We start from the raw sequence: 57,671 nt of genomic DNA on the forward strand, positions 1-57,671 counted from the left end.
ACAGGCTTGAGATAGCGTATATATTCATAAAGCTTAAGAGGTGAACCATCATGAGATTTAGATACAACATAAGGTAAAAGACCAACTTTGAATGTATTCATTATGTATGGTATTTCAGTAAAACTAAACTCACCCATTAACCTTACATTTTCAAAACTACTGAGCCTCTTCGAAATAGCAGCATCTAGAACTGAACCATATAAAACAACAGAATATTCACTTGGCAGTTTTTCTATAAAACCAACATCAAACTTATCTGTTATGAAGCCAATAAAACCAAAATCATACTTTTGTTCTGAGTTTTTAACTAATCGATTCCCATTACTTATCGCACTATCAACCTTCCCTCTATAAGAGCCATCAAAATCAAATAATTTATTAGATACGACTTTATAAGAAAAAGGTAATTTTATATTTGAATATAAATTAGCTAAGCAATCATTGCTTACAGCAGTAACAAAATCAGCATTCTTTAAAACAAATTGATACTTGATATCAACTAAAAACTTTTGTTCGACTGTAAACCTATTGTGCTTCATAAAGTTATCAATAAAATCATACCAGTAGATCCAACCCTCTAAAGACTTTTTATCAGGGCTACCGATGGGTAGAAAATCTAAAAAAACATTACAACAGTCGTCTTTATGCAAACACTTTAATTGAAGCCCTAAGAAATCTGGGTAAACCTTATGAAACCAACCTCTTCTCTTTAGTGGACCAACTAAATCATAAGATGTGTAGTCTACCGTCTTAATGTTACCATAGTTGACTTCTTTTTTAGGAAACTTTTTTAATAAAAATCTTTCATAAATTGAAACAGGTTTGTTTAAAACTGTAATTTCAATATCTTTAATATTTGACAATTCAAATAAAAACTGCAAGTCCCTAACTGCGGCTCCATAAACGTCATAGAAATAACTATCTCGATAAAGGGCCACTACAAGATTAATTTTCAAAGTTATTCCTCTTTATTTTTTCACTTTTGAACATTTTAAACCCAGAATAAATAGCACTATTAAACCAAGATAATCTTTTAAAATCAAAATTGAAAATAAATTGTAAAAAAAATATAGGATAGAACAAAATCATATTAACAATAAAAAATGTTGTCGAATTGCCATTTTGCAAGGAGAAAAAAATTTGATTCCTAACCGAATGATATAATTGCAACTTATTAGCTTTTAAATATCGATTTTGAAAAAAAGAATATATTCTTGATCTCTTTCCAACCAAATGAAAACTTCGTTCTAAGTCATGAATCAAAGAAACTTCGGTATACAATATCTTAAACTTTTTTTGCATTACTAACCTAAAAGTATAATCATAATCATCGGCATACAAGTAAAAAGACTCGTTTGGAAATAGATTACATTCTAGAGATGAGCGAGATAATAAAAGCCCTCCATAGGGAGCAGCTAACAAATCACCATCATAAGATAAATCTTCATAGGTACCAAGAAAAACACTTCTACCTAAGAAATTATTAATAGGCCCTAGTAATAAGCTTGGTTTAGATTCATAGTATGACTTGTATGGTAAAACTCTGTCTGGTCGGTGAAAATAATATAATACATTATCTGAATACGTTAAGCCCCTAGCCTTGTCAACAAAATCTGGCTCCAGTGCATTATCATCATCCAAAAAGCAAAACAAAATCTGAAGAATCATTATCTGCAATATATTTGATAAGACGTTTATATCCACCAGCGGAACCGAGATTAGAATCACTCTCTAATATTATTACTCTTTTCCCTTCACACCATTTATACAAAGAACTTAATACTTCAGCATCTAACCCATTAGCAAATATATATATTTTTTCAAAATCTTGAACTAAAACCTTTTCTAAGGCAACTAACAAATAAGACAACCTATTGCCATACGTTAAAAATGAAACTGAAAATGTTTTTTCTTTCAAGATAACACCTTTGAGTTTGAGGCTGAAGACTAAAACACGCTAACTTAAATACTTAAACTTAAAATTGTATTAGTAGAATATTTTTAAAATACCAAGAAAATTAAACCAATTGACATAGTTTTATTAACTTAAAACTTTGAGTTTTTTAAGATGACATAACAGCGATATCAATAAAAATGGTTATACCAAAAACAAAAAAGATTTAATTTGGATTGTCCATCCAAAACTTAAATCCATAGCCTACAATAAAAAAGACCATAAGCGTTTCATCTGCATAAACAGAAAAACACTCATATGAAAATGCCCTTAATTCAATAAATTTCTATCAGTCCACAGTTAAACGCATCGAATAACCAACACCTTTACAAAAAATATTGGGTATCATTAAGGACTAAATTCATTGCCGGATAAAATGGATACCATGCTGACAAAAAGCATCATCCGCAAGAAAAATATTCAGCACCATAATTGTTATCGATATATTAGTACAACACGTAATGGTCAATGATAGGGTTAACGTTATTTTCACAAATTAAAAAATTTTTGCTTCACAATGCAACACCCCAATTTACATTTGTACTATATTGTAGGACACAAAATTTAGAGAATCTAAATTAACACTATCGAAAATAGCTATAGTATTTCCAATGTTTGAATAAGTAAGAATTGCAACATATATTTCAAAAAACACCAGACTAGAACACTTGAAAAAATTCAAATGAATTATATGTTCTCGTTGTGTATGTAATCATAGTCATGATCAACACCAAAACATATAGCAAGCACTGAGTTCTAACAGTACTTTTAGTTTTTTCAGATAAGTACACTATTAATAAAATTTGAAAAGGATAAGCTAAGAACATAAATCTGTAAGCATACTCGCTGAAAGATACTGCAGCGTATAGCAATGACAAAAGTGTACTTATATAAAATAATCTAATAAAAACATTATCATCTTCAATATTTTGAATCGTTCTAGATAGATATAAAATAATTAAACTCAGTAAGGTTGATACAGCCATAAAGTAGAGTTTCACACTTTCATCCATCAATTGTTTATCAATAACCATATATCTAACAAACTTACTAAATACTGAATACCCCTTTGTATAACTGTCTAAAATAGCCAAGAATTGACTGACATCCATAACTCGCCAAAACAAAAAAAACAAAAAAACTAATAAATTTAATTTTACCAATAATTTATATTTTATTTTAAAACACGATATAAACTGTACAAAAAGTACGATAAGAATTGAATAATGAATAGAACAGGCTACAATCGCACTAATTCGGTTTAATATATTAAAACGTAACGAAAAAACTATACAAAAACATGCTATAGATAATGCTAGGCCACCTCGGATTCCATTTGTCAACATATCTAACCCTGGCACAAACGCAACATACATCATCAAAGGTAATATTGAATTACGACAACCAAGTAGCTTTATAGAAGCATACATTAAAACCAGCTGAATAGCTGTTATGATAAATATATATGCTTCATAACTATTAAATACAGTTGTGACCAAAGAAAAATAATAAAAACCAAACTCGAATTGCTGAAAAAAATCACTGGGCCTAATGAGCAGATTTTTATAAAATTCAATATATCCGTGTGTATCTACACCTGAAAATTCTCCTCTTAGACCGAGAATTAAAGAAATTAAGTATACAAAAATTAAGGATGACGCCGTAATCACACTTTTATTTTTATAGAAATAAAGTGATAAAATACAAAATAATATAACTACAGCAATCAATGACTAATGTCCTATTAATAATATTTTTTGATTAAACATATCTTGAATGATAATAATTGAACAGTCACCCAAAGTACTGTTTTATCTCCACTAAGCATTGTTTAACAGCAATCATACTTTGTTCTGTATGCTTCAAAACTCTATCAAGAACTAAGTGTCTGGTTTCACTTGCTTTAGACAATTCACTCTGCCCTAAACCATATGCAATCCCATATCTATCTTCTACATTAGGATACCATTGCTCTTTCGTGACACCTTCATCGGGAATAACGACAGATTCACAGCCACACAAAACAGCAAAAATAGAGTATGCGGTTAATGTATCATAAGAAATAAAACGCTTGACTGACTTCAACACCTTTGCTGTGTCTGCATGTGACATACCATCAATTAAAATCGAATCTTGTAGATCATGGACTAAAGGTTTACCCCGTCCTTTACGAATACAATAAGCAGTACCGGATCTTTGCTGAGCTACTCCTATCTGATTATAATGCTCAAGGGGGTAATGAATAACCTTTAGCTCTGCAGATGAGGTTGTCGAACCCTGTAGGTGAAAATCATAAATTGCGGAGTTGAACTTAAAGTAAAGCTCGCCCTGTCCATATAGTACATTACCACTATGAAAGCCAGGTTGATGCAACAACCAACGCACAACATTTCTAGCCCCTAGAGGGTTACCTAATACTACTTCAGGATAAATCACGACCCAATTATTACTATCAATGTCTTCTGGGATAGCCTCAATTATAGGTGTATTCAAACTATCGTTTATTTTGAATCCATGAAGTAAAATCTTAAGATAACTTTTTGCTGCACGATAAAAGCTTGAATAAATTTCATTTGAATTTATTAAATAGTTATCTCGATAAGGAAAAAGATATGCTACTTCGCCAATCTCATTTAATATATGACAAAGTTTATGAAGAACAACAACCCCCCCATTAATTTCATTATAAGATGGAGTCATAATTATATATTTATATTTCTTAGCATTCATGGTTAAACTTATTAATTAACTTTTTAACAAACTTAAAATAAATCAGTATATTACCGACAAGCGAGAAGCCAATCATTAGAGCAAGCGCTAATGCGTTATCGAATCTGATATCTGATTTGTATAAATGAGTCGATGACACAAATTTAAATGATAGGTAATTAACCAGTAGAAGTGGTAATAATAAATATACAAAAAAATGTTTCACCTGATAAAGATATTTTTTTATCAACCGAATCGAATAAATGGTAAAAAATAATGCATTTTGAAACAACCAAAAAGTTGCAGCACCATCTTCATGGAAAAAATAAGCCATTCCAGAAGAACAAGGTATCGCAATCGCACCAAACAGTACATAGCGCTGACTATAAGATTTTAATGTATTCTTTGAGTAACTGATAAGGAATGCGAAATTTGTTAATCCAGCAAAAAAATTACCTGCAGCCAACAATGCCAAATACTGATAGGACGACGTTGATGCTGCCAACTCGCCTGTCCACACATACAATAACTGTTTGCCAGCCAAACCAAACAGCATTGTGATTGATAAAAATACAGTTACATAGGAGTAAAAGGCTAGAGTTAACAGGCGAGCAAAATCTGATTTTGCATTTTTTTGAGCTAATTTGGTCAGCCTTGGCATCAAAAGTTGATTAAGAGGCACTCCAAGTGTCAGCATCGCACCTGAGGCTGTGACCGCCAATGTATAAATACCGAAATTGGATAAACTAATTGTCGAAGATAATGTCAGTTTATCAATTTGACTCAGAAGAACCCAAGTCAGTGATAAAAGCCATAATACGCCTGAAAACCGAACCAACTCCCGAAGTGATAATTCAAAATTCACCTTTGAGTTTGTTTCTTCAGAATGCATACTGACTTTGTTCAAATATCTCATTGAACAACCAAACAACATGACTAGCTCGGCTATCATGACACCAAGTTGAAATTCAAAATACAGGCTAACATTGTTTTCAACATAACTTAATAACATGACAGCGCCGGGATATCGTAACGTCGCTATAAGCAGGTTGATTGCGCTGATCGCTTTATGCTTCTCGAAGCCAATGATGACACTTCGTGCCACTAATCCGACATATTTAACACAGATTATCGCTATCATAAGCAATACACAGTAGTTAACAGTTGTTGCGGCTAAGCTAGAATCGAACCACCCAGTAAACAGCGCATTACGATACATCAGTACAGCAATTGCGATAATCAAAAAGCATATACAGGTCAATATCAGTTGCAAGTGTTTAAGATTTCGTCTGAATTGACTAAAACAGCTTTGATTTTGTGAACTGATGGCAGCCTGCCGTGACAAGCTACCACTTATGCCACCGTCGAGTATTTGTAATACGGTTTGAATAACTAAAAAGAATCCAATTAGTCCAAAACCATCAGCTCCCACCAAAGTTAATAAAACAGGTGTAAATAGTATAGTGATGACAACTGAATAGATTTGAACACCGTAAACGGAGAGCAGATTTTTAATCATTATAACTATTTTGCATCAAAAAAATTGATAATACTTTTGATGATATAGTCAGCCTCATCACTGGATAACCCATAAAATAGTGGCAATCGCATCAGTCGCTCACTTTCTTTGGTAGTGTGTACTTCTTCACCAGAAAATTCACCGTAGTTTAGACCAGCAAAAGATGAATGCAGAGGAATATAATGGAATACAGCCATAATCTTGTGTTCAGCAAGATAAGAAATCAGCGCCTGCCTTTCTTCAAGATCTTTAACCTTGATGTAGTACATATGGCCGTTATGATGACACCCTACAGGAATCTGAGGTAGCTCGATCATTCCTTTGGATGCAAGATCAGCTAATCCTTGGTTATATCTCTCCCACGTTGCCAATCGATCAGCTAGGATATTGTCGGCAAATTCTAATTGCCCCCAGAGATAAGCAGCCTGGATGTCGCATGGTAAATAACTGCTACCAAGATCTACCCAAGAGTATTTGTCTACCGCACCACGGAAAAACTTACTTCTATTAGTACCTTTCTCACGAATAATTTCAGCACGCTCAAGAAAATTATCGTCATTAATAATCAGTAGACCACCTTCACCACCGCTAGTGTAATTCTTGGTTTCATGAAAACTAAATGCAGCAAGATGGCCAAAAGTTCCGAGAGATTTTCCGTTAAAGCTCGACATCATGGCTTGCGCGGCATCTTCAATCACAAACAAGTTATGTCTATTAGCGATAGACATAATCTTATGCATATCACAACACATTCCTGCATAGTGAACTGGTACGATTGCTTTGGTTTTTGAAGTGATAGCCTTCTCAACCAAGTATTCATCCATATTCATAGTACCGGGAATAATATCGACAAAGATGATTTTGGCTCCCCGAAGAACAAATGCGTTAGCTGTACTCACAAAGGTAAAAGATGGCATTATTATCTCATCACCTGGTTGTACATCTATTAAAATAGCTGCCATTTCCAATGCTTGAGTACAGTTTGGAGTGAGTAACACTTTGGCACAATTCAATTTTTCTTCAAACCAGGTGTGACATTTTTTTGAATACAATCCATCACCAGAAATCTTTTGGCTAGACATTGCGTCAAGCACGTACTTTTCTTCGTTCTTAGTGTAAGGAGGTTTATTAAATGGAATCATTTGGGAAGTCTCAAAAATTGTTGCTCGAGCTCTAATAAGTTTTTCTTACGCTCTTTAACTCTTCTGGCGGGCGTACCAAGATATATTCCCCAAGGAGCTGTACTCTTGTTTACCAAAGTCATAGCGCCTACAGAACATCCTTCAGCCAATTCAACACCAGGCATAATTACGCTATTAGTACCTACGATGCAGTGCCTATGAATTGTTACGTTTGCGAAGATTTCATTCTTAAATTGTTTGGGTACTAATGAATTGACCATAGTAGCCCCAGAATAGTCATCTGACTGTGAAAACACCTTAACACCATATGCAAGAGTTGCAAAATCATGCAATGTTACCCCGGGTTCACCGCCAGCAATTAGGCACATAGGGGTAATATGAACATGTTTACCAATAGTGACATTCCCAGAGACAATACAAAAATCATCAATTCTTGAATTATCATCAAGTGAAATTTTTTCCGGATTATAAATACTCGCCAATTTACTTATTTTGACGTTTTTTCCTATATATTTAAAACCCAGTTCTAACAGCTCTTCTTCAGAGTAATAAGCCATAAGGATTCCGTCATATTAACTATTTTACTATACCTTGAAAATCGTAAATATATTTATCTTTAAAACGCTCAAATTCTTTGAGAAACTCATCATGCCCTACGGCTAAAAATCCAACGTCAAAGTCATTATCAATATGCTGTTTAATATCGATTCCATACTCGACTTTAACTTCTTCAAGCGACGCCCAAGGGTCGTAGATAGTGACTTTAAACCCTGAATTAACTAAAGCATTATACAGATCAAAAACTTTAGTATTTCTAATATCTGGACAGTTTGCTTTAAAAGTAAAACCAAATAACCCAACGCGACATTCTAAAGGATTTATCTTGCGTTTAATGAGGCTCATTAAAAAATCTTTGGCCAGATAGTCACTCATGCTATCGTTAATCTCACGCGCATGACGGATTAAATCTGGAATGTAACCTACCGATTGTGATTTATGCAATAGATAATATGGATCAACACCAATACAATGCCCACCAACCAAACCTGGAGTTAATTTCATAAAGTTCCATTTTGTACTAGCTGCCTCAATAACTTCACGCGTATTAATATTTAAGCGATTAAAAACTTGATGCAACTCATTGATTAAAGCAATATTAACGTCGCGCTGAGTATTTTCGATTACCTTAGACGCTTCGGCTACTCTAATGGAAGAAGCTTTATGTGTTCCAGCAGTAATAATAGACTTATATAAAGCATCTACGAAATCAGCCACCTCAGGTGTTGAACCACTAGTTACTTTTAGAATATTAGTTACGCGATGAATTTTATCACCAGGGTTAATTCTTTCTGGTGAATAGCCAGCAAAAAAATCTTTATTAAACTTTAAACCAGATACTTTTTCGACTACGGGAATACAATCCTCCTCTGTTGCACCTGGATAAACAGTAGATTCATAGATTACAACATCCCCAGCAGAAACAACCTTCCCCAATGACTCAGATGCTTTAATCAAAGGTGTTAAATCAGGCTTTTTATGTTGGTCTACCGGTGTAGGTACTGTCACAATGAATACATTGCACTCTCGGAGTACATCAATTGACGATGTGTAAACTAAATGCTTCGCTTCTGTTAATTCACTCTCAGAACATTCCAGCGTATTATCGATTCCCTTGCACAACTCATCAATACGTTCTTGGTTAATATCGAAACCAATTGTTTTACGTTGCTTACCAAACTCTACTGCTAGTGGCAAACCAACATAACCTAAGCCAATAATGCCTACTTTGGCATTTGCTAGATCAAACATCATCAGGAACTTCCTTTTTAAAAATAGAAATTTTTCACATTTTTATCTCAGACTTCCAAACCAAGCTGAGACACTTTTCATCCATTTTGAGACAGCAGTATCTTTGCCATCCCACGTTAAGCCTAGGTTTTAGTGTTTTTCTAAAAACTGTCCCAATAGGCAACGAAAAGCAAATTTAAAACCTAACACCCTCGTAAAAAATCTGTTGCTTTATCGCAAAATCCGCTTAGGGTTTGATAGCGGCCTTGCGCCACTATTAAGCGGATGATATTCACATCGATGTTTAAATAATCGTGTACCAAGCCATTACGCATCCCGATGATCTGCCGCCATTGGGCTAATTCATCTGCAGTGATAAATCCATGCTGATGCAATTGACTAAACGTCTGGTAAGCATCAGCAGCGGCATTAAGTTGGTATTTCTTTAAACAATGCTTAGCTAAACCGATGCATAGCTCGGTTAAAACTTGCAATAAACGTTCAATCGCCAAATAATCACGTCGACGTAGTTCACCTTGTGATAAATCGTGACGTAATTCATCAAGCTGTTGGCAATAATCTTGTTTATGTTTGGTTGCTTCAGTTAAGTACAACTGCAACCCCGCAGCTTGCTCATTATTCATTCTTTTGCCTCACGCTGCTGGTATTCAAATAAGCTATTGATACGCGATATTTCTTGCCACGCTCTAGCGCTACCATCGCTATAAATTAGCTGTCCAGTGTCGATAATTTGATACGCCAAATAGATTGGGGCTTGGTTAATATCTACCAAAGAGACTTGCTGCTCCGGCAACTGTAATTTGCCAGCCCAATCGAGCGCCAAACTATGTGGGCGCACATAACGTGCTAAGGCATCGAGCGAAAAATCATTAAACGCAATAGCTAAGTCATAATCGCTATCTTGCCTAGCTCGCCCTTGCGCTCGTGAACCATACAACCAAACAGCAGAAATGTCAGAATTTTGCTCGGCGAGTTGTTTAATGTAAGGCAGTAAATCGTTCGAAGCCATTATGAATTTATCTTATTGTTGATAGGGCTTAGAGCATGCGGTTATAGATTCTAGGTCCTAGAGCGAGCTTGCGAGCGTCCTAGCAGCGCTTTTTGCTGCCTCCTAGAGGCCGAAGGCCGTTCTAGATTCTAGTTTTGCTCTTTTCTCATAAAATGCCTTACCAGCACTAACATCACCCCCAACATACCGCCGAGCATGGTGCCTAAAACGCAAATTAATGCACGTTTGGGTTTGGCCTTTTCTTCAGGCGCTAATGCGGGATCGATAGTTTTAAATACGTATTCATCGCGAACTTCGGCAAACATGATGGTTTTTGCCTGCTCTTCAATCAATTTGTAAAGTACGGTTTTAATATCGGCGACATTGGTTAAGGCTATTTGTTGATTTAAAAACTCAGTACTGCGGTGTGCTTCAGCGACATCGCGATCTTTCATCACTTTATTAATATCTTGGATTAACCAAGTAGCCCATTGCTGGGCAACGGTTGGCGATAAATGATCTACTGAAATGGTCACCATGCCAGATTCTTTATCTTTATTTGCTACAAAAATCTTACTGAATTCTTTATAGGCCTCTTGCATTGACGGTTCAGGCTTAAATGGAGGTTCGACATCGCGCACCCAAGTATTGGTTTGCTCGTTATATAGCTCAGAGTCATAAATAATTTTATCCGTATCCCTATCCCATTTTTTTGCGGCCATTAAATCAGCAAGTATGTTGTGCTTTTGAATAAACTCACTGGTAAATTGGCGGGATTTTAATACTTCGATCGCAAGCTGGGTTTTATCAGTACCGCCTTTACCGCCGAGGTTAACCCCAGCAAGGCTGGCTAAACCACCAAACTGCGATGCCAAGGCACTTAAGCCACCACCCTGCTCCTCTGATGCTGGCGCCAACAAAGCTTCGGATTTATAGATATTGGGTAAATAAAGTGCTAAGCCAACAGAGGCAATCGCAAAAACAGCGGTTATGGCAATAATGAGCCATTTGCCTTGCCAGATGACGGCAAAAAGCTCACGAAGATCGATTTCGTCGTCTTGCACTTGAGGAAACCTGGCGTCGGATTGGTATGTATTTGGATTTTGAGTAATTTGTGTATTCATTGGTTCTTCAGATTCTAGATTCTAGTACGCTGCGCGGCGAGAGCGCTGCGCTTCTATAAAGGAAAAAAGCTTAAAGCAGAGCGGGCTGCGCCCTTATAGGAAGAGCAGAGCGTCGCTTCGCTACTTCTAGATTCTAAAGCCACGTAGTGGCGTTCTAGAGGCCGAAGGCCATTCTAGAGCAGTGCTCTTTGCTGCGTTCTTCTTAGCTTTTACTCTTACTTTGCTTTTGTTTGATAATTGCACCTAAGATTTTGGCTAATTCTTTTGCTTCTTGAACCATAAGCAACGTGGGTTCCTTTGCCAAATATCCAACTTCAATACCTATATAAAGTTGGGTGACTAGCTCTCCTAAAGAGCCTTTGGCATAGTACAAAAAGCGAATTTGATCTTTTAGTGTTTCACGCTCTTCACCCTCAGCAATATTTGAAGGGACAGATAATCCTGAACGGGTTATTTGATCTTTAAAACCCCAATTACTTACTGATTCTGTCACTTGATATATTTGACAAGATAATCTCGAAGCTCGTTTCCAAACATCCAGTTGTTCGAATCGCATGAGAGCTCCTTTCAGTCGCGAGAATCGAGGAAAAGCAGAGGGTCGCTACGCGACTTCTAGATTCAAGAGCCACGCAGTGGCGTTCTAGAGCGAAGCGTCCTAGAGGCCAAAGGCCGTCCTAGATTCTAGGGCCTATGGCCTGCGTTCTATCTCTTAAATCCCCGATATTGCGGCTACAGCCACAGCGGTGTTGTAGATAATGCCAGTCACTTGCGTCCATAGCGTGAGGTTATCTTTGTATTCAGTATCTAATGGCACGACGATTGTGTCGCCTGGCTCCATTGAGCTGCCACCAGTAAACCACATTGAAGATTCTGGCACTTGTACTGAACCATCCGCTTTTAGTATGTAAGTACGTGATTCATCAGCACGTTTACGCGGGCCACCAGATAAGGCCAAATACTGCTCATAGGTTAAACCCGGTTTAAAGCGATGAGTACTTGGGTGTTGTACTTGGCCCATAACTGATACGGTTTGATTAGTTGCCGGAATATAAAGAGCATCGGCGTCTTCTAACATCAAATTGGCACTTTCGATGCCTAATTCAATAGCATTAATATCAACCACTAAGCGGCCAACAGTTTTCACATTTTCCAACTGATTTAACATCATTTGTGCATCGTTATACCCCACCGTTGGAGTATCTTTAGTCAAGGCTTTTGCGGCTATCTCACGGCGCAATTCGTCAGCAAGTTTTGAAAGCTCTTGCTGTTCTTTTTGTTGAATAGATTTACGTAAAAAGACTGCACTGCGAGGTGCAGCATCATGCGTCATGCCACCGGCACGAGCCAACACCTGTTTTAAGGTTTCGCCGCGCTGGATACTGTAAGTACCTGGGAATTTAACTTCTCCCTTGATAGTCACCCAGCGAGTTTCTTGCCAGTCAGGCAACGTACGTACCGTTAAGATGTCACGGCTTTGCAATTTGATATTGGCAGCAGGATCATTTTGCATCACGCGATCTAAGCTCAACTGCACATGCTCAACTTTAACCCCATTTTGCTCAGACACTTGTTGGCGAGTCAATTCCGCAGATAAGGTGTATGCGCCTTCTTCTAGTCCACCAGCTGCAATGAGTAATTCTTTAACATCGGCATTAACCGTTATTGGATACTGCCCAGGGAAACGAACATTACCATTGATATTGACCAGTTTGGCTGCATCACCAAAACGGCTTTGCTCTTTTAGCTTTTTAATAATGGGTTTAAGCAACTCTTCACGATCGGCATAGTCAAATACAATCACGGAATCACGAGGCTTTAGCTTAGGATTGTAATGTGATTTTGGCTCACCAATGGCTCGACCTAGATTAATGCGCTCGACTTCAATATCACCCCGTTGGTTGATTTCTCGAACGAGTAAGCTGTAATCCAAGTCGGCGGAGATGGTTAAATCCCCCCAAATTGAAGGCAATAAGTCGGCAACGGTTAAGCCGTTAGTCCATTGATATTTACCAGGGCGAATTACCGCACCAGCAAGGGTGATAGCATTATCAATACGGCTTGAGGCTGAGCGTACATTGAGTAGATCGCCATTTTTAGCCAGCGTGCTTAGGCCAGAGTTTTCAGTTAAATCAACGGTAACAACAGTTTTTACCGCGTCACGACTATAGCGCTCAATAGTACTGGCTTTAGGATAAGCACCAGGATTTAAGCCACTGGCCATGTTAATCACATCTGCCATGGTCTCGTTATTTTTAAGCTCGTAAATCGCAGGGCGACGCACTTCACCAATCACGCTAACGTTACCGCCCGCTGATGGAATAAAAACCACATCGCCAGATTGCAAGCGCATATCACCCGAAGCATCGCCGCGGAGCAATAAATCATACAAGTCTAAACGGCCAATAGTTTTACCGGAGCGCTTTAGTTGAATATCACGCAAACTACCGATTTGGTTTACACCGCCGGAGATAAACAAGGCTTGAGTAATCGTTGATAGACTCGATACGGTGTAAGAACCTGGTTTGTATGCGTCACCTGCCACAAAAATTCGGATTGAACGCAATTCACCCATAGTGATATTGGACTCAATACCTATCATGCTTTGGCTGATTTTTTGTTGTAATAACTCACGTGTTTCAGCAAAGGTTAACCCGACCAGTGAAATTGGGCCCAGATTCGGGAATTGCACTGCACCATCGCGGCCAACAGTTAATGTAAACTGATTGTTTTCTTTGCCAAAAAGTTGCACGTTTAAGGTATCACCAGGACCCATCATATATTCGGCAGGCACTGGCACATCTGAAACGGGGGCAAAGGTACTAGGTGAGCCCGCAAAAAGATCATACCCGAAACGCTTGAGTTGATTTTCTTTTTTATCTTCAATTGCTTCAACTTTCGCTTCAGTTTTAGTTGCCTGATTAAGCTTATCGTCTTCAGATTGATCAACCACATTATTTGTTGCTGCACGTGGGGTAACCACAACAGGGTTTTCAATAACCGTCGAGGTCGCCGAGGCTCCCGTGATCATTGACGGATCGATACCGTACTGGCGAGCTAAACGTTCTTGCTCTGACTTAGGTAATTGCTTGAATTGTTCAATCATCTGCGGAGAGGGCGTAACGGCTTGCGCCTGAGTGCCCATCAATATCGTGGCACTTAAACCCACTATGATGAATTTTTTGATTTGTTGTAACACCAGATATCTCCGATTGGGTTAAAGATGGAAAACAATGATACAGCAGAGCGTCGCTACGCTCCTTCTAGATTCTAGATTCTAGGGCCTAGGTCCTAGAGCAGCGCTCTTTGCTGCGTCCTATCAGTTGCGAAGCAACGTCCTTCTTTTCTTTCAGACACGCTACCGCCCATAGATTGCGGCCTCTATATTGCCCTTCGCGCTGCGAATATTCTAATTTTTCAAAAGGTTAAAGATTTTAGGATGACGAGATTTTACCTACCATCAATCTAAAGTCATTAAAGTCTAAAGCCATTAAAGTTTACGATTAACACATCAAGTACTCTATGTGATTCAATAAACCAAAGGCCAATACTTAGCGAAAATCTAAAACCTCATACTGCTACAACATAAAAACCAAGTAAAACTTTAGTTGTACAAACAGGTTTTGGCGACTTAAATGAGTCGCAAATTGTACTGCTAAACCACTACATTGCTTGTTTAATAAACGGGCACATAAATTGTTTTTGGTTACTTATTGTGCAAAACCTGTTTTGATAAACAATGTAAAAACAAATAAATCATGTAAAACACTGAAATAAAATAAATTTTTTATTCCGGCTTAATATTGCTTAAAATCAAAAAACTCAATCTATAGCAAATGTCCTACACGTCTCTAAGCAAAGATCCTACTTAGCAAAGTGAACTCATTAACAAATCACACTCGTTCAACTGAGTGTTCTGGTACAGATAAGGTGTTGATCTGCCCCATAATATTAAATAAAACATGGCAACGTTTGTTTGGGCATTTTTCTTGAAAAATACCTTCTAAATCAACAAATGGACCGTCTTTAAAGCGGATTTTTTCCCCTGTTTTTAGTTCAAATTCGCTGTCTAAAACAGATTGGGAAGGCGTTAATTCTTTCATGCGAATAGCGTGAATGACTCGGTCATCAATGGGTGTCATTCTTTCCTGACAATTGACAATACGACTCACACCGCGAGTAGAGTGGACCTGCTTAACGCTAGTTTGGCTTGGGTCAAAATTGATAAACAAATAATTTGGAAATAAAGGCACACGACAGATCCGCTTCTGACCGCGTTGAGATTTTTCTTCAGAGACCATTGGTAAATATGTCTCTAAATTTTGAAGAGCTAAATTTTGTTGTGCCCTCGCTTCACTACGAGGTTTACAGTACAAAAGGTACCATGCCTTCATCGATTAATCTCACTACCCTATGTTAAGTGACGTCCATTCACGGGTCGCAATCATAACAAAGTTGTCAAGACGGATGGAAGCAGTTTTTTGCCTTAAAACCCTTGCTGTTCGGTATCTAAACAAAGTACCGATATATTAGGAAAATCAACATAAATCAATATTTGGCGGCGAGTTGCAGATAATCTCACCAGTTAGCAAGTCAAAATTGACTTTAGTGACTTTTAAAGGGTATATAAGGTGGGAATTTTAGCGAAAATATCCTAATTAGCGCTTAAAATATTACTTTTATTATAAGAACGTAACAATAACTCATACTTAAATCTCAGCAATTCAACAATTTACTCATGCTTTTAAGCTAGAGCTAAATATCGAATTGACTCAAGATAAATGAGAAGAGCAACAATCATTTTTCTGTGGTGACATCATCCTGTTTCAGGGGCGCCACAGGCAATCACGAGCTTAAGGTGGAAACTTCATGAGCGTAGCAAAACCACAAGGGACAATGCTTGGCCATCCCAAAGGTCTGTTCCTACTGTTTACAACAGAACTCTGGGAACGTTTTAGTTATTATGCAATGCGTGCCATTTTGGTACTGTACTTAGTTGATAAAGTGCAAAGCGAAGGTGGACACGGTTTAGGTTGGAGCCAAGCCGATGCCATTTCGTTATATGGCACCTTCACTGGCCTTGTTTATTTGACCCCACTTCTAGGTGGTTGGTTAGCCGATACCTTTCTAGGCCAACGCCGTGCCATTATGATTGGCGGTACTTTAATGGCGGCTGGTCAATTTATTTTAGGTACGCCCCATGCGTGGGTACCTGGGATGGAAACCGAAGTATTCTACGTCGGCTTAGGCACGTTAATCTTAGGTAACGGCCTGTTTAAACCGAATATTTCTACTATGGTGGGCGACCTGTACGAAGAAGGTGACCACCGCCGCGACGGGGCTTTCACCATTTTCTACATGGGGATCAACGTTGGTGCTTTCCTCTCTGGTATTATCGTAGGTTCTGTGGTTGCCGCTTATGATGGCAATTTCCAAGCCGGCTTTATCTGTGCCGGTATTGGTATGATCCTGTCATTGATCATCCAACTTGTGTTTGCGCAAAAGTTACTCGGTGATATAGGTAGAACTCCCGCAGCTAAGCTTGAAAAGCAAAAAGCGGCAGAAAAAGGTGAAGTTCGTAAAGAGCCACTCACTAAAGTTGAACGTGACCGCATTAAAGTCATCATGGTAATGGGCCTATTTACCATCATTTTCTGGGCTGGCTTTGAGCAAGCTGGCGGCCTGATGAACCTGTTCACTAACGACTTTACCGACCGTATGATCGGCACTTGGGAAGTTCCAACCACTTGGTTCCAATCATTAAACGCGATGTTTATCGTGATTTTTGCCCCTGTTGTAGCCTCAATTTGGGTACGTTTAGGTAAGAATGAACCTAATTCGCCTGTTAAGTTTGCTTTAGGCTTAGTGCTGTTAGCCGTTGGCTTCTTATTTATGATCGGTGCCGTTGTCGAAATGGGCGGTGACGCTACAGCTAAATCAAGCATGTGGTGGTTGGTTGGCGCTTATTTCTTCCATACCATGGGTGAACTTTGCTTGTCGCCTATTGGTTTATCTATGGTCACTAAGTTAGCTCCACTACGCATCGCTTCGTTAATGATGGGTTCTTGGTTCCTCTTTGTGGCTGCAGCTAACAAAATTGGTGGTGTGGTGGGTTCCTTTATTGGCCATGGCGGCGAAAAAGAAGAACAACTTGCCAATGCAATGGCTATTTTCTCGGGTATTGCAATTACCGCAGCACTTTCTGGTGTGATCTTATACTTTATGGCTGACAAATTAGTCGATTGGATGCACGGTGCGGAAAGCAAGCATCACAATGAAGCCGAAGCATTAGAAGATGAAATTGCGGTAACCGCTGAACACGAAGCCATTAAAAGATAACGCAGCTAGAAGCTAGGACGCAGCCAAATGCGCTGCTCTAGGTGACTTAGCTGCGAGAAAAAGCAGATCGGGCTTCGTCCTGATAGGACGCTTCTACCCATCCTGAATAATTCTATATTCGATAAAAACGCTGCAGAAATGCAGCGTTTTTTATTGCTTTGCTCCCAAAACACGTTGAGTTTAGAGATGGGATGTTTCGCACACAGACAAATTAGAATATGGGTTCTAGGTGCTAAGTGCTAAGTTCTAGGTGCTAAGTTCTAAGTTCTAGGCTCTAGGTGCTAGAGTCTAGCTTCTCGAGCCACGCAGTGGCGTTCTAGCAGCGCTTTTGGCTGCCTCCTAGCACCTTATCTTCTTATAAACTTAATTGAATAAAACCACCCGCAGGCAAGTTTGAATTGTAGACTAATCCTTTAAATTGATTATCTAATAACTGCTGCTTATGTTCAGGCTCATTGGTTGCGATACAAAGTTGCTCCTGCGGCAGAATCGTTCGAAACTGAACACTCGGTTTACCCCAATCTAATACCCCTAGAGGTAAACTTTCTGAAATAGCCAATGGACTTAAGCCTTTGTCATTACGTAAATAGCACCTCAGTCCCTTGCCTGCTAGGGCAATGGCGGCACGATAACGAGTTAGTTCGATTGCGACATAAACAATATCTACTGTGATATCCAAACCGGACTTTACCAAACGCTCATTCAAGTAGCTCAGCATATTGAACGGCTCGATAATGGTTTTACTCTGACCACTTCGATAACTTTTCAGCTTTTGGTTGACAAAACTGCGTAGCAAAACACAAGCAAACGCCGCGCGATTGTCTTCGGGATAGAGGTGGGCCATATACATAATCAAATGATCACTGCCCACCATTGTTGAGTCAATAAAGTAGCTACTGATATCACTGCTTTTAAATAAGCTGTAATCAACTTTAGCGGCGGGATAACTGATATTTGAAGCAGGGAAAAGTTGCTGCTGAACTTGCTTAGCCGCTTCAACACTTTGCTCTAATAAGGCTAAATTATCATTCAACTCTTGGTGAGATAAAGCATCAAAGTCTGCCTGAGTAATATCATCGGGGTGATTTCGCTGCAGCCCTTGTTGAATGGCTTGCTCGATAATAAAGAGATCGGCAACAGGTTTAACCAAATAATCACTCGCACCGATGCGCAGCGCCTCGACAACATCCGCCATAACATTGTTACCTGAAATAACAATAGAAGGCACTAATGGCTCTAACCTGCTCATTTCCTTAAGCATATCTAAGCCACCAAGCTTTGGCATACTCAAATCGGCAAGTATGATATCGAAACGTTGTTGCTTGAAATGAATCAGCCCCTGCTCTCCATCGCCAGCCTGCACTACCTGTGCACCGCGACCATTTAGAAAGGTAGCAACGATTTGCCTGAATACTGGGTCATCTTCAACCCACAGAATTGAAACACCATTTAACGCCATAAAGATTCCCGCGTAACGTTTACTGCAACAGCAATCATTCAATGATGACATGGGAAGAATCATTTATACGGCATGGGCTTGGCTGCATATTCATGCCTGCAGCCAAGTTAGCGCATGAGCTTACTCAAGTTCCTGCATGTACTGGTCGAGTAGCTCATCATCTTCTTGTTTTTGAGGAACATTGCCATCATAGACCTTATAGTCCATGTGTTGTAAGTACGCATCTTTCACGAAGGCATAGGGATCGAGCGCATTATCAACAAGTCTTTCCTGGTCAATTGCCGAGGCTCTAGCATGTAAGCTTTTAAGGCCCCATTTAACCACGGATTGCCACACTGTGAGTTCAGATAGTGGAAAGTATAGACCATCAACCCAATCTGATGCGAGTTCACGAACAACATATGGACCAGCAAAGGGTGCCATAAAATAGGGACCATTAGGTACACCGTAATAGCCCAACACTTCGTTAAACTCGTCCTGCTTACGTGGCATTCCCATCATATCAGCCACATCAATAACGCCTAGTAACCCTATCGTCGTGTTAACCGTAAAACGACCACCCGCATTCGCCGCCCAACCCCATTTGCCTTGCAATAAGTTGTTTACCACGCTGCTGGGTTCTTCCAAGTTTTGCACAAAGTTATTAATCCCTGTTTTAGCAGGCAACGGGATATAATCGTTATAACCATGTGCAACTGGCCGGTATAGGTACCTATCGAGAAACAGATAGTTAAAGTCCCACATGGCGCGGTTGAACCCTTCAAAGGGATCTCTTGGATCTTCGTAAGTAATTTTTACAGCTGAAGCCCCGTCCTTTGGAGTGTTATCGGGTACGGCTACCTCTGCGCCATAAACCTTGGGCAGTAATGCAAAGCCTAAAAGTACCCCTATCCATTTCAACTTCATATTGCTCTCTTAAATAAATGTACTGCCGAGTTCACGAGTTTTCGTTAAAGTGACCATCAACAAGTGACGATAAAAGATTAGTCATCCGAGTCGTATACTAAGTATGACAGACAAAATGCCACTGACTTTACAAAGCGCATAAGCATACTTGGCAAAACAGTTTGGTCAATTGTTAATTTTTTAAATAACGCACCGCGAGTTATTCCAACAAAGGTTTAGTATGGAGTCGATTCCACTTAGTCAGATTACCAACGCACCATTAATCACTTCAGGGACTCAAAACACTGCCCTGAGCACCAATGCGCGTCCGATTCCCGCTGAAGTCCAACTATCTCCTGAAGGCGATAGTATTATTCTAAACGGTACAGAATATAATTTAAAGCTCGTTAATGCTCAGCAGCGCCAAGCATTAATTATTGCTAGTCAATTTTTAGTCAATCAAGTCGTGAATAGCCCCTCTGAATCGAGTGCTATGATCCAAACCTCGCAACTGATTGCCTTGGGTTCGACAGTCAACCTTAAGCTCCCAGAAGCGATCACATTACTTGCACAACAAAATGGGATTTCAGAGACAAAATTATACGCTCTCTCTGCCCGCCCACAGGGCTACCATCTCCCTAATGTCATTGTTACTGCAAAAGAATTCCAATTTACGAATGGAACTGTTGTGCCACAGGATCCAGGAACACGACTTAATGCGGGTGAATATCAAGCAAAAATTACCCTTTTACAAGGGAAACCTATTTTAGTGTTGACCCCAATACTGAGCAAACTCGAAATCCAAATTGGCGCTCCGATAAATGAAACTCAGCTTCCCATTATTGATAAACAAACGAATCATGTTGTGATAAGCAAAATGGAACCCGTTCAGATTATTGCGAGTTTTTTACGGAAACTTGAGGGCTTAGTCCCCCAAACGGATAGCACTGCTGCAAAAGTGAATACGTCTAGCACCCAAGGTGGATCAATTTCCGACATAAAAATATCCCAGACTCAAACGGGTTCTATTGCGGATGAAGTGACATCCGTAAAAAACTCACCATCCAAGATTGCTATTAGCGTCAATTTACAATCCACCACTGAAGCAAAGCTGACGACAGGACAAACTACCAATCAACAAATTGATCCCAAAACGGCTATTCCTGAACCTAAGGCACTGACTAAAGATGCAAGCGCATCGGATGTAAAAAATACCGTAACGGTGTCAACTGCTTTGCAAAGTCAACATGCAAAATCGGACTTTAGCAGCTTACCGACCAAACCACAGGTCCCCGCTAATGAGTTAGCGATGACCAAAAATTTGTCCAGTAATGAAACACAGCTAAATCTTAAAACCCCATCAGACTCGTTAGGTGCAGACAAACAAAATAAACTCAACGAAGCCAATATCAATGTTAATCAAGTGCTTCAAAAAGCCTTTACCAAGGCCGGTGCTCTCCCCATCGAGCAGATGGTCTCTCGAGCTAGCACAAACTTAGCTGCCGAGCTGTTAAAACATTTGCCTCATCTAGGCCCACATCCTTTAGGCCAATTAAGCGATCCAAACGAACTAAAAGACAGCATCCTTGGTCTCGCAACCTTAAATTTAGCAACGCCGCAGCTCGCTCAAGCCTCAATGCTATTGAATGCGGGAGCCATTAGCTCATTGTTTCAGTTGTTATTGGGGTTTAGGGCAAATAATGCCAATAGTAAAATGAGTGCTAAGTTGGCTGATTACTTAGAGCAACTCCAAACTAAAATCGGATTATCTAACCATCAGCTAGGACAATTTAGCAAAGCTGGCGGCTTAGAAAGCATGGTACAACTAGCTTCAAGCCTACAGCTTTATCAACAAGCCAGTAGTGAAAATAATGGTAATTTAGTGTGGTTTTTTGCCCTTCCCTATGGGATTAATCAACGTCATGAACAATTAGAAGGTAAATTCGAGCGAGAAGCCGATAGCGATGAACAGCAACATCATAAAGGCTGGAATTTACAATTGAAGTTTAATCTCGCCCAGGGTCCATTACTGATATCGGCACGTTTTCACCAACAAGTACTAGATATTCAGTTCAAAGGTGACAGTCAGTCATTACTTCGCCGAGTAGATAACTTTTTGGCTCCACTGGGACAAAAACTATCGCAATTAGGATTTACACCGGGTGAATTATCCACCCAATTAGCACCAGTTCCAGCAACATTGCTGCCTGGTGATCATTTTCTTGTGAAAACAAGAGCATAATTAAAGAGTCTATCTATGGCGGAAGAATATAAAACCCAGCAAGCTGTTGCCTTGAGTTATGACGGAAAACATGCGCCTAAAGTAGTCGCATCGGGTGAAGGGCTAATCGCTGACGAAATTATCGCTCTAGCAAAGGCCTCAGGCGTTTATATTCACCAAGATCCGCACCTGAGTAACTTTCTTCGATTGCTTGAATTAGGCGAAGAAATTCCAAGAGAGCTGTATCTGCTTATCGCCGAATTAATCGCATTTGTGTATATGTTGGACGGAAAATTCCCAGAACAATGGAACAATATGCATAAGAAGATTGTTGATAAGGCTTAAAGCAAAAGTGGCTAGCTCCTAGAGCCACAACGTGGCGTTCTAGAACAGCACTTTGCTGTGGCCGAGAATCACGAAGTGCGTCCTAAATTGCTCATCTATTTACGGTGTAAACGAATCAACAACTCAGCTTCAGCTTTAGGCAATTCACACTCTTTGATTAGCTCATCTACACCAGCTCCGAGGGCCACCATCTTCATCGCACGCGTATAAAGCTTTGCTTGGGGATCCTGTTGAGTAGATTCTTCAATGCGTTCAGATTGTTGATGTAAGCGTTTTTCAAGCTCAATCACACGACGTCCCATACCAATGGTACCGCTTCGAAGCTCCTGCATTTCACGCTTAAAGCCCTCGCGCTGACGATCGCCCTCTTTCACTAATACGGTTAACGCTTCAACTTTACTGCGCAACTTACTTAATTGTTTCTGAAGGTAAAGAACTAAACCTAAACACGCAATCACATAAACTAAGGCTGCGATTAAAAATTCATCGCCCATTCATCATCCCTACGCATCACAATCAGCTGAAATTAGCACCGACTCATCAAGTGGCATTCTAAAACTAAAAGAGTAAATTAAAGCCAAATGAATCGTTCGCATAACAAAAAGCAAAGCGGCAGATAGACACTATCTGCCGCCTCCGATGAATATTTAGAGTTGATTTAACTCAGCCCACTCTTCATCAGATAATAGTTTGTCTAAATCAACTAAGATCAACAACTCATTATCACGATTGCTGACGCCTTGAATAAACTTCGCACTCTCTTCTGTACCAACGTTAGGCGCGTTATCAATTTCAGAACGGCGTAAGTAAACGACTTCAGCAACACTATCGACCAAAATACCAATAACTTGCTTTTCTGCCTCGATGATCACAATACGTGTCGAATCATCCACTTCCGCTGATTGCAACCCAAAACGTGAGCGGGTATCAATAACAGTAACCACATTACCGCGTAAATTGATAATCCCTAAAACATAGTGTGGTGCACCAGGTACGGGAGCAATTTCGGTGTAACGCAGCACTTCTTGCACTTGCATGACATTAATACCATAAGTTTCGTTGTCTAACTTAAAGGTAACCCATTGCAATACTGCATCATCTTTACTTGCAGCCACGGCTGCGACATTTCTTGTATCTTTCATGTTTACCTCAACCAATGGAGTCCTGACAGCCTAAACCCGCATCAAGCATTTCAACTAAGGCTTGTACGTGCAAAATGCCACACATTTGTTCTTTAACCACACCAGCTAGCCAAGGACGTTTCCCTGCTTTGCTGCGCCAATTTACTTGCGATTTGGTAATTTTTACTGCATTAAGCAGGGACTCACAAGCTAATCCCCAATTACTGCCCTCTAATAATACAAGATATTGATAATTTACCGATTGCGCCAGTTTATCTGTGTATTTTTCTGGCATAACCCACGCACAGGTATCCACTAGATTTAACTGTTCTTCTCGATGAGTTTGTACACCAAGGAACCAAGAAGGACGACCAATAATATGATTAATCCGTTCTACTTTGACGATACCACCGAGACTGACTAATGGAACCGCTAACGTCAACCCGGCTACCTTAAAGAATAGTACTTGAAACTCATCATCGAGTACTTCTTGCAGATCTTTTGTCACACTTGGAGGCGCAAAGCCGACTTGAGTGTCGGGCACAGTCGATAAGTTATCGACTTGCGTCGGCGCAACATTCGCAGTCTCATCGACATCAGCCACCGTTATTACTACAGGTTGCTTGGGTGCTGGTAAAGGTTGCTCGATAACCTCCGTTGGCTTATCAACAACTGTAGCTTCCGCTTTTAGGACTGGCGCAAGCAGTCGTTCTAGCGACTGTTTATTCACTAACGGCTCAGCACTTTCCTTAGAGGAGACAGTAACAATGCTTTTTGCCCGAATAGGTTGTACTTCAGGCTCTAGAGTAGCTTTAACATCCGCTTTAGACCGCTCATGCTCTGCCAAAATGGCATTATTGAGCTGCTGAGTTTCCGTTTTTTTACTGCTATCAAAAGTGGTCGCAACATTTTCTTGAGATTTAATTGGGGGAGCACCAAAGGCACTATCATCTTCGTGCAATAATAATTCAAAAAAATCAAAAACAGTTTCATCAACCGATTTTGACATGGCCAAACTCCCCAGCTAAAAGAAAATCTAATAATCTTTCATAGGCCTTTACACCACGACAACCGCTTGCATAATGGGAGGCGGGTAAATGCGCTAAACTTGCATCTCTAAACTTAGTATCTACAGGAATAACATCACGCCATAGACTCTCACCATACTGTTCACTCAACACCTGCAACGCAGCAGGAGATGCCTTAGTACGCTTATCAAACATGGTTGGGACTACGGTATAACTGTAACGAGTCTTCTTTGACCGCCCCATGATTTCCATAGTTTTGACCATGCGCTCCAGCCCTTTAATCGCTAAGAACTCTGTTTGCACAGGAATGACAATATGTTGGCTTGCGGCTAACGCATTCACCATCAGCACACCTAAGACGGGCGGGCAGTCGACGATGGCAACATCATATTCATCAGCAACAAGGGCAAGCAAATTACGTAAGACAAGTCCCATGCCTTCTTGATGGCCTAAAGCTCTATCCAGTGTTGCTAGCGCCATAGTCGACGGTAATAAATCTAAACCATCCACCAAAGTTGGTACGATATGCGATTTAACCAGCTCTTTTGTAAGATGATTGTGCGCAACAAATACATCAAAAAGAGAACCGGGCACCTCTTCTGAGTCAACCCCAAGGTAGTAACCGAGTGAAGCATGAGGATCGGTATCAATCATCAAGACGCGCTTACCCCGTTTAGCGAGTGCTCCCGCTAAACTTGCTACCGAAGTGGTTTTACCGACCCCACCTTTTTGATTCGCTATGGTCCAGACTTTCAAAGCACTGACCTCTTAAATGTTGATTCTGTGCCATTTACAAGTGGAATGATTACGCGGCCCACCACGTTACTCTTCCTCCCTCGTCGTGACTCTTATGCCACCGTTAGGCAGGCTTATCACCTTAACACCGTCGGCATTTTCCGAAATCACCACAGGAACTTGAGTCGACTCCTGTCGAACCTCTGTTGTCAATGCTGCTTCATTTTGCAAACGCAAAGAGACTGATGATTCAGCAGGTGACTGAGAGGATAACTGTTGTTTATCCATCTCTGGCACTTTTTCAAGTAAAGGCGGAATATTATTACTACCCGCCGCTGGCATTTCTGGCCCAAGAGTCACTGCATTATGTTCACCAGGCGCCACCATTTTTAGCATAGCCTTAGTTTGTTCTGGGTGTGTGGCAAGCCAATCAGCAATGACCTTAGCTTGCTCATCAGGCACCATGAGCACGACTTGGGTCGATGCTAAGCGTTTAACATCAGCAAGCAATTTTATGTTTTTTCGATGATAATCGAAACTTAAGGCACCAAGACAAACTATCGTCATCATCATTAGCACCATAATAAGCACAATATTTGTGCTTATCTGTGACTTGCTGCTAGCCACGTGCAGACTCTTTTAAAATCGACTCAGCCATGTGCTCCAATGAAATGGATTGAGTGGCAATTCCCGCACTAGCCACTGCTTGAGGCATGCCATAAACGACACAACTCGCTTCATCCTGCGCCCAAATGGTCGCACCAGCAGCTTTAAGCATGCGTGCTCCTTCTCGGCCGTCAGCTCCCATTCCAGTTAACACTACCGCAAGCACATCTCCACCGTAGGCTTTTGAGGCTGAAGCAAAAGTGATATCGACACAAGGCTTATAATTCATTTCAGCACTACCAGCGAGCACTTTTATTCGGCCTGTGACGCCTGTACGCTCTACCATCATCTGCATTCCACCTGGCGCTAGATACGCAAAACCTGGACGCAAAATATCGCCATTTGCCGCTTCTTTTACCTCGATTTTACATAAACCATTTAAACGATTCGCAAATGCTGGAGTAAAAGCGGCTGGCATGTGTTGGATCAGCAAAATAGGATGCGGATAATTTGCTGGAAACTGAGTCAAAATTTTCTGTAAGGCGACAGGCCCCCCCGTCGACGTACCAATTAACAATAATTTGTATTGTTTACCACTAGCACGAATGGACGATACAGGTGACGTGCGCACTGGCGCAGGAGCACTTTGAACAGGTGTGGTCACATTCCCTAATACCGAGCCCGTGCTTGGTCTTGGGGTAATTGGGGCAACGCTAGGACGCGCCACTGGACGGAAAATTCGACGACGACCAAGAGCCTTGACTCTTTGCTGCAATAACAAAATCGCTTCATCTTTATTGGTCGCGATATCTTCAAAACGTTTAGGTAAAAAATCTAACGCACCCGCATCTAGGGCGTCTAAGGTGGCCTTAGCGCCATCATGGGTTAACGATGAAAACATCAGAATCGGGGTTGGACACTTTGCCATGATTTCACGGACGGCGGTGATACCGTCCATGACAGGCATTTCAATGTCCATAGTGATTACTTGGGGATTAAGCTCAGCAGCCATCTTCACTGCTTCAGCCCCGTTAGCAGCCGTCGCGATCACTTCCAGTTCAGGATCTTGATTGACTATTTCACTAACACGTCGTCTAAAAAAGCTTGAGTCATCAACGACTAATACTTTAATGGCCATTCCATTCCTTAACTTGGGAACTAACTTTTATTTTTCGCATAATGCTTTAATAACCCAGGAACATCCAAGATAAGCGCAATACCACCATCGGATGTAATCGTTGCCCCAGCCATACCTGGCGTACCGTGCAACAAGGCTCCCAGTGGCTTAATCACCACCTCTTCTTGGCCAATCAGTGCATCCACAACAAAACCGATCTGCATCATACCTAACTGCACTATCACAACATGACCATGTTTCTTGTCACCATGTTTGAAGGTAGTTTTATTTCGATGCAACCAATGCTCTAGATAGAAGAGCGGCACGGCCTTGTTGCGAACGATGACAGTGAGTTGTCCGTCAACAATATTGGTTTTGGTAAGATCGAGATGAAAAATCTCATTAACACTGGATAAAGGTAATGCAAAAACTTGTTTCGCAACATCAACCATAAGCGTTGGCATAATTGCCAAGGTTAACGGCACTTTAATCTCAAGTATGGTGCCTTTGCCTTTCATCGAGTCAATATGCACAGTACCGTTGAGTTGGGTGATACGGGTTTTAACCACGTCCATTCCCACGCCACGACCAGAGATATCTGAAATCTCGACCTTGGTCGAAAAGCCTGGGGCAAAGATCAAGTTATAAGCTTCATTGTCCGTCATACGCGCAGCGGAATCTTCATCCAACACGCCACGTTTAATGGCAATTTGTTTTAACTTTTCGGGATCCATACCTGCGCCATCATCTTCGATTTTTAGCAGAATATGGTCACCCTCTTGGCTTGCCGATAGAGTAATCGTCCCCGTCCTGGGTTTGCCAGAGGCTTCACGGTCATTTGGCATTTCAATACCATGGTCGACCGAGTTACGGACCAAGTGAACTAAAGGATCCGCCAGCGCCTCAACCAAGTTTTTATCAAGGTCAGTTTCTTCACCGACCAACACTAAATCAATTTCTTTATTGAGCGTACGGGCTAAATCACGAACAACGCGAGGGAAACGGCCAAAAACCTTTTTAATAGGCTGCATACGGGTTTTCATGACCGCGCCTTGCAAATCAGCAGTCACTAAATCTAGATTCGCGAGTGCCTTAGACATCTCTTCGTCATCACGACTAATGCCCAAACTCACCAAACGGTTACGTACTAATACTAGCTCTCCCACCATATTCATGATTTGGTCGAGTCGTGCAGTATCTACGCGAACGGTCGTTTCACCTTGAGGAACATTTGCTGATGCGGCAGCGGCAGCTTTAACAGGAGCCTTCTCGGCGAGCGCAACTTCGGCCTGAGGTTTAACCGCTGGAGTGGTTACAGGAGTAACACTGGCTTTAGGCACAGCAGGAGCCGCAGCAGATGTGGCAGGAGTGGGAGTCGGTTTCGCAGATTCCACTTTTGCAACAGCTTTGGCTGGTGCCCCACCTTTTCCATGAAGTTCGTCGAGTAAACGCTCAAATTCATCGTCAGTAATTTCGTCTGAATCGACAGCAACAGCAGTTGGTGTTGGTGTTGACACTGGCACAGCAACAGTTTCAACCTTAGGCTGAGGTGATATAGGTGTATCTACTTTGCCATTAAATTTTCCTGAACCATGAAGCTCATCAAGCAGGGCTTCAAACTCATCGTCAGTGATATCATCACCCGAGCTGGTAGCTTGTTGTACTTTAGGCTTGGCTGTATTTGATACAGAGGGAGTTGACGCAGTGGGTGCTGCCACAACATCAGCATGAGTAGTGTTAGTCACACCGGGACCTTTTCCACTACCGTGCAGTGCATCAAGCAAAGCCTCAAACTCCGCTTCATTAATCTCATCAATACTTGAGTTTGAAGAACTCACAGCCTCAACAGGCATCTCTTCAACTGCGACAACGTCAACAACAGTTTCAATAACGGACTCGGGTTCGGGCTCAGCAATAGATTGAGGCTCTGACGCAGTTTGTCCTAATTCTGACGGCAGAGGCTCACCAGAACTAAGTAACTTTAACTTTGCAAGTAATGCAGCATCAGCAGGATCTTGTTGCTCTCCCTGCTGGGTTTGAGCAAACATGGTGTTAATCGCATCAACAGCTTGAAGAATAATATCCATTAATTCTGCTGTGACACTGCGCTTGCCAGTACGCAATAAATCGAATGTGTTTTCTGCCTCATGGCAGACATCAACCATGGGAGTCAAACTTAGGAAACCTGCGCCGCCCTTTACGGTGTGAAACCCCCTAAAAATGGCATTTAGCAAGTCAGTATCATCAGGATTATTCTCAAGGGCAACAAGCTGCTCTTGAAGCAACTCTAATATTTCCCCCGCCTCGATTAAAAAGTCCTGGAGTATCTCTTCATCTACATCAAAGGCCATCAAATTGACTCCCAGTTAGAAACCCAGACTCGATAGCAGATCATCCACTTCGTCTTGACCTGTTACTACATCTTGACGAAGCTCGGCATTCATTATCGGCCCTTCAGCTTCAATATTATTTTTCTGAGTAATCTGACTCTCAATCATTGGCTGCTCACCAAACACCGTCAGCATAGACACCAGATTACTTTCAACTTCCATCACTAGATCGATTACCCTGCGGATCATTTGTCCAGTCAGGTCTTGAAAATCCTGCGCCATCAATATTTGGTTGAGCAATTCGCGTAATCGGTTTGAGTCCAATTCACTTCGCGACATCAAATGCTGAACGTTATGGCAAAGCACCTTAAAATCACTGAGGGCAATTTCACGACGCATTAATTTGTCCCACGATGGCATCACTTGTTGGATGTTCGCGGTTAATGCATTCGCTAACGGCAAGCACTCCTCAACAGCATCCATAGTCTTATTTGCAGCTTGTTCAGTCATGTCAATGACATAACTTAGCCGTTCCTTAGCATCGGGTATTTCTGTATTGGCTAACTCAACTAACCGATTATCGATTTGGAAATCCATAAGAGCGCTATGCAATTGGCGAGTGAGTTTGCCTACCTCATCAAAAAGTTCCCTCTGAAGAGGAGCTGCCAGTTCTCTTAATAAATCATCAGCTTGATTTTGTTCATTCGCGCTTAACAGTTCGACTAAACGCTGAGCATGCTCGAGCGTGATGAGCCCTGATGTATGTGACTTCATAGCTCATCCCTGCTTAAGCGAGTCGTTCAAATATTTTATCTAGCTTCTCTTTCAATGTTGCTGCGGTAAAAGGCTTTACCACATACCCATTCACACCCGCTTGTGCAGCAGCAATAATTTGTTCACGTTTTGCCTCGGCAGTGACCATTAATACCGGTAGATGCTTCAAGGAGTCATCGGCCCTAATGGCTTTAAGTAAATCGATACCCTGCATGCCTGGCATATTCCAGTCTGTAACGACAAAATCAAAATCGCCTTTTTGCAACATTGGCAAGGCGGTTGAGCCATCGTCCGCTTCCTGGGTGTTGTTAAAGCCCAAGTCTCGCAACAAGTTCTTGATGATACGTCTCATTGTCGAAAAGTCATCAACGATGAGAATCTTCATATTCTTGTCCAAGGTTTCCTCCGGTGAGCTGACATTCAGTGCTCAATTAATAATTATACTTATGTCCAATGCTTGAGTTTGCCTTTGAGTCGCAACATTGCCTGACTTAATATCTGGCTAACACGCGATTCGCTTACCTCAAGAATGGCGCCAATCTCTTTTAAATTCAATGCTTCATCGTAGTATAACGATAGCACTAGCGCGTCCCTTTCGGGCAATAATTTTATCGCCTCAACAAGTGCAGAATGAAACTGGGTTTCTGCCAAGACCTCAAACGTACCATCGCTAACATCATCACTTGTAGTGAGTATATCCTGTGATACGCCTAAGTCTTCTATCCCTATGATTTTACCAACAGAAACATCATTAAGAATATGATGGTACTCATCGAGCGTCATATCAAGTTTTTCTGCAATTTCTGTGTCGCGCGCATCACGACCTAGCACTTGCTCTAATTCATCAATGGCTTGGGCAACTCGACGATTATTTCGGTGGACAGAACGAGGAACCCAATCGCCACGGCGGATTTCATCCAACATGGCGCCACGGATCCTTATGCCGGCGAAGGTTTCAAACTTTGCACCTTTACCGCCATCAAACTTAGATGATGCTTCTAATAATCCCATCATCCCCGCCTGTAGCAGGTCATCTAACTGCACAGAGGCAGGTAATCTGGCGAGCAAGTGATGTGCAATTCTTTTAACCAACGGTGCATACTGTTCAACGATTGACGTTTTATTGTCTAAACAAGTATACGCTGCGGCTTTATTCACTCGTTTTTTCCTCTTGAAAATCTGGTCGTTGAACTAAGCGCTCAACGAAAAACTCCAAATGCCCACCAGGTTGCTGTGGTACTGGCCAGCTCATAATTTTATTCGCTAGACCTTGGTAAGCAATCGCAGCGGGAGACTTAGGATAAGCTTCAACCACTAACTTTTGCTTGCGAACCGATTTACGCAAATTTTCATCAAATGGAATGGTCGCAACTAATTCAAGTGCCACGTCCAAGAATCTGTCGGTCACTTTACTGAGTTTAGCAAACAATTCCATACCTTCGCGTAAACTACGCACCATATTTGCAACAATTTTAAAGCGGAAGACGCCGTGTTCACGGCTGAGGATTTTGATTAACGCATAGGCGTCAGTAATAGACGTTGGTTCGTCACAAACAACAACCAACACATCCTGTGACGCACGGGAGAAACTGAGTACCATGTCAGAAATCCCCGCGGCAGTATCCACGATGAGGATATCAAACTGGGTGCGCATCTCACTGAAAGCACGAATAAAGCCCGCATGTTGCGCAGGACTTAGCTCAACCATGCCCTGAGTACCCGATGTGGCTGGCACAATCCCAATACCTTTAGGCCCCCGGACAATAATGTCATCTAACTCAGCATCGCCAGACAATACATGGGAAAGGTTACGTTCAGCACGGATCCCTAACATGACATCGACGTTTGCTAAGCCAAGGTCAGCATCAAGCACTAAGACACGCTTGCCCTTCTCGGCTAATGCTACGGCAGTATTGATGGATACGCTGGTTTTACCCACACCACCTTTACCACCCGTAACCGCGATTACTTTCACTTTTTCGTTATAGGGTTGATTCATCATACGTAAACCACTTGCTTGATCCAGGGTCATAACTCTACTCAAATGCACAGGTCATATTATCTGACCACGCTGTGTCTGGTAACGATTGTTGTTCTGTGTTTTCTAAGGCCGCTAATGCTTGCTCAGCGAGCATCAAAGTATCAGCAACTTTCATATCTTCGGGCACTCGCTGCCCATCCGTAACATAACTTAATGGCAATCCACTTTGGATCAACACACTTAATGCGCCCGCTAAAGACACAGATTCATCAAGTTTGGTGAGTACAACACCAGATAAGGGAATGCGTTTAAAGTGATTTACAGCATCTTGCAGCACGCGGCGCTGTCCTGTGGCAGACAGTACCAGATAACTGCGGATAGGTATTCTGCTATTTGCAGTTAAATTATCAAGTTGCTGGTAAAGCCGCATATCTCGTTGGCCCATACCCGCGGTATCTATCAATACTAGCTTGCGATTTCTAAACTGATACAGAATTTGCTCTAGTTCAGCAAGGTCATGGGCTTGTTTGACTGGGCAGCCCATGATTTTGCCATAGGTGGCCAATTGCTCATAGGCGCCAATACGATAATGATCTGTGGTAATCAATGCCACTTGGTCAGCACCATGGTGAGCAGCAAAGCGTGCGGCCAGTTTAGCCAAGGAAGTGGTTTTCCCCACTCCAGTGGGACCAACTAATGCCACAACACCGCCTTGCTTAACAATATCATCACCTTGATTATCAAGCATATTCGCAAGACTTTGCGGCAGTGCACGAACTAATTCTGCAGGAGTATAGTGTTGGCTCAGCGCAGCTAATTTGTTTGCCACCGCTGGTGAAAACTCGGCCTCCAACAACTTTGACTCCAGCATGGCACCGACAGGGTCGATACGCTTTTTATGCTCAGTCATCAATGCTGAAACCTGATGGGTCAACAAATTACGTAAGGATGATAACTCGTCGCGCATGGCTTCAAGATCGGCATTTTGCTTTTGCGAACTTTGTGACTTTTTATCGAAGGGATTGCCCATATCACGGCGCTCAGCTTTAGGCGCAGCTGCGGTAGCTTGTAATCCTTTAGCCCATGCAGGAAGCTCTGCATCTTGTTGTTGATGCGTGAGTTGTTGGTTTAAACGATTTTGTTGCTTCTCAAGCAAGGCTTGGAGTGAGTCCGCTGGCGCCGAGGGTTTTAGCTTAGTTTCAGCGCGGATAGGCGCTTTGGCACCGAGCGAAACTAAGTCATCACTCACATCCATAAAGGTCGGAGTCGCAGCAGGCGCTTTCGCTTTTGGCTCGTCGTAGTCAACGGCAGCGACAATCTCAATACCGCCGTTCACCTTTTTATTGGACATAATCACCGCATCGGAGCCGAGCGTGTCCTTCACTTGGGCCAGTGCAGCACGCATGTCTTTGGCAAAAAAACGTTTAATCTTCACTTATGCGTCCTCTACTGGCCGACGGCAGATACGATGCGTATTTGCTTTTCATCGGGGATTTCTTGGTAAGAAATCACTCTGAGATTAGGAATAGTATATTTAACAAAGCGAGACAGGGTCGCACGTAACATACCAGACGTTAGCAAAATGGCAGGCTGTCCGACCATTTCTTGCTTTTGAGCGGCATCCGCTAAGGATTGTTGCATACGCTCCGCAAGACCTGGCTCGATATTGGGACCATCTCCACCCGTTGCTTGCATTGATTGATGCAACATCTGTTCCAACTCTGGCGCCAAAGTTATGACGGGGATTTCGAGTTCAGGGCCAGAGATCTCTTGAACGATCATGCGCTTCAATGCAATACGCACCGCCGCAGTTAACACTTCAGTATCGTTACTCTTAGTGCCGTATTCTAACAAAGTTTGCACTATGGTACGCAAGTCTCTGACAGAAACTCCTTCATTTAATAGGTTTTGCATCACTTTTACGACATTTCCGAGCGGCATCACATCAGGAATAAAGCCATCCACCAACTTAGGCGAGTGTTTAGCAAGCATATCCATCAGTTGTTGCACTTCTTCGTAACCTAAAAGTTTTGCTGCATTATTCGTCAATATTTGGCTGATATGAGTTGCCACTACCGTCGCGGCATCCACTACCGTATACCCTAAGGTTTGGGCATGTTCACGCAGCTCAGGGGCAATCCACACGGCTTCGAGACCAAAGGCAGGATCACGGGTCTCAATGCCATCTAACTTACCGTACACTTGTCCCGGATTAATGGCGAGCTCGCAGTCATGGCGAATATCCGCCTCCCCTACAACAACGCCCATAAGAGAAATACGATAGGCATTAGGCGAAAGGTCTAAATTGTCACGTATGTGAACCGCAGGAACCAAGAATCCCAATTCTTGCGAAAGCTTTTTACGTACACCTTTGATCCGGCTGAGTAATTCTCCACCTTGACCTTTATCGACTAAGGGGATTAAACGGTAACCCACTTCAAGACCGATAGTGTCAACATGATGCACATCGTCCCAGCTAAGTTCCTTAGGCTCTCTTTCGGCTCTTTCCGTTGGGCCCGTTTTGACTTGTTCGAGGGCTTTGGCACGTTTAGCCTCATTACGTTTAAATATAAAATAAGCCGCACATCCCGTTAAAACGGCGAAACTTAAAAACGCCATGTGCGGCATTCCAGGCACAATCCCCATAACGAACAATACGCCAGCAGCAATCCCTAGCGATTTATGACTGTCAAACATCTGACTCATCAACATCTGACCCATATCGCCAGATTCATTTTGGCGAGTTACCATCAATGCCGCAGCAATTGACAGTAATAAGCCTGGGATTTGGGCGACTAACCCGTCACCTATTGTTAAGAGGGTATAAATTTCAACCGCTTGAGAGAATGTCAAACCATGCTGCACAATCCCGATAATAAAACCACCGAGAATGTTGATCACTAAAATCATGATACCCGCGATAGCATCGCCCTTAACGAACTTAGACGCACCGTCCATTGCGCCATAAAAGTCAGCTTCGCGGGTGACTTCAGCCCGCCTAGTTCTGGCTTGATCTTGATTAATGATGCCCGCATTTAAGTCAGCATCAATTGCCATTTGCTTACCGGGCATCGCATCCAAGGTAAAGCGAGCACTCACCTCAGCAATCCGGCCAGCACCTTTGGTAACAACAGCAAAGTTGATAATAATCAGAATGATAAATACAACTAGACCAACGGCATAGTTACCACCAATCACTACGGAGCCAAAGGCTTCAATGACCTTACCCGCCGCATCACCACCGTTGTGACCTTCGAGTAATACCACACGGGTCGATGCCACGTTAAGTGCAAGTCGAAGCAGTGTCGCAACTAATAAAACGGTTGGAAAGGCAGCAAAGTCTAAAGGTCTATCGGTATAAATCGCGACCAAAAGCACAATCAAGGCTAAAGCAATGTTAAAGGAAAATAAGATGTCGAGTAGAAACGGGGGAATTGGCAGTACAATCATCGCTAATGCTGCAAGCACTAGCGCTGGCGTACCAATGCCCTTAAAAGAGCTTAGCTTCAACTGTTTTATTTGGCCTAGGGAGGCTTTAACATCCATTCACAGATACCTAAACTTTGACGTATAACAGCCTAAAAGCAAAAAGCACGCCAACAACTAACAATCAGGTAGTGAAGCTAATATGTAGCTAGCTAACTTTACGTTAGAGCACTATTTACTCGTTACTAGGACTTGCTGAGATTTCAAGATTACATTTTGTTCATTCTGGCCGAAACGAAGAAAGATGTGTGGTTGTTCTACTCAAATGACGAGCAGCTTTTATGACAGAAAGTAAGAGTAAGGGCTTACAAGACGATTCCTGATGGCTGCATTTAACTGCAAAAATAATACTGAAACATCTATCGTTACTAGTACTTCAGATCTTCAGGAATAGGTTGATTAACGGGGATAGGGATAGGTTTGCGGCCACGCCCTTTTTGATACTGCCTTAACTGGAATACATAAGCGAGTACCTGTGCTACCGCGGTAAATAGACCTTCAGGGACTTGTTGATCAAGTTTAGTGGTATGGTAAATCGCCCGCGCAAGTGGTGGTGCAGTAACGATGGCTATATTATGCGCCCTTGCTACCTCACGAATTTTAAAGGCAACCTCATCGACGCCCTTAGCAATCACAAACGGTGCTGCAGAGCGCTTAACATCATATTTTATCGCCACTGCATAGTGCTCAGGGTTCACCACAATCACATCCGCATTGGGAACTTCGGCCATCATGCGTCGCTGCGCTAATTCACGCTGCATTTGGCGGACTCGCCCTTTGACCTCAGGTTTACCCTCGGTATCTTTATACTCGTCTTTGACCTCCTGCTTAGTCATTTTCAGCTGTTTATTATGGTTCCAGATCTGAAATGGCACATCGATTACCACAATGAATAATACGGAAGAGCAAAGTAGGATAAACATCCATACCAGTAAATCTAAGGCGTGGTAGACATTCCCAGGAAGATGATCGGCAGAAAGGAGTAAAATATCATTAAAGTAATGATTTAGAAGAAAATATGCCGCCAACGCAACAACAGAAAACTTAGCAATGCCCTTTGTTAATTCAACCAAGGCTTGCACACCAAACATCCGTTTAAAACCCGCAATCGGGCTCATTTTGCTGGCTTTAGGCATCATGGCTTGGGTAGAAAAATTCATTCCACCAAGGGACACGTTTCCGATAAATGCCACCACCACAATCAGCAGCATAATCTTAAGCAACGGCCAACCTATTTCGCCGCCGACAACGCCCCAGACATTAAACATTTGATTAGTATCAAAAATTGCAGCTCTATCCATGGTAAACACACGTTCAAACACATTGGAAAGTGCTTTTGCAATACCAGGACCGAGCATATACAGTCCTGTTGCAGCCGAAAGCAGAACTGTGGCCGTACCTAATTCTTTGGAACGGGCAACCTGACCTTTTTCCCGCGCCTGTTCGAGGCGCCTCCCGGTGGGTTCCTCGCTGCGTTCGCCGCTACTTTCTTCAGCCATTACGCGTTCCTATCCGGTTAAAGTATGCCATCGGCTTGACACTGAAGCCCTAAAATATCACACAGCAAAAGCTGTGCCGATGACCATACTTCATCGAAATGAGCCATAACAGGAGTTAAGGTTAACCATAAAATTAACAATCCACCGATCATCGTAATCGGAAAACCAATCGAAAAAATGTTTAGCTGTGGTGCAGCGCGGGTCATAACCCCAAAGGATAAATTGACTACCAATAACGCGATAATTGCTGACAGCGACATAGTTAATGCCGCGCCAAACATATAAGACCCCCATTCCGCCAACGCGCGATAGCTGGTCAACGTTAATCCCACATTAGAAATCGGCAGTGTATCAAAACTGGCCACAAGCATACGGATCATCAACAGATGACCATCAACAGCTAAAAAAATTAAGGTTGCGAGCAACAGGAAGAAGTTACCAATCACTGGAGTTTGTTGTCCTGAGCTCGGATCAACCATAGAGGCAAAACCTAAGCTGGTCTGCATGCCGATAATCTGACCCGTTAACACAAAGGTTTGCATCACCATTTGGGTCACAAAACCCATGGCAACACCAATAATAATTTGCTGTGCAGTAATAAAAACGGCGCTTAAGGAAAAGAGTTCTGCATCCTTAACGGGCGGCAACACGGGGGCTATTGCGAGGGTTATGGCAATAGCAAGAAGTAAACGCACACGAGTGGGAGTTGTTGCCGCGCCAAACACCACCATAACCATCAGCATACTGGCGACTCGAAACAGTGGCCACATATACGAAGCAATGGTTTGCATTAACGTATCAAGCAGCAACTCCATGGGATTAACCTACCACTTGAGGAATACGGTTAACCATTTCAATAAAGAAATCCATTAAGGTCTGTACTAACCAATGACCCATTAACATCAAAGCAAGCAAGGTCACAATAAGTCGAGGTAAAAAACTTAAAGTTTGCTCGTTAATTGAGGTCGCAGCTTGGAATACCGCCACAATTAAGCCAATGCCGAGCCCAGGCAGAACAATAGCCGAAACCATCATCACAATAACAGCTAGAGCTTCGCGAAAAATATCGATCAGCGCTTCTGGCGTCATCTCAGTACTCCGCCTGTCTAACCAAAGCTATTGGCTAAGGTGCCCATCACAAGCCCCCAGCCATCAACAAGTACAAACAGCATAATTTTAAAGGGCAATGACACAATCATAGGCGAGAGCATCATCATCCCCATGGCCATTAAGATACTGGCAACCACTAAATCGAGTACTAAAAAAGGCACAAACAACATAAAACCAATTTGAAAGGCCGTTTTGAGCTCGCTGGTGATAAATGCAGGCACAAGCACACTCATTGGTGCTTCTTCGGGTGAATTAATATTCTGGTAACCCGAAATATCGATAAAGGTTTTGAGATCCGTGGTACGCACTTGCCCTAACATAAATGCCCGTAATGGCTCTTTGCCCTTATCGAAGGCCTGTTGCAGAGTAAGCTGTTCATCAATATAAGGTTTTACCCCTTGGTCATAAATTTTGTCGAACACTGGCGCCATAATGAAAAAGGTCATAAACAGGCTCATACCGATTAAGACTTGGTTAGACGGAGTCTGCTGTAAACCAATCGCTTGGCGCAAAATGGAGAGCACCACAATGATGCGGGTAAAGGACGTCAACATAATGACCATGGCGGGTAAAAAACTCAGCGAAGTCATTAGCAATAGGATTTGCATGGTAACCGAATATTCGGTCGAACCATCGGCGGCGGTTTTTACGGTTACCGCAGGCAGTACACCATCGGCAGCGCCTACCGAGGTCGCAAACATCAGTGCACTGATCCCTATAAAAGTGAGTATGTACTTCATCATTGTTTTAATTTCGCCTGCCGTAGCTTGTCCGCAAAAGATACGGACTCAATTTCGATAGGCTCAGCTAATTTATCAATTAAATTAACTTGTTGCCCACTCACGCCAAGTAAATACTGCTGTTCACCCACTTGAACTAAAACAAGGCGCTCTTTCTGACCAAGGGATGTTACTGCAAGGGTTTTGAGCACACTATGATTGGTTGGCACTAAATTAAATCGCCTTAGCAGGTAAGCTAAGGCGAAAATAAGCAACAGAACTAAAATAAGCCCACCGAGCATACTCGCCGCTGCTGCCATTTGTGATGGCTCAGTCACTTTTGCTGTCGCCACTGCACCTTGGGTGGCCACTTCAGCGACACTCGCCTGAGCTGCTGACGCGGCATTGAGAATTACCGATGTGCTCATCTCGCTCCTTCAGGCTTTTTCTTAATGAGTGATATTACTTAAGCTTTTTAATTCGCTCAGTCTGACTAATTACATCTGTTAAGCGAATACCAAATTTATCGTTTACCACCACCACTTCACCATGGGCGATAAGCGTGCCATTGACCATCACATCCAACGGTTCACCTGCAACTCTGTCGAGCTCAACTACTGAACCTTGGTTCAGCTGTAACAGGTTACGGATACTGATGAAGCTGCGACCAACTTCCATCGAAATCGTCACAGGTATATCTAAAATGGTATCTAACTTAGCCGCTTCTGCCTTGCTAATCGGCTGTGAGTCATCCACTAGCTCATCAAGATCAACGGCATTAGCCTCTTCCAGAGCTTGTTCGGCCATCGCTGCTGCCCAATCATCATCTGTACTCATCTCACTCCACCTTTATAATTCTGATATGTCTCTAGCTTTGCCTTTACGCGTCACTAATTGTAATTCGGATTTGACCGTCTCAGGACGAGGGATTTTTTCGTAAATTTTAAGTGCTAGATTATCTCGTGAACGTCCCATTTTACAGCGGTAAGTCGGTAAGTCCTCAATTCTCATCATAATGTACTCTGGTAATTCAATAGGGATAATATCCCCAGCCTTAAAGTTCATTACATCTTTGAGTGTGAGTTCGTGCTCAACCACGGTGGCATCAAAGCCTACTTTAACGTCCATAATCTCGTCATGCAGCGCCTGCGACCAACGCATATCGGTATCTTGTTTATCACTCTGTACGCCCGCATCGAGTAATTCGCGGATTGGCTCAATCATCGAATATGGCATCGTGATGTGGAAATCACCGCCACCACCATCCACTTCGATATGGAAGGAGTTAATGACAACAACTTCAGTTGGACTGACAATGTTAGCCATCGCTGGGTTAACTTCGGAGTCTAAATAATCAAACTCCACATCCATCACGGGTGCCCAAGCATCTTTATAATCTTCAAAGATAATTTTAAGTAATAACTGCACAATACGCCGTTCAGTGGGGGTAAATTCCCGCCCTTCAATCTTGGCGTGGAAACGGCCATCACCACCAAAAAAGTTATCCACCAAAATAAATACCAGTCGCGCTTCCATGGTAATCAGCGCAGTACCTTTTAGGGGGTGGAAACGTACCATGTTCAGACTGGTTGGGACGAATAGGGTATGTACGTACTCACCAAACTTGAGCATTTGCACGCCGTTGATCGACACTTCGGCCGCGCGACGCATCATGTTAAACATGCTGATCCGCAGGTGACGGGCAAAACGCTCATTAACAATTTCGAGCGTGGGCATACGACCACGCACAATCCGATCTTGGGAAGAAAAATCGTAGGAACGAGCCTCCTGCCCAGCGGCATCAAGCTCATCATCCTCTTCGACATCATCGACCCCGTGTAAGAGCGCATCAATTTCGTCTTGGCTTAATAAATCACTCACAGTATTGTCTTCGCCTCTTTAAGGTGCTGAAGATGAAAGGTTATTGCATGACAAAACCAGTAAAGAGCACTTTTTCAACCACTTTACGTCCCGTTACAGATTGCAACGTGTTTTGTACGCTCAACAGGGCTAATTGTCGTAATTCATCTTTACCCGCCTGTGTACTTAGCTTTTGCACATCGGCACCACTAAAAGTGGTTAGCAGCGCATCTTCAATCAATGGAATGTGCTTTTGGGTCAACACATCATCATCTTGACCTCTGACCATAAGTTGCACTTTGATTTCGACAAGCCGAGCGCGATCCGGTCCTGGAAGGTTAAATAAAAATGGGCGAGGCATCGGCACATAAGCTGCCAATGCCGGCTCAGCAGCCGGCGCTGCCGTTTCGGTTTTAGTACCTTCGGCCTCGACAGGAGCCTCTTCACTACTTCCAAGGAAAAACCAAAGCGCGCCACCAATTAATAGCGCAACAAAGACACCCACACCGATAAAAATAAATAGCTTCTTTTTACTTTTTGGTGCTTCAGTACTTTCAAGTTCTAGTGATTCTTCCTTGGCCATTTTCTGTTCTCTTTAAATAGGCTAAATTTGGGAATGGGATTAAGGCTCAGTTTATAATCCACTTTGTTACTATAGGTTACCTGCTTAAGCGTAATAATCTATACCCGAATTTAAACTAGTTGCTTGATTTAAACCTAAATCGAGTTCTTCTGCCGAGAAATCATCCACATTTCCACCACTTGAACCGCCACTGTCTGCAAATCCTCCCTCACGGCGTTGTCCTTGGTCACCTTGAGAGACGTGACTGTCAGCGAGTTGCATGCCTTGTTCTTGTAATAATTCACGTAAACGAGGAATCGCTTGCTCAACCACATCGCGGGTCTGCGCCTGAGCAACATGGAATTGTACTTGCGTTTGGTCGCCATGTACTTGCACTTTAACTAGCATATGACCCAGTTCTGGCGGATCTAACCGAATTTCAGCCTGCTGGATCCCTTGACTTACCATAGTCACCAACTGCTGTTTCATCACGGGTGAAAAACGCTGGATCATCTCCTGCATTTGGTTTTGAGTTTCTACACCTTGGCGCAAGGAAAGCTGCACTTGTGGAATATCCTGACGATTTGTTACCTGCGTAGTCAAAGAATGCAATGAGGATACAGGTTTAAATTCAACAGGCTTAAACTCGCTGCCCGTCTCTTCACTGCCAGAGCTTAAAGCAGCAACTTGGCTATCTTGCTGCGCATCGAGAGTAACCGCTAACTTAGCGTCTTTTAGCAAAAAGCCTGCTGAAATCTCGGCGCGGGATGGGGTGTCAGCAGTAAGACTCGGGTCGATGGCTGTGGTACCTGATACATTAGTCGCTACATTAGTGCCTAAGGTATTAAGATCGTTAGTATTCGCGGCTGTGGCCGAATTCGTCGTTAAAACATCACTCGCAGAGGCATTGGCCGCTTTGATTGGTGTTTGATTATCAACGGCTTGTGATGCCATGCTTTGAAATGCAAGTGCTTTATCTGCTGGCTGCGTCGACACATTTATCGCCTTAGCGCCAATGTCTGTGGTACCAAGCTCTTTTCCCCCTAATACGGGCTCACCCTCGATGGGTAAAATATGATTTTCGGGCGGTTTAACGAACTTTTCGCTGCGCAGACCTGTAAGTAACGCTGCATCATCAATCAAATGCGGCTCATCAACAGAGGTACCTTGAGTATCCGTCTCAGCCACAGTCACGGCCGCAACCAAAGCATCGACATCAGCCGCTGAAATCTGTGGTTCTACACTTTCAGCATCAACGGCGTTCTGTTGTGAGGCTTGCTGTTGTAATAGCGGTACGGTGACTTGTGCAGTATTTTGTCCGGCCGCCTTTGGAGCGACTGCCCCAGAGCCTTCTGATTCAGTACTAACGTTCAGTTTGTTATCGCCAAGACCAGTGTTAGAGGGCTGAGCGTACTTAGCCATTTCATCGGAAAAAGTGCCGTCAACAATAGAGTTGTCGGTCTGAGATGGAGCATCGACTAATAACGAGGGTGAGTCGGCATCGGCATCATCCGTTACCGTGATATCAGCCTCAAGCGGCAAAGACTCGCCCGGCGCTGCCGCTTTCTTCATCTCATTTGCCATACCAATCTGGGCAAAAATCAAGTTGATATCGGCTTCATCATCAGTGTTGGTATCGTCAGTGCTGGCTTCCACTTTGGCAGATTTGACGGCAACATCCTGAGACACTGGGGGTTTAGTCGAGGGGGAAGATACGGATGTGACTAAAGCCAACGCTGCAGAAAAGTCTTCACTATTAGCATCTTGCCCCAATATTTTACTTGAGCCAGCACTATTTTTCGCATTAGATACTAATAGGATATTGTTCATTTGTTGCATAAAAGCTCCTAAACATCCGCCCAGAGGAAAAAGAGCGTGGGCAAACGTCAATTTATACGGCTTTGGCTATATCTGGCATAAATCAAGCAAATAAAATGCCAACAAATGGATATTAAAAATTCGAGTATTATTGACTGTCGGATTGGTTAATTACTTCTTACGACGGAAAAATTGCTGCGAAGCAAATTCATCCGTCATTTTTTGCTCTTTTTTGAGCTCAATGACTTGGCGCTTTTTCTCTTTATTTTCTAACAGTAGTTCTACAGCCTTACGTTTTTTTGTTTTTCTAGCCAGTGCTGCTGACGGTAGTGTTTCTGCTTTTCACCATCGGCTACGACACGATTTTGCTGAGCAATAGCCTCATCGATTTGCCGAATAAAACGATGGAATTGGTGGTAATGACTCGCACTAATGGCCTGCCCCTGCTGCGACTGCATCTGCTTCATATAATCCAAGCGATAGTTATTTAGCGCATCGAGCTGATTTTGGCGCTTTTGGCACTCAAGTTGTGCCGACTTGAGCAGCAGCGCAGCCTGTTCCTCGGCATCGAGGGCTAACTTTAATACGAGTAATAGGGGATCGGCATTCGCCATAACGGCCTCAATTATTTACATTGCGCAGCAAGTTGCCCGAGCATCATTTGACTATCAGCAAAACTAAAGGCATCACGCATGGTTTGCCGCAGAAAAGCGTTCATTGCAGGTTGTAGACGTATCGCATTATCAATACGAGGATCGCTCCCTTGTGCATAAGCGCCAATAGAAATCAGATCCTTATTCTGCTGATAAAGGGAATAGGTTTGCTTGACGCGGCGCATGGCCTCAAGATGTTCATTGGAAATTACCATAGGCGCCACACGGCTAATAGAAGCCTCAATATCAATGGCAGGATAATGCCCAGAATCAGCAAGCGATCGAGAAAGCACAATATGACCATCGAGGATCGCCCGAGAAGCATCAGCAATCGGGTCCTGTTGGTCATCGCCCTCGGTCAGTACTGTGTAAAATGCGGTGATAGAACCCTGTCCAGGACCACCATTGCCCGCCCGTTCAACCAGACGCGGCAATTTAGCAAACACCGATGGTGGGTAACCTTTAGTCGCCGGCGGTTCACCGACAGCCAGAGCAATCTCACGCTGCGCTTGGGCGTAACGAGTCAGACTATCCATTAATAACAATACGTTATAGCCTAAATCACGAAAATATTCAGCGATACGAGTCGAGGTTTCACAGGCGCGAAGGCGCATCAGCGGTGAAGTATCGGCGGGGGCAGCTACCACAACCGATCGCGCTCTCCCCTTTTCACCTAGGATTTCTTCAATAAATTCTTTGACTTCGCGGCCACGCTCCCCAACGAGCCCCACCACAATAATGTCGGCCGTGGTACCTCGGGTCATCATACCTAACAGCACACTCTTACCCACACCGGAGCCCGCAAACAAGCCCATACGTTGTCCCTTGCCAACAGTTAACATGGCATTGATGGCGCGTACGCCCACATCGAGTGGTTCGGTGATCGCACGGCGTGAAAGCGGATTGATGGCGTTACTGTGTCTTGGCGCCTGCTGTTCGGTAGATAACGCGCCGAGGCCGTCTAACGGCACACCATTACCGTCGAGCACGCGCCCTAACAGGGATAAGCCCACATTCAGACCCGCCTGCTCTCCAAGGGGAACAACCCGTGCACCGGGTAACACGCCACGCAGCTCTTCAATTGGCATGAGATATAATAATTCATCATCAAAACCAACGACTTCGGCAATTAACTCTCCTGCCATGGTCTCAATAGAACACAAACTACCGACGGGTGCTCGACAGCCACTTGCCTCTAAGGTTAAGCCGACCACGCGCACTAATTGTCCACAGGCAACAGCGCGAAATGGGGGCACGTTATTGATGCAATGATTCAGTTTATTCAGCAGTTGATGGCGGCGATTTTGCATCTTGCTCTCCATCAGCTTGCGACTCTGTACTCAGGGACTCGGTGCTCTGCGCCTCGTCACCTAGCTCTGAACTCGATCCCCGTTTTGCAGCGTTTTCCTCATCGAGAACCGCTTGGCGCTGTTGCTGCTGGTGACTCAAATGGGACTGTTGATTACGTAAGGACTCAAACACCGCATCGATGCGCGAGGACAGGGTTAAGTCCACCAGCGAGCGTTGGCTGCTGATAATACAATCCCCAGAATTTAAGCTGGGATCGGCCTCTAACTGCCACTGATTACGGTTCAATTGGGTACTGGAATATAGCTGCTCCACCAAGGCAACATCATCGGGATGCATGCGAATACTGACGCTTTGCTCCTTGATTGGCAGAGATTCGACCCCTAAACGTAGCGCCGACAGGATTTGTTCTGGATGAGTTTTAAGTTCATGACCAATCACAGATTTGGCCAGCGCCATAGTGAGTGTCATTAAGGAATGTTCAATATCGCCATCGAGTAATTGCAATGGCTTTTCAAATTGGCTTAACAGTCCTTCGAAGCGGCTGACTAATGCCTTGGCTTCAGCAAGCCCAGCCTCAAGCCCTTGCTCATGACCTTGGGCTAGGCCCTCGGTATGGCCTTGCTCTAAACCTTCGAGTCTGCCCTGCTCCAGTCCTTCGGCATAACCTTGCGTCTTACCTTCGTTAAAACCTTCTTCTTCGGCTTGAGCGCGAATATCTTCAATTTCCGCCATGGTGGGTGGCGCAATGGTTTCGGCGGCCACCGCCTTCGGCGCTTGCTGCGGCGAATAACCAAAGAGGTTTGAAATACTCACCTCTTCGGTTTGGGTCACATCGGGTAATTGCCAATGGCTGAACTCGATCTCCGAGTCGCTCACCACCCGATGGGACAATTTATTGTCGCTATTGTCACTCCGATTAGAGGAACTCATCGCCACCACCGCCGCCTAACATGATTTCACCGCTGTCACTTAATCGACGTGCAATTGACAGAATTTCTTTTTGGGCGATTTCCACTTCGCTGATCCGGATTGGGCCCATCGCCTCTAAATCGTCACGCAGCAATTCGGCGGCCCGTTTAGACATATTGCCTAAAATCTTATCTTTGAGCTGATCGTCTGCGCCCTTCAGCGCCTTCATTAATACATCCTGCTGCACTTCACGCAGCAAGGTTTGAATACCACGGTCGTCCACATCGATAAGGTTTTCAAATACAAACATCAAGTCTTGGATCTGCTGCGCCATTTCCTCGTCGGTTTCGCGCATGGTTTCCATTAACTGACTTTCGACACCGGTATCGAGGTAGTTCATAATGTTGGCCGCCGCCTTTAGGCCGCCCATTTTCGCCGCTTGCGCACCACCTTGGCCGGCGAATTGTTTCTCCATGATGTCGTTTAATTCTTGCAATGCTGCTGGTTGCACTTCTTCAAGATTGGCGATACGCATCATTAAGTCTAACCGAGTGTTCTCGGGAAACTGACCGAAAATTTCTGCGGCTTGATCTGGCTCTAAATACGATAAAACAATGGTTTGGATCTGTGGATGTTCGTTTTGGATGATAGTGGCAACTTGACGCGCATCCATCCATTTGAGGGAATCCAAACCTTTGGCGCCGCTGCCCATGATAATTTGTTCAATCAAATTACCGGCTTTGTCTTCACCTAGAGCCGCCGTTAACGCCTTACGAACGAACTCTTCGCTGTTGAAGCCAATAGAAGAATATTTTTGAATATCATCGAGAAACAGCTTATGCACCCCGATGACTTTCTCCTGCCCAAAGTCTTCCATGGCCGCCATCGCCATACCGACCTTTTGCACTTGTTTAGGTTCTAAGTGCTTTAAAATAGAGGCGGCATCGGCTTCACTCAAACTTAACAGTAAAATCGCCGTTTTTTCGATGCCACTGAGATCCTTAATATTGAAACTTGAGGTTTCAGCGGCGTCTTTTGATTTATTCTCAGCCATTGTCTTGTAACCAGTTTTTCACGACTTGGGTTGAAAGCTCGGGCTCATTGGCCACAAGCGCACGGATAGCTTTAATCATATCATCATCTTTATGCAGATTAGGGATAAGAATTGAGCCATCGTCGGCATAACTATACTCTGCTTCTTTGGTATTGAGCATCCCTAAGGTGTCAGCAGCATATTGATCTTCGATCTCGGCGAGCTCATTACCCAATCTTGCATCGTCTGGCATGTTAACGCTATCAGGATAGATTAAGCGTTTGAGCATTGGGCGAACCACAGCAAGGATCAGCACTAAGATAACTAAGGCACCGATACCTAACTTAACCGCACGCCAGAACCAAGGCTGTTCCCAAAGCTCAGGCGCAGGAACATCTTCAACCAATTGATCCATAAAGGGAACAGTAACTACCTCTAAAACATCACCACGCTGCGCGCTAAAGCCTACCGCGCCTTCCAGTAAACGGCGGATATTGGTTAATTCTTGCTCGGTACGGGCAACGCGTGCCACTTGGCCATTTTCACCGGCGGCGCCCGGTTTAAAGTCCACCGCAACTGACACACTCACGCGGCGCACTACGCCAATTTGCTGACGGGTATGGCTGATGGTGGTGTCTAATTCAAAATTACGAGTGGCTTCGCGGTGCGAGTTACCTGCGGTAACACTTTCGGTAGCTTTATCAGCCTCCTGAGGAATATTAGATTCCATCGGAGGTTGGTTCGATAATGCGCCAGGGATCCCCCCACTCGAGCCACCAGTAGAGTTATTTTCAACCGTCATTTCACTGCGTAGTGACGGTAAATCTGGATTAAACCGTTTGGCCGTTTGTTCAACAGCGGTGAAATCCATACTCACATCCACTTGGGAGGTAAAATTATCAGGCCCGAGAATAGGCGATAAAATCGAATCAATCTTGGTTCGGTATTCGGCTTCTTTTTGTTGAACCAACTCAAGCTCGCGGCGCGCCCTGGCAGAGATGCCATCTTGGCTGCCAGAGTTCAGTAAACGGCCGTTAGAATCTGTGACGGTAACGCGAGATGGCTCTAGGCCCTGAACGGCAGAAGCGACGATATCCACAATCGCATCGACCTCTCCTTGGCCTAAACCGCCACGACGAGTGTTAATCACAACGGTCGCACTTGGTTGCGCGGTATTGCGGGCAAACACGTTTTCCTTAGGTAACGCTAAAATCACTTTAGCGCGGCTTACGCTTTGTAACTGTTCAATCGCGCGGGCAAGGTTTTCTTCTTGGCTATGCTTGAGGCGAGCCTGTTCCATTCTTTGGCTCACACCAAAACCACTGTCTTGGGTAAGAAAGTCTTGGGTCGATGCAGCAGGACTATTAACCCCTGCACGGCTAAGCATCATTTTGACTTCTTGGTATTTATCTTCTGGTACTTTAACAACATCAACTTCGATCTGATATTTGATCTTGTTTTTATCAAGTACATCGAGTACTTGCACCATTTCCTGAGTTTCCATTTTACCCAATGGACGGTACTCAGGCTCCTGTGCCCAGATCATGACAAACACGGCGAGCGCCAAACAAATGGCTAATGCTAGAATCATGGTGATTTGACGCATCATATCGACGCCACCGAGACTCCCCAGCACGCCGGATTTATTTTCCTGTTGGACCCCTTGGTCCATTACGCCGGCGTTTGATCCGACAATCATTTCTGTGCTCACGATTCGTACCTGCTAATTGCGTTATTCAAGGCCTAAACAGGCATGCTCATTATTTCTTTATAAGCTTCAACGAGCTTATTGCGCACTTGTACAGTGGCTTCAAAGGCAACACTGGCCTTTTCGCGGGCGATAACAGTATCAGACAAGCTCACGGTGGTATCACCCATTTCTAAGCGAGTCGAGAGGTTAGATGAGGTTGACTGCAAACCACTCACATTACCAATGGCTTGTGAAAGTAGCTGGCCAAAGTCAGCACCACTGGTGTTATTCACTTGCTGCACAATATTATTAGGTGAAATCCCAAAAGAGGGTTTGATTTCACCTTGAAGTGACTGCATTTCTTGCAGTAATGAATTCGCGCCAATTTGCATGTCGTGCTCCCCATCGTCGAGTTATTGACGATTAAACTCTCAAGATAACGAGGATATGCAAAACTACGGCCAAGTTTTTACTTGGCCGAGCTAAAAAGAATTGCAGAGGTCATAGGTGTGAAATCGCCAAAGGATAACCAGTGGCGATGGTGCTAGAAAGGTTGCAAAACTCGACTTAGTTAGGCAATTGAATCCCCATATCGCGCATTCTGGCCATCTTGTATCTTAAGGTGCGCGCGCTGATCCCTAGTTTCTCAGCAACCAACTTACGGCTGCCTTGGCATTGCGCTAGGGTTTCGAGAATGATCACATGTTCCTGCGCTTTTAACTCTTCACCTAAACCTTCCGGCTCGTTGGCGTATTCGGCGTCATCGGATGACAGAGGCACATCTTGGGCATCGATAATAATATCGTTGGCACTAATCACAGCCCCAGCACGTAAAATTAACGCGCGTTGGACAACGTTATCCAACTCCCGCACATTACCTGGCCAGCGATGGCCAAGTAAACGGCGGCATGCGGCCTCATCAAATTCGGGTACGTCGATGATACTCAGTGCCTTTGCGTGTTTTGTGAGTAAATGCCGAGCTAAGGGTAAAATATCCGCAGGCCGTTGATTCAGCGCAGGCCACGTCAATGGAAACACGTTAATGCGATAATAGAGATCTTCCCTAAATTGCCCCGCGGCAACTACGGCTTTTAAATCACGATTTGAGGTTGCTAGCACTCTCACATCCAGCTTGATGGTTTTACGGCCGCCTAACCGCTCTACTTCACGCTCTTGCAATACGCGCAGCAGTTTGGCCTGTAACCCTAAATCCATCTCTGAAATTTCATCGAGTAATAAAGTTCCGCCCTGTGCTTGTTCGAATTTACCGGGGCAAGCTTGGTAAGCACCGGTAAAGGCGCCCTTTTCATAACCAAATAATGTGGCTTCAAGCATATTCTCGGGGATGGCCGCACAGTTGATGGCCACAAAGGCCTCGTCAGCACGGCTACTATGTTGATGAATATAACGGGCTAACACTTCTTTACCCGAACCACTTGGCCCAAGGATCATCACAGAAGCATCGGATGCTGCCACCCGCTGTGCCAGAGACAAGAGCGCAAGACTCTTTTCATCGGCAACCACAGGTTGATCGCTATTTTGTTTGAGTGGTAAATAGCGGGAAACTTGATTGAGCAACACCTCTGGAGCGAAGGGTTTTGCCAGATAATCGACGGCGCCCAATTTAATTGCACTGACAGCACTGCCTATAGTGGCGTACGCCGTCATTAACAGCACGGGCAATTTGGGATGATGTTGCTGTAAGTAATTTAATAAGCCTAAGCCGCCAATCCCCTGCATTTGCACATCGCTGATCACAAGATCAAATTGATGTTGTTTTAGTACGATTATGGCTTCTTCACCTGATGCCACATCAATACAGTCGTATTGCGCCAACATTAAGGTATCGAGCAAAGCCTCACGCAGGGAGGCATCGTCTTCGACTAAGAGTAATTTGGCTTCAGACATAGGGTTTCTCCAGCGGCAATACAGCAGCCGATTTCGCCTGCGGGAAGGTTAGCGACACAGTACAACCCTTATTGGGCATGCAGCTTAATTGCAGTTGGCCGCCATGATTACGCACCACAGACTGTACAACGGCTAAGCCTAAACCAGTCCCCTGAGCTTTAGTGGTAAAGAAAGGTTCCAACACTTTTTGCTGCATTTTGGCATCCAATCCTTTGCCATTATCGATAACATTGAGATGTAACTGTTCATTGCTATCACTAGCAACGATTTGGATCTGCGTAGCCCCGGCTTCAAGACTGTTCATCACGAGGTTATTGACGGCTGAACTGAGCGCATTCACATTCGCCAGCATTAAGCTATTAGAAATATTGGTTACCGCCAGTTCAGCGCCATGCTTAGCAACTATTGGTTCACAGTTAGCAACAACATTCTCGATAACATCATTAAGATTAATCAGTTCGCCCAGCTCATCTTGACGTCCTTTGGCCATCAGCAGCATATCGTTAACTTGTCTTTCCAATTCATTAAGTCTATCAACCAATTTCTGTTGAAACTTAGTCTTGGCAGATTCCGATAATTTGGGACTGGCCAGATTAGCAGCATAGAGCAGTGCAGCCGACAGTGGAGTCCGCACCTGATGCGCCAGCGTCGCGACCATTTTGCCGAGGGCTGACAGGCGCTGCAGATGGGAAAGATTCTTTTGCAGTAGACGAGTTTCGGTCAGATCCGTCAGCACAATTAATTGGCCAGGTTCCGGCGTTAATGGGGTAATCGCAAATTTGACTCGGCGGCCATTGCGTAATGAGACTTCATGGCCATCATCGTCCTGTGGCGCAAACGCCGTATGGATCACATCAATCCAGCGGGCGCCGCATAACGACTGCTCCAGCAATTCGACGGCAACGGGGTTTGCATCAGTGACAATACCATCACCGTTCAAAATCACCACGCCAGAGGGCATAGCCTGTAAAATATGCTCCATCCGATTGGACATATTGGCGGCCTCACGCAGTTGGTTCCATTGTTTGCTAGTGTGCTTGAATGTTTCAATTTGCGCTAGTGGATGAGCAGACATAGTCACTCCGTCAAAAAATTGCTTATGACGGAGTGCTTGCAGATTCTATGCCAAATTAAGAAATGAATTTAGATAGATAAAACAATAAGATAAATAACATCAAAATGACTATTCTTTCGTCATTCCGTACTTACGCATTTTCTCAACCAAGGTAGTACGGCGAATACCGAGCATTTCTGCAGCACGCGCAACGACGTTATCCTGCAGCTCTAACGCCTGGCGAATCATATCGATTTCAAGCTCTGCCAGCAGATCCTTGAGGTTAACGCCTTCAGGTGGTAACTCACTGGGGAAACGCGTTTCAGGAATTTCAACTGGCTCTTCGCTGGTGAAAATCGAAGCGAGCGCATCACGCTCCTGTTGCTCTTCACTCATTTCAACACAGTATTCTGGCACATCAATGTGGCGATATTTAACAGGCAGATCGTTAACATCAACTAAGCCACCTGGATACAAGATTGTGAGGCGCTCAACTAAGTTAGATAATTCTCGAACGTTACCTGACCAAGCATGTTCTTTTAACGATTCAATAGCACGCTGAGTAAAACGAACTTTGCCACGTCCCTCGTTATAGACACGACTCACTAACTCTTGCAGCAGTAAAGGAACATCATCCTTACGCTCACTTAATGCTGGCATTTCGATCGGGAAGACGTTAAGGCGGTAATAAAGATCTTCACGGAACTCATTGCTGCTGATCATAGTTTCAAGATCCCTATGGGTTGCCGCTACGACACGTACATCAGCATTAATCGTTTTAGTTCCCCCAACACGCTCAAAGACACGTTCTTGCAACACGCGCAGCAATTTTACCTGCATTTGCAAAGGCATATCGCCAATTTCATCGAGGAACAGCGTGCCACCTTCGGCAAGTTCGAAACGGCCCTTACGAGAACTAATTGCCCCAGTAAAAGAGCCCTTTTCATGGCCAAATAATTCACTCTCCAATAACTCAGGCGGAATCGCGCCACAGTTAACCGGAATAAAAGGACCATCTCGGCGCTCAGATAAATAATGAATGTTCCGAGCAACCACTTCCTTACCCGTCCCCGACTGACCCAGGACTAATACAGTGGCATCAGAGGTGGCGACTTGGCTAATCAAGTGACGCACATTGGCAATGCCTTCACTACGACCCACTAAGCTACGAAACAGTTTGGTTTGATTTGCACTGGTTGGGACTTGTGGACGTTTGACTTGCCCATAAACCTGACAAAAATGCAGGAGTTCGGTTAGTTGTGGGTAGTTTAATGGCTCTTCAATGTGACCCAGTACATTCGACACTTGCAGATCATCTACATTGCCAAATAACAAAATGGGTTGCCATGGGTACTGACTCGCAAGTGACTTGAGAGCATCAGCTGGCATGTTATCAGCAGTGACCACTAAAGCGCGGAACCGGGTATCTTGCAGACAAAGACTTAACTTTTCGATGGCGACGATTTCAATCTGCTCACCCAAAAATTCAAAAATGCAACACAGGCGACTTAAGCGCTCTGATGGGGTTCCGACAAGTAAAATTCGTTGATCTGTTTGCATCATTCAGTAGGCCGTAAAGCGCTAATTAGGTATCAATTCGCATTAATTATTTATGATTAGTTGCTGTAAAAGCTTAACAAATTCAATGTAACAATCTGTGCCACCATCACTACTGTGATGAATATTGTATTATCAGCAGTCGAGAAGCAAGCCTCGAATGCCGATTCTGCCAAACTGAATTGATTTTAGTTCATTTAAGCTATGATTCTAGCTAAAAAGGTCAATTAATTGACACAAGACAAAAAAGACGCACTTTAGGGTGCGTCTTTTTTATTACTTAAAAGTAGGGTTAACGAGCTTCTTCAGTATGGGAAGATATATTGTGTTTATCTACAGGGATGGCATCCCACCCTTCTTTGATGGTTCGTAAAATATCACAAACATCATCAATGGCCTTTACATCGTTATTGAGGTTAGCTTCAGAAATCTTACGTAACATAAAATCGTATAACTCACTCAAATTTTTAGCTATTTGCCCACCGGCATCCATGTTCAAACTATTACTTAAACCAGTAATAATACCGATAGCTTTATTAATATAAATACCTTTATTGGCCAAATCATTTTGCTCAATAGCGTAACGGCTTTGTGCCAAACGTTGCAGCGCTCCAGCAAACATTAACTGAATGATTCGATGCGGTGAAGCTACAGTGATCTCACTTTCTAACGAAACCTTACGATATGATTGCAGTGAACCTCTCATAAACACCTACCTATTTGAATCTATAGTCTCGTAAACACTGATCTTGCGCTTATTCTTACTGCCCGCATGTAATAATGCTTGCCTGTCCGCCATGATGTGATTTGCCTTAATAGTGAACTCTTTAGTGAGGTCAAGCTGACACTGAAGATAATCAGCGTCCGTCATGCTAGCATCAGCCACTAATACATTGAGTAAAAGTTGACGCTCTCCAACGAGTACCTGCAAATTTGACACCAACTCGTCAGTTTGAGGATATTCTGCGGGGATGCGAGTTAACTGATTCAATGTGTCGCTGAGCGTTATATTAAGTTCATTAAGTTCATTAAGTTGTTTCACTAGACGTTTCCTTACTTACTAACTCTTTTTAACTACTCCAGGAAGCGAGTTTAAACTAGCAAGTAAAGCACTACTCTGCTGGTTAAGTTGTCCTACGACAAGATCCATTGCATTAAACTGTTTTGTTAAACGGGCAGTTAACTGGTCCATTTTAAGAGTAAAAGCTTCTCTTTGTTCTGCTAACCTACTTTGCTGATTAGTATAACTTGTCTCTCTATCTGCAATCACGCCTCGGGATTTAACATAGCTTTCAGAAACATCGTAAAACCGATTAGCTAAGCCTTTTTCTGGTGTAGCAAAGAGAGCTTCAACACTAGACATATCCTCAGAAAGCACTTTATCAAGCTTAGTATCATCAATAGATAACTTACCATATCTATCTGTTGTGATACCTATATCATACAAAGCTATAGAACCACCATCTTCGGTAGGCACTCGTTCGCTCGCAATACTACGGAGTTGTGATTCAATCGAACGGATCATCGAGTCGCCCTGCAATGCCGCTGCAGTATTTGTATCTTGATCGTAGGATGACAGCTTATCGACCGTTGTAACTAAGCTATTGTAGGCATCAACAAATGCCTTAACGTTTGTTTTAACTGCATCGTTATCTTGTTCTATTTTGAGTGAAGTGGTTTTAGTAAGATCAGCATCTGTTAACTGTAAAGTCACACCTGTAATCGCATTCTTAACTTCATTAGTTTGCGAGGTGACTTTTTGATTATCAATGTAGAGGACAGCATTTTTTGCATCTTGAAGCGTTGTGGTATTCATTGCATCAAACATATTGCTAAGGCCAGAGCCTGTGGTATCTGTAGCCGTGATGCTGATTTGGTTATCTTCGCCAGATTTATCGGAACTAAAAACTAATCGACTTCCGGCGTCACTGGTTATAACGGTGGCAGTGACACCGACATTATCGGGTGCTTCATTGACTTTTTTCGCTATCGCATCAAGAGAATCCGTTGCCGATACGTCCACGGAAAAATTATTACCATTGACCCCAAAAGCTAGACTCCCCTCACCGACACCTAATGCAGGATCAGTTACATTCGTTCCAGCAATTTTATGATTGACAGCGAGCTGTTCAACTTTAATAGCATAACTACCTGTTTGAGCTGTTTTATCAGCAGTTGCAGTTAAATATGTACTATTACTAACGGATATTTTGCGTTGATTTAAAGCCTCACCGGTTTGTAATTTTTTTACGGCATCCTGAAATGTCGTCAGTGCGCTTTTTAAGGTTCCCATAGCAGAAACCTCAGCTTTAATGCTATCTTCTTGTGCTTTAAACATTGCTTCTTTAGGAGTTTTTTCAGCATCCACTAATACTTTTACAATGTTATCAACATCTAACCCTGAACCAATACCTGTCGCTGTTAATGCCATATAAACCTCTTACCTATCAACGGATATATAAAATTGTGTGAATTTTAAGCCTCTGTTTTCATCAAAAGCCCAGTCACTTCAGACAGTTTTTCGGCTAACTTGAGCGCTTCCTCACTGGGCATCTGCCTAATCACATCACCCGTATCTCTATCCAACACAGTGACGACGGCTTGACCAGAGTTTTCATCTACTTTAAAAGCAAGTCCTTTACGCATCATTGACATCATATCAGAAAGCTCAGATGCCACTTGAGTTAACTTTCTTGGATTTTGTTCATTCTCTGCCGCACTCTGCTCTGTAGACTGTTCAACCGCAGATACGGCAGCATCGCGTTTTAATTCAACATCCGCCGTAGGTGCTTTCAGTGGTACTTGAGCCAAATCAACACGGTTTGAAGCCGCCATTGATGTGCTTGCTATATTAATATCCATAGCGATACCTCACCATCTTAAGCATTTGTCTTTAACTGCCTAACAAACACTATAACTTTAATGACCATTTATGTGGCAAAGGGAGATCCGTCGCCGAACCTCCCTTAGAGCCTTATACTTCAGTATGTTATTAAAGTAGTGATAAGGCCACTTGAGGTAATTGGTTAGCTTGTGCCAACATCGCAGAACCCGTTTGTTGTAACACTTGGTTCTTGGTCATTTGCGATGTTTCTTTCGCAAAGTCAACGTCTACAATACGGCTCTTCGCATCAGCAACGTTAGCTTGCGTATTAGCACTATTGCTGATGTTATAAGCTAAACGGTTTTGCTTAGCACCTAGATCTGCGCGTTGACTGTCGATGGTTTTAATCGCATCGTCAATTGCAGCTAATGCAGTTGAACGCCCAGTCGCATCCGCAATATCTAGAGCATTAACAGCTAATGTTGTTGCATCACTTTGGGCGACAGAAATTGTGATATCCTCACCTTCTTGATGGCCTACTTGGAAGGTTTTACCGGCAGCAAAATCACCATTAAGTAACTTTGTGCTACCAAAAGCGGTATTGGTACCAATTTCAGTGATTTCTAATGCTAACTGATCAATCTCTTTTTGTATTGCATCTAAGTCATCGGTACTGTTGGCACCGTTTTCAGCTTGAACAGTCAAGTCACGCATACGCTGTAACATGTTAGTCTGTTCTTGCATCGCACCTTCAGAAATTTGGGCGATAGAGATAGCATCGTTAGCGTTACGCATACCCACATCTAAACCACGGACTTGGCTATTTAAGCGGTTAGAAATTGCTAAACCTGCCGCATCGTCCTTTGCACCGTTAATACGCAGACCACTGGATAAACGTTCCATGGAAGTGGCCAAACCGCTCGCTGAAGTATTTAGGTTTTTCTGTGCTTTTAAAGATGTTACGTTAGTGTTTACTGTAATGGCCATGATCGTTTCCTCTTTATACCTGGCTTTATCTAAACTTGCCTGTCTGCTTAAGCCAGGCGGGTCTTAGTGGTTACAGTATATTTAACGGCAGCATCTTTTTTATCTTTAGGATTATTTTTAAAAAAATTTAACTTTATATAAAAGCAATATTTTCAATAACATAAAAAACGTATAAAAACACTTTGCCTACTATATCTCCTTTTTTAGGAGACAGTAGGCAAAAGCAACGTCCTGTATTGATATGTTCAGCTTAGTAAATTATCCCAGTAGTGACAGCGCAACTTGAGGCAATTGGTTAGCTTGAGCTAACATTGCAGACCCCGTTTGTTGTAATACTTGGTTTTTCGTCATTACTGAGGTTTCTTTTGCAAAGTCTACATCCACAATGCGGCTCTTAGCATCGGCAACGTTGGCTTGAGTGTTCGCGCTGTTGCTGATGTTATAAGCTAAACGGTTTTGTTTAGCGCCTAAGTTTGCACGTTGGTTATCAATGGTTTTTATCGCTGCA

General features: G+C 43.1%; 56 protein-coding genes and 1 pseudogene (1 of these 57 running past the window's edge). 3 read left to right on the forward strand and 54 right to left on the reverse strand.

The window, feature by feature from the left end; translation table 11 throughout:
• The 15 genes from SHEWPOL2_RS22240 to rfaH all read right to left on the reverse strand — a co-directional run.
• The coding region (locus SHEWPOL2_RS22240; protein ID WP_083848282.1) for a hypothetical protein at positions 1–956 on the reverse strand (956 nt) is incomplete at its 3' end.
• Complete coding sequence (locus tag SHEWPOL2_RS00010) at positions 946–1,641, reverse strand: hypothetical protein (protein WP_157173859.1); 696 nt, start codon at positions 1,639–1,641, stop codon at positions 946–948. The genes SHEWPOL2_RS22240 and SHEWPOL2_RS00010, both read right to left, overlap by 11 nt.
• Positions 1,634–1,918 (reverse strand): hypothetical protein, encoded by a 285-nt coding sequence (locus SHEWPOL2_RS22790; protein ID WP_157173860.1) that lies wholly within the window; start codon positions 1,916–1,918, stop codon positions 1,634–1,636. Before SHEWPOL2_RS22790 ends, SHEWPOL2_RS00010 begins: the two co-directional genes overlap by 8 nt.
• A gap of 695 nt (positions 1,919–2,613) precedes the next feature.
• Complete coding sequence (locus SHEWPOL2_RS00015; protein WP_037424696.1) at positions 2,614–3,684, reverse strand: EpsG family protein; 1,071 nt, start codon at positions 3,682–3,684, stop codon at positions 2,614–2,616.
• A gap of 64 nt (positions 3,685–3,748) precedes the next feature.
• Positions 3,749–4,684 carry a hypothetical protein gene (locus SHEWPOL2_RS00020; RefSeq protein ID WP_050991282.1) on the reverse strand — a complete coding sequence of 312 codons (936 nt, stop codon included), beginning with the start codon at positions 4,682–4,684 and terminating at the stop codon, positions 3,749–3,751.
• Complete coding sequence (locus tag SHEWPOL2_RS00025; RefSeq protein WP_037424699.1) at positions 4,674–6,182, reverse strand: oligosaccharide flippase family protein; 1,509 nt, start codon at positions 6,180–6,182, stop codon at positions 4,674–4,676. The genes SHEWPOL2_RS00020 and SHEWPOL2_RS00025 overlap by 11 nt, the downstream gene beginning before the upstream one ends.
• Positions 6,183–6,187: 5 nt before the next feature.
• The gene (gene rffA, locus SHEWPOL2_RS00030; RefSeq protein ID WP_037424702.1) at positions 6,188–7,324 is read right to left on the reverse strand and encodes a dTDP-4-amino-4,6-dideoxygalactose transaminase; all 1,137 of its coding nucleotides are present in this window, start codon (positions 7,322–7,324) and stop codon (positions 6,188–6,190) included.
• On the reverse strand, positions 7,321–7,881 hold the full coding sequence (locus SHEWPOL2_RS00035) for an acyltransferase (protein ID WP_037424705.1): 561 nt from the start codon (positions 7,879–7,881) through the stop codon (positions 7,321–7,323). The genes rffA and SHEWPOL2_RS00035 overlap by 4 nt, the downstream gene beginning before the upstream one ends.
• Before the next feature lie 19 nt (positions 7,882–7,900).
• A complete protein-coding gene (locus SHEWPOL2_RS00040; RefSeq protein WP_037424708.1) occupies positions 7,901–9,136 on the reverse strand; it encodes a nucleotide sugar dehydrogenase in 1,236 nt (411 codons plus the stop codon).
• Between the two features lie 179 nt (positions 9,137–9,315).
• Positions 9,316–9,756 (reverse strand): DUF86 domain-containing protein, encoded by a 441-nt coding sequence (locus SHEWPOL2_RS00045; protein WP_037424711.1) that lies wholly within the window; start codon positions 9,754–9,756, stop codon positions 9,316–9,318.
• Positions 9,753–10,142, reverse strand: coding sequence for a nucleotidyltransferase domain-containing protein (locus tag SHEWPOL2_RS00050; protein ID WP_037424713.1), 390 nt, complete (start codon positions 10,140–10,142; stop codon positions 9,753–9,755). The genes SHEWPOL2_RS00045 and SHEWPOL2_RS00050 overlap by 4 nt, the downstream gene beginning before the upstream one ends.
• A gap of 128 nt (positions 10,143–10,270) precedes the next feature.
• Positions 10,271–11,245 carry a Wzz/FepE/Etk N-terminal domain-containing protein gene (locus SHEWPOL2_RS00055; protein ID WP_037424716.1) on the reverse strand — a complete coding sequence of 325 codons (975 nt, stop codon included), beginning with the start codon at positions 11,243–11,245 and terminating at the stop codon, positions 10,271–10,273.
• A 202-nt stretch (positions 11,246–11,447) separates the two neighbouring features.
• A complete protein-coding gene (locus tag SHEWPOL2_RS00060; protein ID WP_037424719.1) occupies positions 11,448–11,801 on the reverse strand; it encodes a four helix bundle protein in 354 nt (117 codons plus the stop codon).
• A 153-nt stretch (positions 11,802–11,954) separates the two neighbouring features.
• Positions 11,955–14,441, reverse strand: coding sequence for an SLBB domain-containing protein (locus tag SHEWPOL2_RS00065; RefSeq protein WP_037424722.1), 2,487 nt, complete (start codon positions 14,439–14,441; stop codon positions 11,955–11,957).
• A gap of 694 nt (positions 14,442–15,135) precedes the next feature.
• Positions 15,136–15,636, reverse strand: a complete 501-nt coding sequence (gene rfaH, locus SHEWPOL2_RS00070) for a transcription/translation regulatory transformer protein RfaH (RefSeq protein ID WP_037424726.1) — start codon at positions 15,634–15,636, stop codon at positions 15,136–15,138.
• A gap of 475 nt (positions 15,637–16,111) precedes the next feature.
• On the opposite strand from rfaH, the gene SHEWPOL2_RS00075 reads away from it, so the two are divergent.
• Entirely contained in the window at positions 16,112–17,581 is a 1,470-nt protein-coding gene (locus tag SHEWPOL2_RS00075) for a peptide MFS transporter (RefSeq protein ID WP_037424728.1), read from the forward strand.
• Between the two features lie 355 nt (positions 17,582–17,936).
• Here SHEWPOL2_RS00075 and SHEWPOL2_RS00080 read toward each other — a convergent pair whose 3' ends face one another.
• Together SHEWPOL2_RS00080 and SHEWPOL2_RS00085 are read right to left on the reverse strand one after the other, a co-directional pair.
• On the reverse strand, positions 17,937–19,040 hold the full coding sequence (locus SHEWPOL2_RS00080) for a response regulator (RefSeq protein WP_037424734.1): 1,104 nt from the start codon (positions 19,038–19,040) through the stop codon (positions 17,937–17,939).
• A gap of 120 nt (positions 19,041–19,160) precedes the next feature.
• Complete coding sequence (locus SHEWPOL2_RS00085; protein WP_037424736.1) at positions 19,161–19,946, reverse strand: VacJ family lipoprotein; 786 nt, start codon at positions 19,944–19,946, stop codon at positions 19,161–19,163.
• 220 nt (positions 19,947–20,166) lie between these two features.
• Here SHEWPOL2_RS00085 and SHEWPOL2_RS00090 point away from each other — a divergent pair, with 220 nt between their 5' ends.
• Both SHEWPOL2_RS00090 and SHEWPOL2_RS00095 read left to right on the forward strand, forming a co-directional pair.
• Positions 20,167–22,167: a flagellar hook-length control protein FliK gene (locus SHEWPOL2_RS00090; RefSeq protein ID WP_037424739.1), complete on the forward strand. Its 2,001-nt coding sequence runs from the start codon at positions 20,167–20,169 to the stop codon at positions 22,165–22,167.
• Positions 22,168–22,182: 15 nt separating this feature from the next.
• Positions 22,183–22,491: an EscU/YscU/HrcU family type III secretion system export apparatus switch protein gene (locus SHEWPOL2_RS00095; RefSeq protein ID WP_037420403.1), complete on the forward strand. Its 309-nt coding sequence runs from the start codon at positions 22,183–22,185 to the stop codon at positions 22,489–22,491.
• Between the two features lie 95 nt (positions 22,492–22,586).
• Here the strand turns inward: SHEWPOL2_RS00095 and SHEWPOL2_RS00100 are convergent, their stop codons facing one another.
• From SHEWPOL2_RS00100 to SHEWPOL2_RS00280, 37 genes and pseudogenes are all read right to left on the reverse strand, one after another.
• Entirely contained in the window at positions 22,587–22,985 is a 399-nt protein-coding gene (locus SHEWPOL2_RS00100; RefSeq protein ID WP_037420401.1) for a DUF2802 domain-containing protein, read from the reverse strand.
• Between the two features lie 153 nt (positions 22,986–23,138).
• On the reverse strand, positions 23,139–23,633 hold the full coding sequence (locus tag SHEWPOL2_RS00105) for a chemotaxis protein CheW (RefSeq protein WP_011073088.1): 495 nt from the start codon (positions 23,631–23,633) through the stop codon (positions 23,139–23,141).
• Positions 23,634–23,640: 7 nt separating this feature from the next.
• Positions 23,641–24,621, reverse strand: a complete 981-nt coding sequence (locus tag SHEWPOL2_RS00110) for a chemotaxis protein CheW (protein WP_037424742.1) — start codon at positions 24,619–24,621, stop codon at positions 23,641–23,643.
• A complete protein-coding gene (locus SHEWPOL2_RS00115; protein WP_037420395.1) occupies positions 24,605–25,396 on the reverse strand; it encodes a ParA family protein in 792 nt (263 codons plus the stop codon). Before SHEWPOL2_RS00115 ends, SHEWPOL2_RS00110 begins: the two co-directional genes overlap by 17 nt.
• A gap of 66 nt (positions 25,397–25,462) precedes the next feature.
• Positions 25,463–25,981 (reverse strand): hypothetical protein, encoded by a 519-nt coding sequence (locus SHEWPOL2_RS00120; protein ID WP_037420561.1) that lies wholly within the window; start codon positions 25,979–25,981, stop codon positions 25,463–25,465.
• A gap of 13 nt (positions 25,982–25,994) precedes the next feature.
• The gene (locus tag SHEWPOL2_RS00125) at positions 25,995–27,119 is read right to left on the reverse strand and encodes a chemotaxis response regulator protein-glutamate methylesterase (RefSeq protein WP_037424746.1); all 1,125 of its coding nucleotides are present in this window, start codon (positions 27,117–27,119) and stop codon (positions 25,995–25,997) included.
• A gap of 20 nt (positions 27,120–27,139) precedes the next feature.
• On the reverse strand, positions 27,140–29,449 hold the full coding sequence (locus SHEWPOL2_RS00130) for a chemotaxis protein CheA (protein ID WP_037424749.1): 2,310 nt from the start codon (positions 29,447–29,449) through the stop codon (positions 27,140–27,142).
• Between the two features lie 15 nt (positions 29,450–29,464).
• A complete protein-coding gene (locus tag SHEWPOL2_RS00135) occupies positions 29,465–30,202 on the reverse strand; it encodes a protein phosphatase CheZ (RefSeq protein ID WP_037424753.1) in 738 nt (245 codons plus the stop codon).
• 13 nt (positions 30,203–30,215) lie between these two features.
• Positions 30,216–30,599 (reverse strand): chemotaxis response regulator CheY, encoded by a 384-nt coding sequence (gene cheY, locus SHEWPOL2_RS00140; RefSeq protein ID WP_007649667.1) that lies wholly within the window; start codon positions 30,597–30,599, stop codon positions 30,216–30,218.
• A gap of 47 nt (positions 30,600–30,646) precedes the next feature.
• Positions 30,647–31,360: an RNA polymerase sigma factor FliA gene (locus tag SHEWPOL2_RS00145; RefSeq protein WP_037424757.1), complete on the reverse strand. Its 714-nt coding sequence runs from the start codon at positions 31,358–31,360 to the stop codon at positions 30,647–30,649.
• Positions 31,353–32,234, reverse strand: coding sequence for a MinD/ParA family protein (locus tag SHEWPOL2_RS00150; RefSeq protein WP_037424759.1), 882 nt, complete (start codon positions 32,232–32,234; stop codon positions 31,353–31,355). Before SHEWPOL2_RS00150 ends, SHEWPOL2_RS00145 begins: the two co-directional genes overlap by 8 nt.
• A 4-nt stretch (positions 32,235–32,238) precedes the next feature.
• The gene (gene flhF / locus SHEWPOL2_RS00155) at positions 32,239–33,618 is read right to left on the reverse strand and encodes a flagellar biosynthesis protein FlhF (protein WP_037420382.1); all 1,380 of its coding nucleotides are present in this window, start codon (positions 33,616–33,618) and stop codon (positions 32,239–32,241) included.
• Between the two features lie 11 nt (positions 33,619–33,629).
• The gene (gene flhA, locus SHEWPOL2_RS00160; protein ID WP_037424762.1) at positions 33,630–35,729 is read right to left on the reverse strand and encodes a flagellar biosynthesis protein FlhA; all 2,100 of its coding nucleotides are present in this window, start codon (positions 35,727–35,729) and stop codon (positions 33,630–33,632) included.
• A 308-nt stretch (positions 35,730–36,037) separates the two neighbouring features.
• Positions 36,038–37,168 carry a flagellar biosynthesis protein FlhB gene (gene flhB / locus SHEWPOL2_RS00165; protein ID WP_037424768.1) on the reverse strand — a complete coding sequence of 377 codons (1,131 nt, stop codon included), beginning with the start codon at positions 37,166–37,168 and terminating at the stop codon, positions 36,038–36,040.
• 17 nt (positions 37,169–37,185) lie between these two features.
• Positions 37,186–37,983, reverse strand: coding sequence for a flagellar biosynthetic protein FliR (fliR, locus tag SHEWPOL2_RS00170; RefSeq protein WP_037420371.1), 798 nt, complete (start codon positions 37,981–37,983; stop codon positions 37,186–37,188).
• Between the two features lie 4 nt (positions 37,984–37,987).
• Positions 37,988–38,257 (reverse strand): flagellar biosynthesis protein FliQ, encoded by a 270-nt coding sequence (gene fliQ, locus SHEWPOL2_RS00175; RefSeq protein WP_037420368.1) that lies wholly within the window; start codon positions 38,255–38,257, stop codon positions 37,988–37,990.
• Between the two features lie 17 nt (positions 38,258–38,274).
• Positions 38,275–39,018, reverse strand: coding sequence for a flagellar type III secretion system pore protein FliP (fliP, locus tag SHEWPOL2_RS00180; protein ID WP_172588141.1), 744 nt, complete (start codon positions 39,016–39,018; stop codon positions 38,275–38,277).
• Complete coding sequence (gene fliO / locus SHEWPOL2_RS00185) at positions 39,018–39,425, reverse strand: flagellar biosynthetic protein FliO (protein ID WP_037424769.1); 408 nt, start codon at positions 39,423–39,425, stop codon at positions 39,018–39,020. Before fliO ends, fliP begins: the two co-directional genes overlap by 1 nt.
• 34 nt (positions 39,426–39,459) lie before the next feature.
• Positions 39,460–39,834 carry a flagellar motor switch protein FliN gene (fliN, locus tag SHEWPOL2_RS00190; protein WP_037420360.1) on the reverse strand — a complete coding sequence of 125 codons (375 nt, stop codon included), beginning with the start codon at positions 39,832–39,834 and terminating at the stop codon, positions 39,460–39,462.
• A 12-nt stretch (positions 39,835–39,846) separates the two neighbouring features.
• On the reverse strand, positions 39,847–40,878 hold the full coding sequence (fliM, locus tag SHEWPOL2_RS00195) for a flagellar motor switch protein FliM (protein ID WP_037420356.1): 1,032 nt from the start codon (positions 40,876–40,878) through the stop codon (positions 39,847–39,849).
• A gap of 40 nt (positions 40,879–40,918) precedes the next feature.
• Positions 40,919–41,440 (reverse strand): flagellar basal body-associated protein FliL, encoded by a 522-nt coding sequence (gene fliL / locus SHEWPOL2_RS00200; RefSeq protein ID WP_037424771.1) that lies wholly within the window; start codon positions 41,438–41,440, stop codon positions 40,919–40,921.
• An 84-nt stretch (positions 41,441–41,524) separates the two neighbouring features.
• Entirely contained in the window at positions 41,525–43,258 is a 1,734-nt protein-coding gene (locus SHEWPOL2_RS00205; protein WP_037424776.1) for a flagellar hook-length control protein FliK, read from the reverse strand.
• Between the two features lie 150 nt (positions 43,259–43,408).
• Positions 43,409–43,851 (reverse strand): annotated as a pseudogene (fliJ, locus tag SHEWPOL2_RS00210) (flagellar export protein FliJ).
• A gap of 11 nt (positions 43,852–43,862) precedes the next feature.
• Entirely contained in the window at positions 43,863–45,200 is a 1,338-nt protein-coding gene (gene fliI, locus SHEWPOL2_RS00215) for a flagellar protein export ATPase FliI (RefSeq protein WP_037424779.1), read from the reverse strand.
• Positions 45,169–46,131, reverse strand: coding sequence for a flagellar assembly protein FliH (gene fliH, locus SHEWPOL2_RS00220; protein WP_011716418.1), 963 nt, complete (start codon positions 46,129–46,131; stop codon positions 45,169–45,171). The genes fliI and fliH overlap by 32 nt, the downstream gene beginning before the upstream one ends.
• Positions 46,118–47,164: a flagellar motor switch protein FliG gene (fliG, locus tag SHEWPOL2_RS00225; protein ID WP_011716417.1), complete on the reverse strand. Its 1,047-nt coding sequence runs from the start codon at positions 47,162–47,164 to the stop codon at positions 46,118–46,120. The genes fliH and fliG overlap by 14 nt, the downstream gene beginning before the upstream one ends.
• Positions 47,157–48,842 (reverse strand): flagellar basal-body MS-ring/collar protein FliF, encoded by a 1,686-nt coding sequence (gene fliF, locus SHEWPOL2_RS00230; protein ID WP_037424790.1) that lies wholly within the window; start codon positions 48,840–48,842, stop codon positions 47,157–47,159. Before fliF ends, fliG begins: the two co-directional genes overlap by 8 nt.
• A gap of 44 nt (positions 48,843–48,886) precedes the next feature.
• Positions 48,887–49,225 carry a flagellar hook-basal body complex protein FliE gene (fliE, locus tag SHEWPOL2_RS00235; RefSeq protein ID WP_011716415.1) on the reverse strand — a complete coding sequence of 113 codons (339 nt, stop codon included), beginning with the start codon at positions 49,223–49,225 and terminating at the stop codon, positions 48,887–48,889.
• Positions 49,226–49,400: 175 nt separating this feature from the next.
• Positions 49,401–50,741: a sigma-54 dependent transcriptional regulator gene (locus tag SHEWPOL2_RS00240; RefSeq protein ID WP_037424793.1), complete on the reverse strand. Its 1,341-nt coding sequence runs from the start codon at positions 50,739–50,741 to the stop codon at positions 49,401–49,403.
• A complete protein-coding gene (locus tag SHEWPOL2_RS00245) occupies positions 50,734–51,816 on the reverse strand; it encodes an ATP-binding protein (protein ID WP_037424795.1) in 1,083 nt (360 codons plus the stop codon). Before SHEWPOL2_RS00245 ends, SHEWPOL2_RS00240 begins: the two co-directional genes overlap by 8 nt.
• 108 nt (positions 51,817–51,924) lie before the next feature.
• The gene (locus tag SHEWPOL2_RS00250) at positions 51,925–53,358 is read right to left on the reverse strand and encodes a sigma-54 dependent transcriptional regulator (protein ID WP_011716412.1); all 1,434 of its coding nucleotides are present in this window, start codon (positions 53,356–53,358) and stop codon (positions 51,925–51,927) included.
• 286 nt (positions 53,359–53,644) lie between these two features.
• Positions 53,645–54,058 (reverse strand): flagellar export chaperone FliS, encoded by a 414-nt coding sequence (gene fliS / locus SHEWPOL2_RS00255; protein WP_037424797.1) that lies wholly within the window; start codon positions 54,056–54,058, stop codon positions 53,645–53,647.
• A gap of 6 nt (positions 54,059–54,064) precedes the next feature.
• Complete coding sequence (locus tag SHEWPOL2_RS00260; RefSeq protein WP_037424799.1) at positions 54,065–54,394, reverse strand: hypothetical protein; 330 nt, start codon at positions 54,392–54,394, stop codon at positions 54,065–54,067.
• Between the two features lie 18 nt (positions 54,395–54,412).
• Positions 54,413–55,783, reverse strand: coding sequence for a flagellar filament capping protein FliD (fliD, locus tag SHEWPOL2_RS00265; RefSeq protein ID WP_037424801.1), 1,371 nt, complete (start codon positions 55,781–55,783; stop codon positions 54,413–54,415).
• A gap of 44 nt (positions 55,784–55,827) precedes the next feature.
• Positions 55,828–56,214, reverse strand: coding sequence for a flagellar protein FlaG (locus SHEWPOL2_RS00270; protein WP_011716408.1), 387 nt, complete (start codon positions 56,212–56,214; stop codon positions 55,828–55,830).
• A 130-nt stretch (positions 56,215–56,344) separates the two neighbouring features.
• Positions 56,345–57,163: a flagellin gene (locus SHEWPOL2_RS00275; protein ID WP_037424803.1), complete on the reverse strand. Its 819-nt coding sequence runs from the start codon at positions 57,161–57,163 to the stop codon at positions 56,345–56,347.
• A gap of 258 nt (positions 57,164–57,421) precedes the next feature.
• Positions 57,422–57,671: the 3' end of a flagellin gene (locus tag SHEWPOL2_RS00280; protein ID WP_011716406.1), read on the reverse strand. 572 nt of this gene lie beyond the right edge of the window; 250 of the gene's 822 nt are visible here — the last part of the coding sequence; its start codon lies off the right edge, out of view; its stop codon occupies positions 57,422–57,424.

This window comes from Shewanella sp. POL2 (assembly GCF_000282755.1).
GTDB classification, from domain to species: Bacteria; Pseudomonadota; Gammaproteobacteria; order Enterobacterales; family Shewanellaceae; genus Shewanella; species Shewanella xiamenensis.

Excerpts from the sequence above, each read along its gene's own strand:
- SHEWPOL2_RS00020 (WP_050991282.1), bottom strand. The coding sequence starts at position 4,684 with ATGAATGCTAAGAAATATAAATATATAATTATGACTCCATCTTATAAT.
- SHEWPOL2_RS00025 (WP_037424699.1), bottom strand. The coding sequence starts at position 6,182 with ATGATTAAAAATCTGCTCTCCGTTTACGGTGTTCAAATCTATTCAGTT.
- rffA (WP_037424702.1), bottom strand. The coding sequence starts at position 7,324 with ATGATTCCATTTAATAAACCTCCTTACACTAAGAACGAAGAAAAGTAC.
- SHEWPOL2_RS00035 (WP_037424705.1), bottom strand. The coding sequence starts at position 7,881 with ATGGCTTATTACTCTGAAGAAGAGCTGTTAGAACTGGGTTTTAAATAT.
- SHEWPOL2_RS00040 (WP_037424708.1), bottom strand. The coding sequence starts at position 9,136 with ATGATGTTTGATCTAGCAAATGCCAAAGTAGGCATTATTGGCTTAGGT.
- SHEWPOL2_RS00045 (WP_037424711.1), bottom strand. The coding sequence starts at position 9,756 with ATGAATAATGAGCAAGCTGCGGGGTTGCAGTTGTACTTAACTGAAGCA.
- SHEWPOL2_RS00050 (WP_037424713.1), bottom strand. The coding sequence starts at position 10,142 with ATGGCTTCGAACGATTTACTGCCTTACATTAAACAACTCGCCGAGCAA.
- SHEWPOL2_RS00055 (WP_037424716.1), bottom strand. The coding sequence starts at position 11,245 with ATGAATACACAAATTACTCAAAATCCAAATACATACCAATCCGACGCC.
- SHEWPOL2_RS00060 (WP_037424719.1), bottom strand. The coding sequence starts at position 11,801 with ATGCGATTCGAACAACTGGATGTTTGGAAACGAGCTTCGAGATTATCT.
- rfaH (WP_037424726.1), bottom strand. The coding sequence starts at position 15,636 with ATGAAGGCATGGTACCTTTTGTACTGTAAACCTCGTAGTGAAGCGAGG.
- SHEWPOL2_RS00075 (WP_037424728.1), top strand. The coding sequence starts at position 16,112 with ATGAGCGTAGCAAAACCACAAGGGACAATGCTTGGCCATCCCAAAGGT.
- SHEWPOL2_RS00080 (WP_037424734.1), bottom strand. The coding sequence starts at position 19,040 with ATGGCGTTAAATGGTGTTTCAATTCTGTGGGTTGAAGATGACCCAGTA.
- SHEWPOL2_RS00085 (WP_037424736.1), bottom strand. The coding sequence starts at position 19,946 with ATGAAGTTGAAATGGATAGGGGTACTTTTAGGCTTTGCATTACTGCCC.
- SHEWPOL2_RS00090 (WP_037424739.1), top strand. The coding sequence starts at position 20,167 with ATGGAGTCGATTCCACTTAGTCAGATTACCAACGCACCATTAATCACT.
- SHEWPOL2_RS00095 (WP_037420403.1), top strand. The coding sequence starts at position 22,183 with ATGGCGGAAGAATATAAAACCCAGCAAGCTGTTGCCTTGAGTTATGAC.
- SHEWPOL2_RS00100 (WP_037420401.1), bottom strand. The coding sequence starts at position 22,985 with ATGGGCGATGAATTTTTAATCGCAGCCTTAGTTTATGTGATTGCGTGT.
- SHEWPOL2_RS00105 (WP_011073088.1), bottom strand. The coding sequence starts at position 23,633 with ATGAAAGATACAAGAAATGTCGCAGCCGTGGCTGCAAGTAAAGATGAT.
- SHEWPOL2_RS00110 (WP_037424742.1), bottom strand. The coding sequence starts at position 24,621 with ATGTCAAAATCGGTTGATGAAACTGTTTTTGATTTTTTTGAATTATTA.
- SHEWPOL2_RS00125 (WP_037424746.1), bottom strand. The coding sequence starts at position 27,119 with ATGGCCATTAAAGTATTAGTCGTTGATGACTCAAGCTTTTTTAGACGA.
- SHEWPOL2_RS00130 (WP_037424749.1), bottom strand. The coding sequence starts at position 29,449 with ATGGCCTTTGATGTAGATGAAGAGATACTCCAGGACTTTTTAATCGAG.
- SHEWPOL2_RS00135 (WP_037424753.1), bottom strand. The coding sequence starts at position 30,202 with ATGAAGTCACATACATCAGGGCTCATCACGCTCGAGCATGCTCAGCGT.
- SHEWPOL2_RS00150 (WP_037424759.1), bottom strand. The coding sequence starts at position 32,234 with ATGACCCTGGATCAAGCAAGTGGTTTACGTATGATGAATCAACCCTAT.
- flhA (WP_037424762.1), bottom strand. The coding sequence starts at position 35,729 with ATGGATGTTAAAGCCTCCCTAGGCCAAATAAAACAGTTGAAGCTAAGC.
- flhB (WP_037424768.1), bottom strand. The coding sequence starts at position 37,168 with ATGGCTGAAGAAAGTAGCGGCGAACGCAGCGAGGAACCCACCGGGAGG.
- fliR (WP_037420371.1), bottom strand. The coding sequence starts at position 37,983 with ATGGAGTTGCTGCTTGATACGTTAATGCAAACCATTGCTTCGTATATG.
- fliQ (WP_037420368.1), bottom strand. The coding sequence starts at position 38,257 with ATGACGCCAGAAGCGCTGATCGATATTTTTCGCGAAGCTCTAGCTGTT.
- fliP (WP_172588141.1), bottom strand. The coding sequence starts at position 39,018 with ATGAAGTACATACTCACTTTTATAGGGATCAGTGCACTGATGTTTGCG.
- fliO (WP_037424769.1), bottom strand. The coding sequence starts at position 39,425 with ATGAGCACATCGGTAATTCTCAATGCCGCGTCAGCAGCTCAGGCGAGT.
- fliN (WP_037420360.1), bottom strand. The coding sequence starts at position 39,834 with ATGAGTACAGATGATGATTGGGCAGCAGCGATGGCCGAACAAGCTCTG.
- fliL (WP_037424771.1), bottom strand. The coding sequence starts at position 41,440 with ATGGCCAAGGAAGAATCACTAGAACTTGAAAGTACTGAAGCACCAAAA.
- SHEWPOL2_RS00205 (WP_037424776.1), bottom strand. The coding sequence starts at position 43,258 with ATGCAACAAATGAACAATATCCTATTAGTATCTAATGCGAAAAATAGT.
- fliI (WP_037424779.1), bottom strand. The coding sequence starts at position 45,200 with ATGCAAAATCGCCGCCATCAACTGCTGAATAAACTGAATCATTGCATC.
- fliH (WP_011716418.1), bottom strand. The coding sequence starts at position 46,131 with ATGAGTTCCTCTAATCGGAGTGACAATAGCGACAATAAATTGTCCCAT.
- fliG (WP_011716417.1), bottom strand. The coding sequence starts at position 47,164 with ATGGCTGAGAATAAATCAAAAGACGCCGCTGAAACCTCAAGTTTCAAT.
- fliF (WP_037424790.1), bottom strand. The coding sequence starts at position 48,842 with ATGATTGTCGGATCAAACGCCGGCGTAATGGACCAAGGGGTCCAACAG.
- fliE (WP_011716415.1), bottom strand. The coding sequence starts at position 49,225 with ATGCAAATTGGCGCGAATTCATTACTGCAAGAAATGCAGTCACTTCAA.
- SHEWPOL2_RS00240 (WP_037424793.1), bottom strand. The coding sequence starts at position 50,741 with ATGTCTGAAGCCAAATTACTCTTAGTCGAAGACGATGCCTCCCTGCGT.
- SHEWPOL2_RS00245 (WP_037424795.1), bottom strand. The coding sequence starts at position 51,816 with ATGTCTGCTCATCCACTAGCGCAAATTGAAACATTCAAGCACACTAGC.
- SHEWPOL2_RS00250 (WP_011716412.1), bottom strand. The coding sequence starts at position 53,358 with ATGATGCAAACAGATCAACGAATTTTACTTGTCGGAACCCCATCAGAG.
- fliS (WP_037424797.1), bottom strand. The coding sequence starts at position 54,058 with ATGAGAGGTTCACTGCAATCATATCGTAAGGTTTCGTTAGAAAGTGAG.
- fliD (WP_037424801.1), bottom strand. The coding sequence starts at position 55,783 with ATGGCATTAACAGCGACAGGTATTGGTTCAGGGTTAGATGTTGATAAC.
- SHEWPOL2_RS00270 (WP_011716408.1), bottom strand. The coding sequence starts at position 56,214 with ATGGATATTAATATAGCAAGCACATCAATGGCGGCTTCAAACCGTGTT.
- SHEWPOL2_RS00275 (WP_037424803.1), bottom strand. The coding sequence starts at position 57,163 with ATGGCCATTACAGTAAACACTAACGTAACATCTTTAAAAGCACAGAAA.